Below are 57,671 nucleotides of genomic sequence, written 5' to 3' on the forward strand. Positions count from 1 at the left end.
CAATTCCCTGATGAAGAAATTTATATTCCCGTAGAAAAGGGCTATAAAATCAATATTGGGGGACTCATTAACCGAAACAATATGAATCATTGGGTCATCACTGAAAAAAACATTGATGCCAATTTCATATTCGAGCAATTAGAAAAATTGTCATTTCAAATACAAAAACAAACGGTGATTATTCTTGACAATGCAAGCATTCACAAGGCTAAAATCATAAAACAGCAATTAAATTTCTGGGAGAAAAGAGGATTATATCTATTTTTCCTTCCTCCATATTCACCACACTTAAACATTGCTGAAACACTGTGGCGTAAAATTAAAAAAGAACAAATTGACCCAATAGATTACCTCAATCAAGAAACTCTTTCCTATGCGGTCAATCGTTGCTTAGCTCAATTAGGAAAATCTTGGAAAATTAATTTCACCGAATTTAACATAAACTTATTTATATCGGGTACTTATAATTGTATAAGTTCAACTTATTTGAATAAAAAATAATACTTTGGTTAGTGTATAAATTTTATGCAATTCAAGCTTGTTCACTAGTTTTTTATTGAAATTATAAAATTCTATAAGTCCAATCAAACGGACGTTTATTTAGACTTTTCTGAGTTTGCTAAAACTCCAATGAATATTAGCTAAGTTAATTCCATTTTATGGAAAATACTTGTATAGTATTCAAAGTATAAATTTACTTAGTTGCAAATGAATAACTATGTACAAATATATCGACTTCAACTATTTTGTAAACAATTTACACCTTTTCCGACTTATTCGTTTGCCAGTGCTTTTACTAAACTTGCCAAAGCTCTTTTTGATACTGCGTAACTCGGCACGTTGATACTTCCGCTGAAACACTTCTCAGTCTCCTACCACTCTTTAATAATGCTATTTTGTTAGACGTTTTTAAATATCTATTATAAGCACATCCCTCATTTTGTATATTTTTTCAAGACTATATTTTATCATTTAAGGACAAATGATTGAATATGTAGAATATTGATACAATATTGATAAAAAATTAGACTATATCAATATTAATTTTGTTTAACAAATTATTGTAATTATTCAATAAAAAAGCCAACTCTACTGGTAATAGAGTCGGCTTTGGATGATTTTCAAACTCGCTAAAATTCAAAAACAGCCCAAACTATGAAAAAAAACTTTATTTTTAGCTATCCGAGAGCTAAAACTTTTTATTCGGTCATCATAATACTGCTTTCATTTGCTCAGTCATTTGCCCAAAGTATCAGTGGAAGCGTCAGAACAACCAATGGGGAAAAACTATCGGGAGTAAGCATTGCCATCAAAGGCACAACCAAAGGAACAACCACCGATAAAGACGGAAAATTTGTGATTGAGGCACGTAAAAATCAAGCTCTTATTTTCACTTTTGTAGGCTATGAACTACAGGAAGTAGCTATTGGTGACAAAAAGCAATTAGACATCACCTTAAAAGAAGCAACTGAAAGCCTTGAAGAAGTAGTGGTAACGGCAGAAAACCGTTCGGTTTCGGCACAGCGAGTACCAATTACAATGGATTTGGTTTCGGGGAAAACAATACAAAAACAGGGCATTACAGATTTGGTTCAATTGCAAGCGATTGCCCCGAGTTTGAATATTGTTACGAATACCATTTTCAATCAAATAAATGTTCGGGGTGTGGGTAGTAATCAAGGTGCAGCCGAACTCTCAGACCAAGCCGTTACGGTTGGAATCGACGGCGAATACATCAATAGACCCGTAGCCCTAAACGCTGCTTTGTTTGACCTTGACCGTGTTGAGGTTTTGAAAGGACCACAAGGTACACTCTATGGACGGAATGCTACCGCTGGAGCGGTAAATATCATTGCGAAAAAGCCTACACAAACACGTGAAGCTGATTTAGGACTGAGCTATGGAAACTATAATTCCTTGAAATTGAACGGAATGGTAAATTTACCATTAGGAAAAATAGCTGCTGTACGTGCTGCTGGTATTTTAAATAAGCACGATGGCTACCGTGACGGAGGTACAGTAGGAAGAATTGATAATGGAAATATGTGGGCCGCTCGATTGGGCTTTAACATAAATCCAACCAAGGCTTTATCAATGTATGCAGCAGGCGAAATTAGTAAAATAGACCAACAAGCCCCTTCTCAGTACGGTGTGCCAATGGGAAATCTTACCGAATTAAAAGATAAAGAGCCGATTTCTTGGACAACCCCTTTACCAAACGATTACCCAGTTGCTACGGCTGGATTCATGAAAATAGACCAATCGGCTATCAGAGGAAAAATTGCTTATGATTTTGGGAAAGCAACTTTGACCTACTCGGCTGGTTATCGCAAAGTCGATATGACTGGCTACCAGCCACTTAATGGGTATCTGCCAGAAACTAATAGTTTTCATAATGATATTAAATCATCTACCCAAAGCCACGAACTTAGATTAAATGGAGAAACAGCTAAATTAAGTTGGCAGGTAGGTGGTTTCTACGGAGATGAAGACCAAAATACGGCTCGTGGGTTATTATTGGTGTCGGCTGCTGGGGCTTTTAATGGACAAGTTCCTTTTCTTAACTTCTTCATCAGAGATGTAAATTCAAGAACTTCGGCTATTTTTGGACAAGCTACTTACAATATCAATGAGAAATTAGGTTTGACCCTTGGTATTAGAAATACATCCGATAAAAAAGTTTTAGGAGGTGGCAACTTAGCTTCTGCACCGTTTGGTCCGCCATCAATCATCAGATTCTTCTATCCAAACGTACCTACTTCTGCTACTCAAGCTGGAATGAAGCCATTTGAGGGAATTCCAACCGAAGGAAGTTGGAATAGAACAACTTGGTTGGCTGGGTTAGAATATAAGATAGATGCCAACAAAATGTTGTTTGCAAAAGTAAGCACGGGTTATAAAGCAGGTGGATTTGACAACTTAGGTCAATATAATCCTGAGAGCCTTGTCGCCTATGAAATAGGTACTAAAAATAAGTTTGCTAATAACAAATTACGTTTGAATGCCTCAGCATTTCACTATGATTACACAGACCAACAAGTTACCATTTTTATCTCAACTGATATCGGTGGTGCTATCCAAAATGCAGGCGTTAGTACAGTCGATGGCTTAGAAATTGATGGGGAATATGTGGCAACTAAAGCAGATAGATTCAGGTTTTCAATTAACTTTTTGGATGCAACTTATAAAGACCTAAAAACTATTGCGAATAGAGTTGGGGCTACAGTAATCGAAAGAAATTTAGCAGGTAATGTTGCACCTATGGCTCCTAAATGGACACTCACGGCAGGCTATAACCACGATTTCAAAATAGGGAAAGGCATTTTGAACGCAGGTATTCAAACTTTGTTTAAGTCGGATTATTATGCCACAGCTTTCAACTATGCTATGGACAAACAAGGAGCTTATACGAAAACAGATATTAATTTAACTTATACGACCAAAGGAGGCAAATTTGATATAGGCATATTTGCCCAAAACCTTGAAGATAACCGTATTATTACTTTTTCAGGTTTTAATGGTGGTACTATCAATACTTATAACTGGATATTTGGCTCGCCAAGATTGATTGGAGCTCAGTTGAATCTCCATTTATAAACTGCATTGGAGGAGAGAACGCCTCTCCTCCAATGTTTACTAAGCTTTAATTTAACTTACCATTATGCCAAACTCGCAAACCCGCATCGCTGGAGTTCCGCAAGGAATTATTATTACGCTCATTAGTATTTTGCCTATGATGGCAGTTATCACACTAATGCCCGTAGTGCCTACATTAAGGAATAATTTTAAAGATATTCCACACATAGAAATCCTTGCCCCTTTTGTGATTTCGGCACCAGGGCTATGTGTTGCACTCTTTGCACCTTATGCGGGCTATTTAGCGGATAAATTGGGCCGACGCAAACTTTTACTCATTTTTTCGTTTTTGTACGGCATCGGAGGGGTAATTCCTTTTTTTGTAGAAAGCTTTACACTCCTAATTATTGGACGTTTGATTTTGGGTATTGGAGAAGCGTTTATTCTGACGGTATCTAATATTTTATTAGGTGATTATTTTGAAGAAAGTAAAAGAAATACGTGGCTTATGATACAAAGTATTATTGGCCCTGCTTTTGGATTTTTTGTTATTACAGGTAGTGGTTATTTGGCAACAATCGGCTGGCAATATCCTTTCTTACTGTATGCCATTACTTTATTGATTCCGATAGGCTCATTCTTTTTCATTTTTGAGCCTACACAAAAAGCAGCTTCAAGTGTTAATCAATCACACAAAGCTCCCGAAACACTATCAAGGTCTTTGATTATTAAGGTGTTTGTTACCACGTTCATTGCCTCTGTTTTGTACTATGTTTACACTTTGCATTTTTCGTTGGCATTGGATAAAATAGGCCTGAGCGACCCTCAAGAAGTAGGAAAAATCACGGCTATTGCCAGTTTGATGCTTCCTTTAGGGGCTGTTCTTTTCAAAATATTTGGGAAGAAAAATAGCAAAGTACAATTTGGAATAATGTTTACACTGATTGGACTTGGTTTGATAGGCGTTGGTGTATTTAAAACGCTTCCTTTAATTATGGCGAGTGCCGTTGTGCAACAAATTGGCTGTGGGATGTCTATTCCTGTACTTATTGCTTTTGGATTAAGAGCTATTCCTGCTCAATTCAGAGGACGTGGCATGGGTATTTGGGGAAGTGGTTTCTTTTTGGGTTTATCGTTGTCGCCGTTTATAGTGGGCATGGTAAGTAATCTTTCAGGCGGAATCTTAAATGCGTTTTTAATCTTTGGTATCGTTTGTCTTGTCATGGTTGTTGTCAACTTTATGATGAAAGAAGTATAATGAGGCTATATCAATTCTATAAAAAATAGTTTAAATGACAAATCAAATTAAACGTGCTGTAAGTCTTTACAGCTATCAAGAAGAGTTTTTTCTAAGAAAAATGAGTCTTGAAGATTGCATCGCTGCGGCTGCGGCTACAGGTGCAACAGGTATCGAAATGGTAGGTGAACAGAGTGTACAGGGTTGTCCGAAAATTCCATCAGAAGCATTTATTGACCAATGGTTTGGTTGGATGGATAAGTACAAAGTTACGCCTGTTGCCCACGATATGTTTTTAGATTATAACAAGAAAAAAGGTCATTACTGGTCAGACGAAGAAGCGGTTGAGTCTTTCAAAAAAGACATACTTTTTGCCAAAGCTTTGGGGTTCAAAATCATTCGTGTGATTGTGAATACTACGCCACAAATCATTGAAAAAGTATTGCCTTTTGCCGAAGAACACGATATTATTTTGGGTATTGAAGTTCACGCACCCTGGAATATCAATAGTGCGTGGATGGAACGTCATTGGGAAGTAATGGAAAGAACGGGTACAAAACATTTTGGATTTATTCCAGATATGGGCGGTTTTACTCGGCGTTTGCCTCGTGTGCAAATTGAGCGAATGATTCGCAACGGTGCTGACCCAGAAATTGCAAAATACGTTTGCGAGCAACACGAAAAAGGTATAATGGCTGAATACACGATTTATGAAGTTTCAAAAATGAGCAACAAACGTATAGATATGGCCGTAGCGGAAATGTCGAGACATAATACATTCGTCAATCCGTTGAGTTTAGTGCCACACATCGACAGAATCGTACACATTCATGGCAAATGTTTAGAAATGTTGGAAGATTGCACCGAATATAGTATTCCATACAATGAAGTGGTACCAGTACTACAAAAACATGGCTACAATGGCTACATCGCTACCGAATACGAAGGTAATCGCCATATACAAGATATTTATGAAGTAGATAGTGTGGAGCAAGTTCGCCGTCATCAGGTGATGCTTAGTAGAATGATAAATGATTAATTATAAATGATGAATTGATGGAAAACATTCATCATTCATCATTCAACATTCATAATTTAAAGAGATGTACGAAAAATATATGATTGTGCCTGAACGGGTTAAGAAGACCGAAAAAGGCTTTGAAATAGGAGCAAGATTACCTTATTACAGAGGTGTTTCGCTTTCGATGGTAGAAGAAATTGAAGTTTCTTTGGATGGTGAAACTTTACCACAAAGCGATGTCTCCATCACGGTTCACGGCAATACCTATAACCTTGAGCAACGAGAGAACGAATTGGACGACCGTTGGGAAATGGGCGAAGTAGCCACACTCTCTATTGATAATGCAGGCGATTTGCCAGCAGGAGAACATTCCATAGGACTAAAAATCAACCTTCGCATTGGCTATATGCCTTTTCCGAGTATCAGAGTAGCCGAGAAAAAAGTGAATTTTTGATTTGAAAATTTGATGATTTGAAAATTTGAATTTCTCCACTTCACCTTCTCAAATCCTCTATACACAAAGAAAATGAAAATAGGAATAAGCCTCGATATGGTGAATGTTCATCACCAAGAGCCTAATCGTAACAGATATGAGAGCAAGTATTATTGGGACGAACTTTACCCAATGATTGTAGCGGCAGGTTTTACAGCCGTAGAGATTCCCTTCGACCCATTTTGGATATTTAGGGGAGGTTCGGGTGTGCCTTTTACCAAGTATTGTGTAGAAGTAAAATTTGAAAAGGTAGCCAAGTTTGTGACTCATTTGCAAACGCAAGGCATCGAAAAAGTGGCTGGGATTCATTTTAACCCAAGCATTTTTATGCGAAATGAAAATCTTGACTTTTATTTTGGTGCATCGGGTTACTTCGGAGGTGAGGCTATTCGTTATGCGGCAGAGTTAGGTTGCGACTATATCAATGTTACGCCAACGCCTCCATTCGGTTTGATAGCCCATTATCATGGTAAGAACCCAGATTGGGAAAGTGTATTTGTCAATCGTACCATTCAGTTAATCAATGGATTTGCTAAAGTGGCTCAAGAATGTGGCATCAAACTTTCGCTTAGAAATGAGTATTGGAGTATGTTTCGCAACCATGACTTTCAGGCTATTTTAGCACAGTTGGATGATTCCATTTTGCTGCATGTAGATGCCGCCAACCTCAGCATTGCAAATCAAGAACCTTCAGAAGTTTTGAAAAATTTAGGAGCTAAAGTTGGTAGTGTGTTTCTGACCGACACGGCATTTGTGGATGATAACGAGACATGGAAAACACCTTTACCCGAATATCCACAGCATAAAGCGACACAGGTTTTTAAAGATGTAGGTTGGGGAAATGTCAATTTGAAGGAGTTTTACCAAACGCTTCAAAATATCAACTACGATGGCTGGACGATTGTAAGCAACCGTCAAACCCGTGAACCCATGCGAGCTTTGCTAAGAAGCAGAAAAACGATTTCGGATTTGGCGGGGGTCGCCTTCGACATTGGGGATTTTGGAATCAAAAAATAATTGAAAAAATCGTGAATATGGACTTACAAAATCAACAAATAGATAGCGGTTTCAAACAAATCCGAAATCCGAAATCAGCAATCCCAAATATCAAATATTCTCACATGAATCACTGGAAGAATATTCCATATAGGCAAATTGATAACTTCCGTGAATTTTACTATGAAGACAAAACCAACTCGGCTTATTACACCGATTGGGATAGAATCTTGCGTTATCAAAAAGCCTTGGGATTCACTGGCATCGAGTTAGCTCCATGGGATTTTCCTGAAATGTTACCGCTTTTTGGTTCACCAAAAGCCTTTAAAGAATTTGCTGCCGAACGGGGGATAGAAGTAAGTGGCATGTTTCATTTGATAGACAAACCATACGACCGAACGCATCACAAACAAACTTTTGAAGAAAGCAAACAAGCCATAGATTTACTGGTAGCATTTGGCGGAACGCAATTAAATTCAGCTCCGATTAACAACTATTATGGATTAGGGCCTTTAAGCCGTGAGCAAGTCAAAGCCTCTGCCGAAATCATTACCGAAGTAGGCAAATATGCTACCGACAAAGGTGTTCAAATTGGCATTCACAACGAATTTTTCTTGGCAATCAATAAAGAAAACCATCGTGAATACCTCGAACTCACCGACCCACGCTATGTACATTACTGCCTCGACACGGCACAGGTGGCTTTGATAGGTGAAGATATTTTAGAATTTTATGAAACGTACCACGACCGTATTTGTACTTTTCATTTGAAAGATACGGCAACGCCTCGTTTACCCGACGAAATTAGATATAGTCGAGATATTGAAATTGTGGACGATGGTACACGCTGGTTTTGGGAGCCAGGCGAAGGCGTACTTGATTTCAAAGGTTTGTATCATTTACTCAAAAAATACCAGTTCAAGGGTTGGATTACTATCGAAACAGACGGTACGCCCGATTTGCTCGCCTCAATGGCACTATCAAGATATTATATTGATAGTCAGTTGAATACAATTTATTCATAAGTAAAAAATGCTAACTACGAGTGATAATGAAATGGAGAGCAAAAGAATGCTCATCATTCATCACTCCTAACTCATCACTGAAAAATGGGTCCTTTAGATAAATATATTTTAAAAGAAGATGCTTTGGAAGCTACAGAAAAAGGCTTTCAGCTAAAGTTTCAATCACATTGGTATCGAGCGTTACCGCTTTCATGTATGGATTTTAGCCTCAAGCTGAATGGCAAAGAAATCGAAAAAAGCCAATTGAGCATCAAGGCAAATGGCAATGAATATAGCTATGACCAGCTTCCTGAATTAGACAAAGAATGGTTGTATATTCTGGATAGAGGAGCGATAGAAGTAAACCTCCCTTTAGAAAAAGGCAATACCTATGATGTAGAATTTAAGTACGACTTACACATTCCTTACATACTGGTAGGGCCACAAGCTACGCCTTTATTGGCGAGTAGTTTGGTAAAGAAGAATTTGGTATGTCAATAATTTATTCCAAAACCAAAAATCCAAAATGAAATTAGCTACTTCCCTTTTTTCCTACGCTTATGAATGGAATTCAGGACAATATACTTTAGAAGATGTCATCGCCGAAACTCGAAAAAGAGATTTGGGTACTGGCTTAGAAATAATTGGTTTTCAGAGCCTTAGAGGCTTCCCTTACGTTTCAAACGAAACCGTCAAAGAGGTAAAGCACCTACTTGATAAGTACGAATTTGACCCCGTAGCATTGGATGCTAACATAGATGTGGGAGTAAAAAGACACGCCATGATGAGTATTGATGAAACAGTAGAATACATCAAACCTCAGATTTTGGCAGCCCAAACGTTAGGTTTTCCCATTTTACGGTGTCAAACTACCGCCCCTGCCGAAGTCTATCAAAAGCTTATACCTTTTGCCGAAAAAGCCAATGTAATCATGGGCATAGAGCTGCATACGCCTTACAGCGTTGACCATCCTTCGGTGATTAAAATGGTTGAAATGTTTGATAAAGCTCAAACCCATGTTTTAGGTTTTGTTCCAGACATGGGTACTTGTATGCGTGCGATTCCAGATGCCTTGCTTACAAGTTTCAAATCGGTAGGTGTAACGGACGAGATGATTGCCATTACCAAAGAGATTTGGCATAGAGATATTCCAACCCCGGCCAAGTTTGGCGAGTTGGCTAAAACATTAGTTCCGATGGGAGCTACACCGCCACAAATCGGGCGTTTGAACATGGCATTTAGTATGAATGGCCGTCAGCCTGTCGAAAATTGGCAAGAAATCATGCCTTATGTCGTGCATGTGCATGGTAAATTCTATGGTTTCGACGAAAACGGCGATGAGCCTTCGATTGATTACCCTAAAATTTTTGAGGTATTTCAAAAAGGAGGCTACCAAGGCTACATTTCTTCAGAATACGAAGGTTCGGCATTTACAGACGAATTCGACGCTTTCGACCAAGTAGAAAAACAGCATAAATTGTGGAAGAAGATATTACAAACATTATAGTTATGGCAAATCAATTTAAGCTAAAATACGCCCCCCATATTGGTTCGTTTACGCATTCGGCAGGAAAAGACCCAATCGATCAAATCAATTACATGGCTGATTTGGGCTTTAAAGCCCTCGAAGATAGCGGCTTTGTGTCGCCGTTGGTGCAGTTTAATTCTACTCGCATGGGGATTGGTATGTGCAGTCAAACACCTGAAATGCTCACTAAAATTGGCGAAACTTTAGCCAAAAGAGGCATGGAAATGGGTACGTTTGTACTGACACCCACCAAATGGCCACCCATCGAATTGGTCACTTCGGGCAAACCTGAATATTTAGAGGAATTTCTTACTAAATGTAAAAGCGGTGTAGAAGTTGCCAAACGCCTCAATGCCAAATTTGTAACCATTACGCTCGATTGCTTCGACCGCTCTTTGCCTATCGAAATGCAAACGGCTCATGCCATTGATGCCCTCAGAAAAGCAAGTGATATTTTTGAACCTATCGGCGTAACAATGGCGATAGAAACCCTTGCCGACCACCACGAGCTTTTCCTCAGAACCTCGGCACAGGCGTATATGTTGTGCAAAGCCGTGAACAGAGATGCCTGTAAAATTTTGTTTGATATGTATCATTTGCAAAAAAATGAAGGAAGGCTTATTTATCATATCGACATGGTTTGGGACGAAATCGGTTATTTCCAAATTGGCGACGAACCCGGTAGATGCGAGCCGGGTACGGGTGAAATCAATTACAAAAATATCTTCAAACACATTTACCAAAAGTCGAAAGCCAGTCAAAAAGATTTCATTTTGGGAATGGAACATTTTAATGCTATTGATGGCATTGAAGGTGAAAAAGCCCTATTAGAAGCTTACAAACAAGCAGATAATTTTTAGACCGATGACTACTTTCAAACTCAAATATGCCCCTCATTTTGGCTCTTTCGCTTCGGCAGGAAGCGAGCTTATCGACCAAATAAAATACTCGGCAGACTTAGGCTTTACCGCTTTTGAAGACAACGCTTTTTCGGGCGTACCCATGCCCAATTTGATGGGCATAGGTATGCTCGGACAAACACCTGAGTACTTAGATAAAATTGGCAAAACGCTTTCTGACTTAAACATGGAAATGGGGACGTTTGTGATGGGTCCTGTCAATTGGCCACCCAACGCAGCGTTTACATCGGGAAAAGAAGAGTTTAGAAATATCTTTTTAGACAAATGCCGTCAAGCGGTAGAAGTAGGCAAACGCCTCAACGGCAAATATGTCACCGTTGTACCAGATGCCGCAGACCCGACATTACCTTATGAAATCCAAACGGCAAATGTGGTAAATGCTCTTCGTAGAGCAGCCGATATTTTCGAGCCTCATGGCATGATAATGGTTTTAGAACCACTCAGCTTTCCGCCACAAGTTTACCTCAAAACTTCGGCACAATGCTATTTATTGGCAAAAGCCGTGAATAGCCCAGCCTGTAAAATTCTATTTGATTTGTTCCATTTACAACAAAACGAAGGAAACCTTAAACGCAATATTGATTTGGTTTGGGACGAAATAGGCTATTTTCAGATTGGTGATGTACCCCAACGTTTTGAACCGGGGACAGGCGAAATCAATCATCTTGATGTATTCAAACACATTTATCAAAAGGCTAAAGCTACAGATAAAAACTTCATTTTTGGCATGGAACATTACAATTATGTGGCAGGAGTTGAAGGCGAAAAACTTTTATTAGAGGCATATCAAAATATTGACAATTCTTTGTAAATCAAATGATTACTATGAAAAGTGTTTTAATTTTAATCTGTGCGGTCTGTAATTGTTTTATAGTGATTGCACAAGAAAAATATAGCCTTGTCAAAACGAACTATGGTTTGGTAGAAGGATATATTTCGTCAAGTAATGTCCATACTTTCAAAGGTATTCCTTACGCAGCTCCCCCGATTGGCGAAAACCGTTGGAAAGCTCCGATGCGTTTAGCATCGTGGAAAGGAAAAAAGATTTGCCGTGCGTATGGTCCAAACGCTATGCAAGATAAACCTGCCCCTTTCAGAGGTTATACCGTAGAATTTCTACCACCCGTTGAACCCATTAGCGAAGATTGTCTTTACTTAAATGTTTGGACTAATTCAACCAGCAAAACAGCCAAGAAAGGTGTTTTGGTTTGGATTCATGGAGGTGCTTTTATGGGAGGTGGCAGTGCAGTACCGATTCAAGATGGTGAAGCCCTCGCTCAAAAGGGAATCGTTTTAGTAAGCATCAACTACCGTGTAAATGCCTTTGGATTTTTGGCTCACTCAGAACTTTCAGCCGAATCACCCACAAAAACCTCTGGAAATTATGGGCTTTTAGACCAAATTGCCGCCTTGCGTTGGGTGAAAGAAAATATTCAAAACTTTGGTGGCGACCCTAATAATATTACCATCGCTGGGCAGTCGGCTGGGTCTATGAGTGTCAATTGTTTGGTAAGCTCGCCATTGGCAAAAGGGCTTTTTCAAAAAGCTATTGCCGAAAGTGGTGCTTGCTTTACCAGTGGCAATCCGCTCGTAAAAACACCCAGTATGCAACAAGAAGAACAAGAAGGAGCTAATTTTTTGAAAAAATGTGGTGTTTCATCTATCAAAGAATTGAGAGCTTTACCTTCAGAGGTGATAGTACAAAATGTCAAACGTTTTTTTGCTCCTGTGATTGACCGCTATGTGTTGCCAGAGCCTATTCCTGCCATTGTAACCAAGAAAAAAGACAATCCAATCGTCTTGCTCACAGGTTGGAATGAGGATGAAGGTGGTAAAAAAGTACAACCATCGACCTTGAAAGAATATGAAGAATCAGTTGAAAAACAATTCAAAGAAAACAGCAGTAAAGTATTGGCGGCTTACGCACCAGCCAACGAACAAGACATAGCCGTGAAGAAGGCAAAATTAGAAAGTGATGTAATTTTTGGCTTACAGAACTTTACATGGGCTAATCTCCATTCACAAAATGGTCGTAAAGTGTATGTTTATCGTTTTGCTCAAGACATAAAACCTAAAGGCGATGCACTTTACGGGGCTTTCCACACAGCAGAAGTACCTTTTGCATTCGATAATTTGAAGTTTTTTAATCGAGATTGGGAACAACAAGACCACCAATTGGCAAAGTCGATGTCGTCGTATTGGGTTAATTTCGTAAAAAATGGCAATCCGAATGGAGTATCTTTACCCGAATGGCAACCTTACGAAAGCCAAAAGAAAATGATAATGATGTTTAATGAAAAACCTTCAGCTGTTACCCTACCAAATGCCAGTGCGTTGGATGTGCTTTATTCAATATTGAAGTATTAAAAATTTAATTTACTTATGAAAACCGACATTCTAATAATAGGTTCTGGCCCAGTTGGTGCTACTTATGCACGCATGATTGCAGAACAAAGACCTAACGCCAACATTCTAATGGTTGAAGTTGGGCCGAAAGTTTCTGACACTATCGGGCAACACGTCAAAAATATTACTGACCCTCAACAAATGGAGACGGCTCAAATCCTTTCGCAAGGGCCTAAAAAAACACCTTATCCGATGATTTCAGTAGCTGAACGAGCATTGGCCGTTCAACGTGGTGAATTAACGGCTGATATTTTGGCTCGTGCAGGAACGCATTTGGTGCTAGACCAACCCGAAGAAATCAAGACAAACGAAATGCCTTCTCTTTCTATGTCAACCAATATTGGTGGGATGGGTATTCATTGGACTTGTGCTTGTCCAAGACCGGGCAAAGGCGAACAAATTCCTTTTATTCCAGCAAACGAAATGGATGAAGCACTCACGGAAGCAGAAAAAATTTTGCACGTAACCCAAGAGGCTTTTCCGATTTCGGAAGAAGGAGAAACCATTTTGCATATTCTCAACCAGACTTTGGGAGATAAACATTCGCCCAAACGTCAGGCTCAACCCATGCCACTGGCTTGCAAAGTAGATAGCGAATATAACCGTTATTGGACAGCCTCAGACTTGATTTTAGGTAATACCCTCAATCACCCTAATTTTGAACTTCGTTCTGAAACGATTTGTAGAAAACTGAACTACCAAAATGGTAAGATTACAAGTGCCGAAATAGAACATTTACCTACACAACAAAAAGAACTTATAGAAGCCGATATTGTCATTGTGGCAGCCGATGCCCTGCGCACGCCACAATTGTTGTGGGCTTCGGGTATCAGACCGCAAGCATTGGGACATTACCTCAACGAGCATCCATTTGTATTTACGTTTGTTGAATTAGACAAAGATTTGGTACAAAATCATTCTCCCAATCCAACATCGAAAACCCATAGTCGAAAATCACCTGACCCAACAGTAGGCGTATTTTGGACACCTTTTGATGCACCCAACCATCCTTTCCACGGTCAAATTATGCACATGGATTTATCTCCGATGAAAACTACCGTCACCGATGAATCTAAACATATTGTAGGATTAGGCTGGGGTCCTTTGAAAGAAGCCAATTTTGAAGATTGTATCGTCTTTTCTGAAACGGAGAAAGATTACTTTGGAATGCCCAAAATGAATTTCAAATTTCAATACACTGAAAAAGATTTAGAAGCCATTGAAGCAGCTAAAGCATTTCAGCAAAAAGTAGTACATTCGTTTGGAAAAGAAATCAAAGACGGCGGACAAACCTTGATGCCTCCAGGTACTTCTTTACATTACGAAGGCTCTACCAGAATGGGCGTTGCCAACGATGGAAGCTCCGTTTGTGATACTTATTCTCAAGTATGGGGATTTGATAATTTGTTTATCGGAGGTAATGGCGTAATTCCAGTGGCAACAGCTTCTAATCCAACACTCACCAGTGTTGCTTTGGCTGTTAGGTCTTCTAAACAAGTAGTTAAACAAATAAAAGCATAAATTCATGAAAGAAAGCAGTACTGTTCCAATAATTGATGCAAACCAACTGATTTCCAATTTGCACAAGGAGTTGAAAACTTATGTTGCTTTCACAACCAAAGTCCACTCCAATTTTCATATTAATCGTATTGAAGAGTATATGAAAATCGTGAACTTTCCTACGCAATCAGACGTAGTACCCAGACGCATATCTGTTTTTAGCTTTTTCTTCTTAACCAAAGGACGAAGTATCAGAAGTAAAGGCTTAGATAGCTATGATTTTGGAGAAAATACCTTCTTTTTTCTCCCCGCTTATCAGATTACAACGCATCAAGAAATATGCTTTGGTAGCGAAGGATATTATTGTCATTTTGATATGGAATTATTGAATGTTGACTATAAAACCAAAGATTTAATCAATGATTTTACCTTTTTAGAGTTTAATGCCAATCCTATTGTTATGATTAACGATGAGGCAAAAGAACGGATTATTCCTTTACTCGAAAGACTTATTACAGAATATAAAGCTGGTGATGATTGTAGGTTTGATATTCTTAGAATATACTTGATAGCAGTATTTACAGAATTAAAAGCATTTATAAATTATTCAAAACCCAACCTTTCTAATTCAGCTTATTTGATTACAGAGCAGTATAAAAAGTATTTGGCTCAGTACATTTATGAAAAGCAAAAAACTACCGACTACGCTGAAATGATGGCAATCTCACCCAATCATTTAAATAAATGTGTAAAGAGTACTTTAGGTAAATCGGCTCACGACTTACTGAAAGAAATGCTTTTACTTGAGGCAAAGTTTTTATTAAAACAATCAGATTTGAACATTTCTGAAATTGCCTACAAAATCGGAAGAAATGAAATTAGTGATTTTGGTCGTTTTTTTAAAGCCCAAACAGGTATGACGCCCAGCGAGTATAGACTTACTAAATTGATGTAATTAGTCAATAATGAATGGTTATAAACTTTTAATAACCATTCATTATTGATTAGCATCGGTTGAGATAGTTAGCGTTGATAAGATTCGATATGGCTATTTTGATGGGGTGTAGCAGGTTTTGTAAACTCTTGGATAACCTTTTTGTTGACGAAGTATTTTTGGAGCAATTCGGCAATAAAGCGGTTCGCCGCCCGCTGCTACCATTATCACACCTAACATAAAACTTTTCAGGAATAGTTAAGTGTTGAAAAATACCTTCAAAAAGGTTGATAACATCTTGATATTTAATAGAATATTCGACTAAATGACTGATATTCCAACGAGTAAAAACATCAATAACAGTTATTATAAGTACATTTTTATTTTTTCCAGCCACCCACAAGAATTTTATATCAAATTCTAAATAGGTAAAAGGGACTTCGACATTTGGGAGCAACTCTTTGACCCAGTTCCGTCTGTTTTTCTTTGAACTTTGTATGGATTGCGTAGTAAGCTATGACTTTTTTTGCTTGGGAAAACCTTGCTCAATGAATTGTTGGGCAATCATTAGTCGCTCTTGTTGGGATATACCGTTTTTTTTAAAAGGGCATCCTTGACTCGAAGTTCAAGAACTTTCTCTGCAACCAATTCTTTCAAAGATTTATTTTCCAGACGATTATATTCAGCTAAGCAAACAACTGTTGAATTAGATGAATTAGTTGTTTGTTTCGTGATAATGTTGAACCACTCTTGATTTCTCTGTCTGGTTCCAACTTTTGCGATGTTTGCTCATATGTACACAAGTTAGGAATTTCCCTTACAATTGTGTCCAGGTTTTTAGCGGGCTGAAAGGAAACATATTATTGTTGATACGCTTGGATTAGTATGGGCGTTATTGTCCATGCTACTGATATTGACGATGGAACAAAAACTCATTTGCTGGCAGCCGCCGCTGCGGGAGAACACTGTTTAGTGTTACTTGTATAGAATGCAAAAATACTCGTAGATGATGCTTATAAAAAAGTATTTTACGATTGGATTTATGATAATATATTGGGATTAGAAATTGAATTTGCATCAAGACCACCATCGGACAAAGGTTTCATTCCAGTCAAATGTAGATGAGGAAATGCCGCAATGGAATTAAAAGGACTTTTGCATAGTTTGTCTTCTTCCGAAGACACGCAAAGACTATGCTGGGGTCGCACTCGACAAAAACAACAAATTTTGCTGAAGCATAGATATTACTAACCAATTGTCAAATAATACTGAACAAAAATTAAAATTGACCAAATATAATTTCTACACATCTTCTTAAAATCAGATAACTTAGAAAAAGGGATAGTTAATCTTTTAATGATTTCCATTCAGTTTACTTAATCTCTCATAAAGAATAGTTATTTCTTTATTAAATCGATTCATAATACTCTGATAATCAGGAAACATTTCTAAAAGTATTGCTGTTCGTAGTCCTTTGATGCTATCTCGTTCTAAATTACTTTCTAAAGTTTGTTTATAATCGTAAAAACTATTTGCCTGGATTTTATTAATTATCTCTTGATAAAGTTCAGGATTTTCTAATAAATACCGCTTGTCAAGCTCAGAAAGAGCTTTTTCATATTCTTGTTGAAGAATACTTATTTTTTCTTTCAAAAACGATATTTCGCTTTTTTGGTCAGTAGCTTTTTTAGTGACTTTTTTAACTTTCTCTTTTTTTGCTTCATATTTATCAAAAAGATTGGGCGTATAAACCATTGTATTGAGAAAGCCCCCAATATTATCTATTTTTTTGCCTGATTCTAAAGCGTGAATAGTATAGGTAATTGCCTTTTCAATTTGTTCGGTTGGCACCTCTCCTACCCATTTCTTCACTTGTTGTTTCGTAACATATTTTTCTACTTTCTGAAATAATTTCTCAACTTCATCATTGTCAGAAGTTGATTCACTACTTTTTTCTGTCACTTTTGAAGAAGCAACTGATTCTACTTTTAAACGTTGATTTTTGGTATTCTCAAAAATATAAAAAGTAACAGCTACTACTTTTCTCTTTTGAATCTCTTCTTCAAACTGAAAGTATATATCGGTATATTTGGCTAAGTCTTTTTCAGCTCGCTTAATTAGTCCTTTAAAATGCCCATATAGCTGATATTCATGTGATTCTATTGACAATAATTCTTTGAGTTCATCAAGCATGAACTTTCGCTTCCCAATTTTTTGATATTGCTTTAAAAGTTCAAATAGCCTGACAGAGTAAATACTCGTAAGACTTAAAATATTTCTAATATCATAGACTAAGTATCTGGCTTTTAATTCTAATAAAAATTGTTTGAGTGCTGGATGAAAACTGAGCTTAATATAATTCTCCTTCGCTCCTTCTTCAGGATTAGCTGTTGATGCCACCAAGTGTGTCTTGAAATATTCTCGTTTACCTTCAGCAGTCGTACGAAGTATTTCTACCTTTTTATCAAGTAATTTATCAGCAGCTTTTTTGATACTATCATATACCAGACCAGAATCATGTAAGTTAAATTCCCTAACAATATCACCAGTATTAATGGTATATTCATTAAAGTCTGTATCATTGTGTTTGATAAGTGTAAGCATGTAAGCAAAAACTCTTGTTTCCCAAATATCAAACTTGTATCTAGCTTCCACTAATTCATTAGCTTTTCGGATTAACTTAATATCCGAATCAGTGGTTAATGGAGTTTTTTGCTTTTTAGTTGCCATTTATTAAAAAGGTATATACTCGTAAAAATATGTGAATAATCTATAAAAACCAATAAATGTATCACATTAAAAAATAGATGTGATATATTATTCCGTAAACAATTTCCATTGTTCCGAATTATTTGTGATAGTTGTATACAAATAGTCATGTACTTCTCTAACCTTCACATTTTAATCAAAACATATTTTTTCTTATTTTCCATAATCATTTAAATCATTCTCTTGAAGAGTCTATGAATACTTAATAGACAAGTGTATTTAACTTAAAATACCATTAAACCTCCGAATTATTTGTGATAGTTGTATACAAAAAGTAAGCAAATGAGACTCCCTCTCCAAGCGTAAAAGGAATAAAAAGGAGTTCTGTAAAATAAGTAGGCTTTACACCTTTAAAATATCTATTGAATATGATTTATTAAGGAAAATATTAAAGAAAACCATCAATACTGGCTTTAATATTCCTCCGAATTTTATGTGATACTTCTCCGAATTATTTGTGATAGATAAAAATCATTGTCATTTACACACTATCGTTACCTTGAGTCTAATTCATCCGAATTATTTGTGATAGTTCTCCGAATTTTATGCGATACTTCTCCGAATTATTTGTGATAGACAAAGCCATTTTTCCGAATTATTTGTGATAGTTCCCGAATTATTTGCGATAGATAGCCTTACAAAAAACTGTAAATCAACAACTTACAAAGCCTGAAAGTATTTAAAATAAAATATTAAAAATAAAACAACATTGTTATTGTTTTCCATTTTTTATTTTTAATAAATTCTAACATACATTTTAGCTCATCTTTGTAATGACTAATAACTGAACATGATTCAAAAATTATTGAAAATAGCTATTTTATAGTACATTGTTTTTAAATATAAAATTTGTAATTTATTATTTTATATAAATACAATTATTATATTTGTGGTACTTATCTTAGAAAAATGCTGACAACCGAATTACTTATAAGATTCTTGAACAGGAATCCAGCCCTCACAATAACGGGTATTGAGAAAGAAGCGAGTATGCCAACAAGGTCTCTCACTCAAATTATAAATCTCAAAAGAGAATTATCTGACAAGCAACGATTAAAATTATTACCAATACTGATGAAGTATGGTTATAGTGAAACGTTCAATTTAAAAGCTACAACGATAGCAATTGCTAATAATAAAGGAGGTGTTGGTAAAACAACAACAACAGCCTATTTAGGAGAAGCATTATCGAACAGAGGGTTGAAAGTCCTCTTAGTTGATTTAGATTCTCAGGGTAATCTGAGCCAGATCTTTAATGTGAACACGGCAGATGGACAAGTGTTTAACTCGTTGATTAATTTTAACGAAACGCTGCACATTAAACATATTACAGAAAACTTACACATTGCTCCTTCTGATTTAGAATTGCAAAAGGCTGAATTATCCTTACTTTCGGCACCTGCTAATCAACAACGTTTGCAACGAGCTTTAGTCCCATTCTTAGACGAGTATGATTTTATTTTAATTGACTGCCCTCCCTCCTTGTCTGTGTTAACATTAAATGCCCTTAATGCTTCCAATTCTTGTATTGTGGCTATGCAGCCAGAGATGAATGCTGTAAATGGCTTAAATTCTTTATTTGGAGTGATTTTAGAGACACAAATTTTGTCTAATCCAGGATTAAGAATTGAAGGAATATTATTTACAATTGTTGAAAAAAATACGGTTCATGCAGGTTTAAAAGAAGCTGTTCGTGAGACTTACAGTAGTGTAAATATTTTTGAAACAGAAATCAAAAAAGGGATAGAAATCAAAAAAGCACAAGCAATCAAATCGCTTATATTTGATTTTGATAAGAATTCGGCAGCAGCTAAGTCTTATGATCAATTAGCTGTTGAGCTTCTTAACAATTTGAACAATAAAAAGTAATCAGAGGATGGCAAAAAAGATAGATTTTAAAACACAGATGAAATCCAACGTGACGCAAACTGTAACGTCAGGATTAATTTCTAATGAAACAATAAAGCAAAAAATTGTCATCTTAGATGAGCTAAAAAACCTTATTGAGCCATTACAAGATGAAGAATTACAAGGCTTAGAAAAAAATATTATTGAGAATGGGTGTAAGGATTCTTTGATTATTTGGCAAACTACTGAAAAAGTAATAAATCCTGAATCTATTACTGACACTGAACAATTTATCTTGGTGGACGGACATAATCGCTATAAGATTTGTACGAAGCACAACATTCCTTTCAATGTTATGTTGATGTTCTTTACAAGCTTGCAAGATGCCAAAAACTATATGTTAGACCTTCAGATGGGTAGAAGGAATTTGAGTCAAATCCAAATGGCATATTATCGAGGTTTAAGATATAATAATGAAAAAATCACAAGCAAAGCTGAAAATTTTAACAAAGATGTCGTTGAAGTAAAAACATCCGAAAAAATTGCCAAACAGTTTAATGTTGATGAAAAAACCATTCGTAGAGATGGTGAGTTCGCAATTGGATTAGAAAAACTTAGCCCATCTTTTAAAAAAGAAATTCTTGCTGGGAAACAAAAAGTTTCTAAAAAATCTGTTCAACAATTAACGAAAGTTTTGGTTACTAATTCGATTGATTCTATTGAGGATTTAGATAAAATATTATCTAAGAATGATAAACAAGAAACGAATGTGTCAGTCGAAAAAAAGATTAATAGAGAAACAATTCTAACGATTCAAAATATGTTAGAAAAACTGTATGAAACAAATAGTTTAGATGATTATCAATCTCTAAAAGCGAAAGTAGAAGAATTAGGGAAGGTACTTTCAGAAGTTTAATTGAAATATTTTTCCAAGTGGACATAATGTCCACTTGGAAAAAAGTCCAAGGAATACATTAGTTATTTAATCACAATCCCTTTCTCTACTTTCCTATAATCCTCTTTTCGAATAAAATAATTACCTGACCGTTCATCAAATTTAATGACTTTAGCAATATGCTTGTAATGTGCATATTGTTTTTCATTAGATTTCAGCATTACCAAACCCATCCAAAATACGGATAAAAAAATAGAAATAGCCAAGGCTATACTACCATATCTACCGATTCCAAGGATTAAAGCAGTTTTAGGATGATCACAATAAATAGCGGGGGCTTGTTGCTTCATCAAAGATTCTATCTGTTTTGATTGATGTTGAAAACCATTAACAGACTTTTCAAGACGATTTGCCATATTATCAATTGCCATCAAAATAGGAATGATAGAAGGGTCTAAATCCTCAGCAGCAATGTCGTATTTATGGGCAAGTTGATGCCTAGTTTCTTTTAGATTCACCATGATGTTCAATAATAATTAGTTTTACCTGTTCCAATACCTTTCTAAAAGTTATTTTACCCATTAGATTGAGAGAGTCCTCTCCTTTTCCTTCGGTTAAAATTTTAATCACATCCCTGCCAGATTCAGCATTACCCAGATTACCAAAACCACTGAAAATAGCATTAGTATCTATAAAATTTTGCTTGACTAAAACTATTGTTTCAGCATCTCCAAAAGTCCCTTCGTTAATAAGTACAATCATTGGAAAGTGAGGTTCAACAAGTGATTTTAACTTTTCATAATATGAATAACAAGCGACAAAAGCATCTCTACCAGCCAAAACGATATAAAATCTAAGGTCTATTCCCATTTGTGAGAGTTCCTCTTTGAGAATATAAGCAGGAATATCAAACTCCAATAATTTTTTAAATTCTTCAGATTCAGCCGCTCCAAAATCAATAAAAATAGTAGGGGATTGTACTTTAGACAAAGACTCAAAAAGTGTAATAATTTTCTCTCGTTCTAACCTTTTGGAATCGTTCAAAATATCGACATGGCGAATTCTATTCTTTCCAACAACCGACTCAAGCCGATTAGCAGTTGTTTTGGTCGATTCATCTAAATCAATAAATGAAGTTTTTTTATCTTTTTCAGCCTGGGCTACAAACCAAGTAAAAAGTGATTTGCCAACGCCTCCTTTAGCTTGTAGTATTAGATTAATTTGTTTCATGATAAAGATGTAATAAAGTTTTTTGTTTTATTAAAAATCGTTTCCAAAGTTAAATTCATTTGTTTTTTGGTTGACTTGCTTCATTTGAGAAAATATCTTTTCAGCGGTCTCAGATTCTTGATTTTGTTCAATATTGGAATGAATACTCTTGCTGTTGTTTTTGATAACCAATTTTGGATTTATCATTTTCTTAGCATTCTTTTCAGCATTGTAATACCTGAATTTAATTTGGTAAAGTCCATCTTCAGAGATTACGAAATTATATGTTTCCAAGAGGAATTTTACGATAGTATCCATAGCTATATTTTCATCAAATAAAGGCTTGATAAATAGGAGTAACGATTTCCCCCATTTTCGTTTTCCTGCTGCTTTTCGCTGTTTAATTTCTTCGATTGTGAGCATAAAAATTAGGTTCAGTTTAATAATTTCTCTAATAAATTTGAAGGGAAAAGGGATAAGAGGCTTAAAAAAGTACTTTTGTCAAATTAGTATAAGATTAATATCAGATTAGTATAAGATTAGTGTAAGAATGCTTGATATGATAATATTTATATAAAATTAGTATAAAAATAATATAAAATTTAGGAAATGAGATAAAAATGTTAGTTTAGTGTATATTAAAATATTTTTCGCTACATTTGTAGTGAAGCAAGATGGAGATTATGTATACATAAACTGGCGTGCAAGCACTTTTTGAGGAAGGAATAATTTTACAGGAAATACACATCAACCTAAAAAATCAAAAACCTATGGAATCAAAGAAACCTAAACAATCAGGACGACCTAGATTAGAAGCTGCCTTGCAATGTGTTATTCCAGCGAGGTTCACACAGACAGAATTTGAAGAGATAAAACAAAAATCAAAAGGCTTAAAAATATCAAGGTCGGCTTATATTCGTTCCATGACGCTTAAAGGGAAAGTTCTAAATTTGTTTACGGAAGAAGAACAAAAAGCCAAAAAACAATTGATAGGTATTGCCAATAATCTGAATCAACTCTTGAAGCTTAGTCATATTCATGGCATAGAGAAAATGATAAAGCAAGTAAATCTACAGCTAGGAAATATTGATAAAATCTTAGATAAGTACAATCATGGTGGGAGTAGTGAGTGAAAAGGGAAAATCATTTGAAGGCTTAATAAATTACTTGTTTGAAGGAAGATTAAAAGATAGAGGAAGTGCTAATAAACGTCCTGAAATCGTGAGTCATTCTGAAAATGTGAGAGTTCCTTTTGGAGTAGAAGATAAAGTTGGGCGAAATAGGCTCATCTCAGATTTAATCAGCCAAGCAAAACTACATCGCAACTATGGTGACCATAGCACGAAATATATAGGAGAACATATTTTATCTTTTACGGAAGAAGATATTAAAAAATTAGGGAAAGACCAGATAAAAAAACTTTGCGAACAATATGTCAAAGATGCTGATATAGATAGAACTCAATATGTCGCCGTTTCTCATGCTGATACAAATAATTATCATATTCATATCGTCTTTAATAGATGCCAGAATGATAATACACTATATCCAGATTGGAAAGAAAAAACAAAGACAGCTGAGAGAGCTATCGCCCTTGCTATAAAATATGATTTAGGTTTAACCGACAGGCAAGAGCAAATGGCAGATAGTAAGGGCGTTTTAGAGATAAGAAGTAAACATCAAGATATTATAGATTTAGCCAAAGAACCTATTCTCAAAAAAATCAGAAATATAAAGCACTTTGAAAAGATTTGTGAAGCTCAAAATATTCCATTTTCATTGAAGAGAGACAAATTGAATGTTGGAAATAAGACCTTTAAGAAGCGAGATTTAGAGGCTGTCTTCTTCAAGAACCGTCAAATGAGCAAAGAAGCAAGAGATAATAAAAAAGCTAATGAGTATTCTTCTCAAAAAAGAAAAATCAAACAAAAACCAGCCTACACCTTCAAAAAAGAAAAGATTGAACAGAAATCAGAAGGGCTTCAAAAGCAAGATAATAGTATTATTGACCTAAATCTTAATAATGAATTACTACAGAATATCCCCCAACATGTAGAAGAAAATCAAGAGTTTAATAATAGAAAAGCCTACGGTAAAAGTGATAAAGAAGAAAAAATGTACTACAAGAGGAGAAAAAAACGTTAGAGTTTTGAAAGTAAGGTATTTAGCTCTATAAAGCTTTAATAATATTTTGATAACTTCCCTATGAATGAACAAACCAAAAATGCAGAGTTTATCAAAGTGATTAGTATTACACTTATTCCTGTACACCTCTTTTTCTTTTACTATCCTCTGATGCGTAAAAGCTTAGATATTTCATGGTTAGATCATGTTTATTTATCATTACATGAACGGCTTTTGATGGTAAATTCTTCAGTATTAATGAACACCTTAGCCGTTTTTATGCTGTTAGTATATGCCATTACTACACCAATAGGAAAAGATAAAGAACTTGATAAATCTAAAGTAGTCAGGAATACTAGCTTTGGTTGTTTACTTATTCTAATGAGTGCTTTCTTGTTTTATATATTACCGTATAACCAGTGGGGATTTTACGTATACATAATAGGGTTGGGGCTTGGATATTATTGCTATATGAGTAATATAGCCTTGCTATTACAACTGGTTCAGCTCAATAAATCAGAGGAATTCAATGTTGAAAAGGAGACATTTCCTCAGATGGTAGAAAAAGTAGAGACAGAACATAGTATTAATATTCCATATCATTTTTACTACAAACAGAGATGGCATAAAGGGTGGTTAAATTTTGTTAATCCCTTTCGAGCAATCTTAGTAGCAGGTTCTCCTGGTTCAGGAAAATCTTTCGGTACAATCAATTTAGCCATCCATCAATTGATTCATAAAGGCTATTGTTTGTATGTCTATGATTTTAAAATACCTACCCTAGCACTAGAAGTTTTCAATGGACTCTGGCATTATAAAGAGCTACTCAAACAAGAATATGGAAGTATAGCACATTGGGAGAAAAAGACAGGAAAGCTTTTTCCAAAGTATTATCAAATAGACCTTAAAAATCCACTTAAATCCAATAGAATCAATCCCATCGGATCCAATTTAATTTTAGAGGTGGTTGATGCCTCAGAAAGTGCCAAGTTTATCATGCAAGGCTTAAAAGGTACTGAAGGTGGGGGAGATGGAGGTAGTAAATTCTTTGACCAATCAGCAGAAAACTTATTGACGGCTTGTATATACTTTTTAAAAAGAAAGTCTAATCAATATGGAAAGGAATTTTGTAGCCTTCCCCATGTGGTAGAATTATTACAAAAACCCTATGAAATACTCTTTCCACTTTTAATGTCCGACCCTTATGTCAGAAACCTTGCATCCACTTTTAATAACGCTTTTGAAAAAGGCGTTTTTGAGCAATTACAAGGGCAAGTAGATTCATTAGTGATACCGATGGGACAATTAAGTGATCCAGGGATCTACTGGGCCTTTACAGGAGCAGATTTTGATATTAATATTTCTAATCCTAAAAATCCCTCTATTTTAGTAATTGGGAACGACCCAGATAGAGAAGATACCTATGGGATATTACTTTCTTTACTCAATGGAAAGCTCACCAAAACCATCAACAAAAAGAACCAATTACCATTAGCAGTTATTTTAGACGAATTACCCACTTTACCTTTTAATTCGGTTAGTAATCTAATAGCCACGGCACGTTCCAATAAAGTAGCCTGTATTTTAGGGATTCAAGACACGTCACAATTTGTATTGAGATATGGACAAGAAAAGGCAAATATGATTATTAATATGGTTGGTTCTATTTTGACAGGACAAATTCGAGGAGAATTAGCTAAGACGATTTCAGAATGTATTGGGAAAATTAATCAAGAACAGGTTTCAGAAAGTATTTCAGCACAAGGAATTTCATATAGTGTATCAACCCAGCTTAACGAGGCTGTAACCATTTCTACGATTGCCAATTTATCGCAAGGAGAGATGGTTGGAACCATCTCAGATGATTTTGTTGCACCGCTCAAATACAAACGCTTTCATGGGAAAATAGATGCTTTAGCACATGAAGCATCACCCACTACAAAAATGCCCATCAAAGAAATTCCTGACTTGAATCCTGCTTTTCGTTTAATGAAAGGCGAAACGGAATCAGACAGAGAAATGCGAGTAAAAATTCTGGTGAGAGAAAACTATGAAGCAATCAAAAAGGATTTAGTCCTCTTGCAATATTTAGAGCTGATACGCTTTCAATTTCAAAAGGAAGAAAGTCAAGATATTAATTTAGAAGTACTAGCCGAAGGAATGTTGAATTATATCATGAAAGTGAACAAATACCTTACCAAAGAAGGATTAAGTCCACAGGGGGAAGTATTTATGGACAAATTAGAAATCATGAATACCATCTTTCAGAACAATATTGCCAATAAAATTGCCTTGTCAGAAACTGAAAGTCAGGACAGTTTAGTGGATGGAAAGATTGTGGCAGCTCCTAAGAAATTGTATGATGATTATTATGCAGAAGAAGCCCAAAACTTACAAACGCATTACAGAGAGTTTTTCCAAGTGTATAGCAGTGCTTCTGTTCAAAGACCGATGGATGATTATGAAAGTTATGATGGCGATGATTTTTAAGATTGACTCCACTTCCTCCAAAGCATTTCAAGGATACCAATTTTATCAACTACAAAGAATTTGCTAATGAATAACAACACTAATTGAATAGCACAGTAGGAGAGGAAGAACTCATTAAAATGGTTTTGTAAATTGCTATCATCCCATAGCCAAATGGTCGTAATGATGATATTTTGAAGTAAATAAATAGTAAGGCTTCTTCTACCAAAAGGGATAAAGAAAATAGACAAATAATTGTACTTTTTAATGAGTAGAAAAAAGCCAATGACAAAGCTAATGGACAATGAAAGGATATAAATAAAGAAGCATATTTTAAGCAGTGGATTCCCATTTTCAAGTATCAAAAAGAGAGTGGTTAACACTACAAACATCATTGATAAAGAAATCCACAAGAGTGTAAACCTTTTTATAACGATGAATTCTTCTAAATGAAAGAAGGAGATAAAAAAGCCAATTAAAGCCATTAAAAGCATTTCTAAGTGATAACAAATAGTGAAATATAAAGAATGAAGGTTTAGACTAATACAGTATTTGAGATTAGCGAGAAAGATATTTAAACCATGGAAATATTCTTTTGGATTTCCTGCTTCTTTCATATCAAACGGGATATAATAAAGTGCCAAACATGTCAGTGAACAAACAAATAGGAGGGAAGTAACTGGTTTTTTTGCTAAAATAGGACGGGTATAAAATAGTATTAAACCAATAATGGCATACTCTTTTAATATATCTCCATAGAAGAAAAGATTATTAACAATTCCCATTAAAAAAAGCAATAGCATTCTTTTTGGAAAAGCAGAAGGTTTGTCTTGGGCATGCTTAATCAATTGACCAAATCCATAGCCAAAGATGGCACTTAAACAGAACCAACCTTTATCGTTAATAAACAAAAGAATAGAAGAAAGAATAAGATTAGGCTGTATTGCATTAAAAACGGCAAAAGTATTATACAAGCCAATCCACAAAATAAAATAGCCACGAAGCGCATCAATGACACTACTGCGATTATTTCTTGTATCCATGTAAATATAGGGTTATAGAATACATCCGATACTCCGATAAAGAGTATCGGGTGCAACTTATTTCTTCAAGGTTTTTGGAATACTGATGTCATTTTTAGGTGCTTCAAGCACGTCTTTCACCATCTCATTTTTATCAAGGGCTAAAGAAGGTGTTTTTTTTAAGAGACCTGTATAGGCAGTATCCTCCAAGATTGGAATTTTTAAGGCTTTTTCATTAGTTTTTGTCTCAGTAGTTGGTACAATAGCTTGAGCTTCTCCTTTCTTAAAATTGAAAACAATTCCTTTGTCAGCATCTAAAGTAATGTTAGTATCAAACAACTTACCTGTCTTATTGCTGGTAAGTCCTGTGAGGGAAACGGACTCCCCTACACGTAATTGATTTCTTTGCTCCTCAGAGAGTTCTAAACCTAATAACTTTTTAGGAACATCTTGAATAGGTTTTAATTCCAAATGTCCTTCTTTTAAAGAAACAGCAGCACTAAAGAGATTTCCTGTTTTAGCCGAGCGTAAATCGTAGAGCAAAACAGTTTCTCCATTTTTAATTTGCTGTTGTTGTTCCTTGTCTAGTTTTACGCCCAATATTTCTTTAGGAATGGATAAATCAACTTTTTTAAAGCTCAAACCTCTGTTAAGTGCATCTACACTGACAACGGCATCCCAATTTTCTCCACCATCTTTGGCGGCAAGTCCTTTTAAAAGTATAGGATTTCCTTGTTTGAGATTTTCCTTTTGTTGTTCAGTTAAGGTTACACCCAGAATAGTATCCGCAACAGATAGTTTCGAAGCACTCATGGTTGCTAAGGTATTTGTCTCTTTATCTAAGGAAACATATTTAGGCGTTGCAACGCCTTTTTCATCTACATAAATTACTCTATTGGCATTACCGAATTTTTGTAATTTATCCATATCATCCTGGCTTAAAAATTGCTTTAAGGCGGAAGGAATTTGTAACGTTTGTTGTTTCTCGATAAAATGTAAGGTCGGTTTTTGCTCAGGATAGGTTAATACATATTTTCCTTGGCGACTTTCACCTTCAGGATTCATTTCAAGCAAAGGAGTCCTTTTTCCATCAATGAGGTTTTTCGCCATTTTACTTAAATCACCAATTTCCTTATAATCATTTTGAACGACGATGACTGCATTCTTCAAGATTTTCGCTAACTCTTCCGAAAGGGCTGCAATGTTTTGCAGATGTTCTTTTTCATTAAATTGTGCCATGTGATGAATGTTTAAAAGGTTAATTTATACCTGATTGGCAGGCTTAGAGGAATTACTTTGTGTATTGGCTCCCGATTGAGGAAGTCCATAAATTTTACTAGTATTACTATTCCCCCCGCTATTCCCGCCACCATCGCCACTAGCCCTAGCCATTTGAGGAGCCGCTGCCTTAATGGTCTGAGCAGCTTCAGCGATAGGTTTGCTAATGGTCTGTGCAGTTTTAAGGGCAAGAAAACTTGTGGCTGCCACAAACGTTGAGCCTGAGATGGGAGAGTTGGTCATTCCACCTGAGGCACCACTTACAATAAGGGTTACTAGGGAAGGTGTTTTGAGTACAGCAAAACAGCCAATGATGGTAACACCGATGGACAGGAATACAGGTGTCCAATCAATGTATTGAATGGTATTGTAAGCCTCCAGCGTACTATTTGCTGTCGCTAAAGACCCACCAATGATGGTTCCTCCAAGGATATGGGTGTTTTCTGCAAACTTAAGGAGTACCTCATAAGCATTTTGATCCGAAATGTTTTTGAGCCTGTAGGCGATGGCTAAACACATATTTGCCACAGGAAACCAAAGTAATTTACCGACATAGTTGGCATAAAAATTCTTCCAATTATCAGAAAAAGCATGAAAAATAGACAGGCCAATGGCGATAGGCCCAAAAGCCATTAAAATAGCAAGATTGATGTTCTGCATGGTTAGCACGGCTAGATAACTAATTTGCAAAGCCACATTAATTAAGGCATTGATAATGCCTACAATCATTCCTATCCACCATGAAACAGATGTAAATAGTTTGACATTGTAATAAATATTGGAAACCGTTTGCTTGACAGTCCCCAAACCATCACTAACGGCATTCTTAATGTCATCCAAAAAGCCCTCATCCTGTTCCACAGGACTGTTTGTACCATTGCTGGATGTATTATTTATATTATCTGCTTCTACTGTTTGATTGTCTTTGATGGTCTTTTCTAAATCAATTTTATACTGCTCCTCTAATACTTGATTTTGCTCCATGTAGGAAATTGCCCAGCCTTGTGTCGATGCACCGACGGGAGAAAGTAGAAAATCACAAAGGCTGAGGGTCGTATTATAGAAAATCAATAGCATGGCCAGCATAAAAGGACGAACTAAAGCTTCTAAGTGCGTTGCTAATCCATCCACTTCTCCACTAGCCATAATTCTCCACATTTTAATAAAAACCCAAAAGAGGGAACCGATTCCAGCGATGCTTCTGCCCACTGTAATAAAGGGAGAAAACGCCGATTTTATATCGGAAGTAATTACATTAATTTCTGAGATAAGGGCTGAAATATCCATAGGTTTATTGGCTAAGTAGGAAGCTACAGGTTAAAAATTCAGCCCCTAAATCAGACTTTTTGTTGTCATAATATACATTCAATGTGTCTCCATGAAAACTGATAGTATGTTTATGTGGGAAGAGTAAGGGAAAGAAATAAACAGTGGAATTTTGATGGTCTATTTGCTGAATCTTTCTATTCAAATAAAGTGCTTTTAAGATTGATATAGCCGTATCTTTTTGATTTACACCGTTTGTACCTCTTATTTTAAGGATTTCAAAAGCACTATTATCATCTTTGATTTTTATTTCATCAGTCCATTGGATTTCAGATACTTTAGTTCCATGGTCAATGATTTGAAAAGTAGCCGTTGAATCAAAAATGTTCTTTAAGTCCAAAGTAATATATTTTTCATATCGATTGCCCTGCCAATTGGCTGTTTCCCCTTTGTACCAGCGATAAACCTTATTTCCATAACGGAAATTGGCTTCAATAGCAATGAGCCGGAAATTCTTAGCCGAATAGGCTTTAATGGCATCTGAGGCAGTTTCTATCTTCGTATCATTTACTTCAGATGTTGAAGAACAAGCAGCAATAAAGATTGATATGAGTAAGAGCGAGATTCGCTTTAAGTTAACGGTTTTCATAAGCATGAGATTTAAGAGAAATAGATTTTAAAAGTTTATTTATCAAAATTCATCATTTTGCCAGCATCCATCGCACCAGACTTTTTGTAGAAATCTGAAACATTAAACTTGCGATCTTTACTCAATTGAGCAATTTCATGTTGCTGTTTAATCATAATGAGTTCAGCATGGAGCTTACTAATTTCTGAATCCATTTTTGTGTATAAATCAACCTGTTTATTGATTAATTGGATTCTATCACTATCAGATAATCGTCCTAGTTTAGCGTTAATTTCAATGGCTTTACCTTTCCCTTTTTCGTTGGCAGAGCCACCAAATATTCCTCCTATGTTTACGCCCAAAGCATCGGATAGCGTAGAAACCATTTGATCCTGAAAATTAGAGGCTAGTTCATCAATGGTATTGGAAAGACTTGATTCGAGGTTATTAAAGACATTACCAAGATTGCCACCAGATTGAAGGGTTTGGTAGAAATTATTCAACGCTTGAGTATTGCCAAACTGAATAAGGTGCTGTTCTAAAACGGCTAATTTAATTTCCTCTGAGCCATCAGAGTTTTCAAATTCACTCTTTAAAGTACTAAGTGTTGTTAGTTGATTGGTGACTGACTGGGTAGCGGCATTAAAACTATTTTCTATGTTCTTGGTATTGACCTGCGTGCCAAGTCCCGTGTCTGTTTCTCCTTGATTAGTGTAGGATGCAGGATTTGTATCAAAAGAGATTGGTGCAGTATTGCCTTGTGTATTGGTAAAAGGCTGATAACGAGTATCTATGCTGATAATTCCTTGATAGAGTCCATTAAATCTTGTGATGTATAATTGCTTTTGAAGCGGATTAATAAAGGGTACGACTATCTGCTGAAAATAACTTTTTACTTGTTGTAAATGCGTTAACACAGCTTGATTTCTACCCCTGATATTCATGTCTTTTTCATAATAGTTTTTAATTAAGTCAGAAGGATTGTTGTTGTAGTTAAACTCCGCAATCTCAAGGTTTAGCCTCGTTTTCTCAGTTGAATTCATGCCAATGACATCCGCCGTTGTTTGGTTTTCAGTTTTTAATTGAGAATTCGCAATTTCTTTATGGTCTCCCTCAATTTTACTCATCAGTTTTGATTGAATGACTTGAGCAATGTTTTGTGCAAGATTCGATGGGTCGATTACAGCGGCATGGCTGGAAAAGCTAGGTAAAATAGCCAAAAGGAGGTAGCGTAATTTTTTCATCTTTTTAATATTTATGATTTAGAAAATAGGAAAACAGTTTTGCCAAAAAATAGGCATTGCTAATGATAAAAAGTACAGGTAAAGCACATGAATTCAACAGGAAACGGATTTCCTGAAACGTAAAATGCGTGGATGCTTTCTCTTGTAAAAGCTTTTCTTTTTGCTCATCAGTGGCATTCTTTGTGGGAATGTTGAAATATTTAAGATGAAGCTTTCGCAAGATAAATTTTAGTTCCTTGTAAAAAGTAGTAACGGTTCCTTTTTGCATTCTTAGCCATAACATTCCCTGAAGAATAAAAGCGATTGTAAAGTAAAGGATTTGACCGAAATGTGGCTTCATCACGTAAACAGTTTCAAGGTCATTCAAAAGCGTAATGGCATAGAAATATGGGAGTACATATAGTCTATTATTCCTGTAAATCAATAAATTAAACTTCAGCACAAGTTGCGATGAGTACTTCATTTCATTTGTTACAATTCCCCTTCTCTCCAAAAAAGTAATAAATGCTAAAAAGCATAAGGTGGTGATAAGGTCTATATAAAATTCTAGCATAGTTGAATTCCCCCTTATTAATATAACAAGTTTACCTAATGGACTAAATTACAATCAGATTTATTTGGACTACAGGGCATCAAATAGTTTAAATTTTAGACCCACTTGTGCATTTGCTTTGATTTGCCGAGCAATCGCAGCAGTTGTTCCATCAGCATAAACACTAGCAAAAACAGCTATTTTGGGAGAGAAAAATTTCTCAATATTAAAGCCAATCGTCAAGAATGGATAAGCCTTACTTTGACTATTTCCATTATCTACTCTATTACTAAGTAATTGAAATCCAGCACCTATTCCATATAAAAAGCCGAGATATGAAAGGTGGTATTTTCCTTTCAGTAAAGTTGCTTCATAGCTGTATTTTAGTTGATAGTTTTTAAGAAAAACGGTAGCGTTATCTTGTCTATAAGCAAAAGCAACTCGATGATAATTTGCTTTTGAAGTACCAAAACACAAAGACAGTGCATACAATCTATCACCTTGTTGCCAGTTTTTTGGGAAATTGTTATCCTCGAAAAGTAGTGGTATTCCGCTTGAAACTTCGAGGTATTTTGTGCTTTTATTCCTGATTTGTGCCTGAGTGTCAGCTAAATATACTGTTATTAAAATGGCTATCAAAAAGTAGGTTTTCATAATTTATTCATCTGATAATAAAAGGTTTCATAATCAACTTTGAGGTTCATATTTCGGCTACCGTCTCTCTCTACGATGTCAATTTCAAAGTGTTTGTCTTTACCAATTGAAAACTTAGGCATCATAAAAACAAAATTGAAAGAAGCATCAGCATCGCCTAGTTTACGGCCGTCTGGAATACCCTCTTGCTCGACATAAACAAAATTGGGTTTAAGCTCAATTTCTTGTGAAACTTCCTTTTTACGCTTTGTTTTATCACGTACATAGAATTTCATATACTCCAAACCATAATCTAAGGGCGAGCTATTTTTCATGCTAATACATAAAATAATCTTCCCTTCCTTAGTGGCTAATTGTATGAGTTTGAACTGTACTTTTCCGATTTTATCAGCGATGTGCTGAATTTTATGCTTGCTTGTATTTGATAGCTCAATCATCTTTTTAGAGAAATGAATCATCTCCGTTTCTGTATAATAAGTATCACTGAAAACAATTTTCTCTGGTCTATCGCTAACTTGCTGTTCAAAATCATCATTTAAGCCAGCGGCCATCGTAATATTGAGTTTGTTAGGAGATTCGTTATAAGAAACCAAAAAACTATAGTACTTTCCATCATGGGTAATGACGGTAACATTGGTTTCAAAAATGCCTATTTGAGCCGCTTTAAGCTTTAATACATTATCGACACCTTCCACTCTATCACAAATAATTCGGTTAGAACCTGCATCAAAATACTTGATAGGGCTTTCAAACACAATATGAGTAGTCTTGTAAAAAGCGATACTCACAGGATAACTTCCTCTGATGTGATGCTCTTTGAAGGCCAAGACTTTCTTCTGATTGGTTGAAGAAATGAGAGCGTCAGCATCATTTTTAATCAAGTTCAATGTCTGTGCATTCGTTGAGAACGAAAACAGCATCAAACAATAGGAGAGTAGGTATTTTAGATTTTTCATAGATTAGTTTTTGATTAAGAGGAAGAGTTGTTGTCCTGTTTTAATGCTTACTTTTATATCTCTAATTTTGGCATTGACATATTGATTAGCACCATTTAGTGATTGGTTGACCAAAGAGCCAACCACCTGATTGCCCACGGTTTGCGCAAGACTTCCTTGGGGATTATAAACCAATAGCGGATTCATCGCTCCTAGCGTACTCCCTACATTTTGTCCCCAAGCATTCTTTTTCATTTCGTTTTCAGCATCGATGCTTACTTTCAAACCCATCAGTCCATCCAGATCCATCACCTGAGCATTGAGGGCTTGATAAACATCATTCTTGATATAACCTTCTACAGAAAGTAATAGTCTATCTCCCTGAATATGGCTTTTAGCCCCAATAATATCACCCGCTTCATAATGAAGATTACCTAAGGATTTACTTTCAGTCAGCATAATTTTGACAGTTGTATTATTGCGCACTGTTTTAGATTCTAATAATTTCCCTTTGATTAAAATACTTTGTTTACTCTTTTCTAAACTTCCTAATCTGTTACTGGGCTCAAGACCAATGGTAGGCATATCTTCTTTCATTTGATGATTGGAGTAAAAACGATTATTGATAGGTGACAAAAAAGGATTTTCCCATTCAGCGGATTGACCGTTTTGAGGTTTTAAATCAACATCGCTAAAGATAAATCTATCTGTTTTAGGCTTTTCTGAGTCTTTATTAGCGCTAAGAGGAATAGTTACATTGTTTTTATCTTCTGTAGGTTTCTTGACCGTTTCTAGTACTTTGATTCTATCCTCCAAACGTTGAATGGCTTGAAGGTTTTTCTCCTGATTAAAAGATTTGTTGATACTTGTATAAACCTGCTGCTTTTTCACTGGTACTTTAGAAGAGTCACCTTTTGTCTTTCCAAAATGCTCAGGATGATTCTCCAATGAATTGGGCGAATTTTGTACGGGTTCAGTAGCAAAAAAACGCTCATTATCCATTTCCTTTTTTTGATTAAAAGGGGTCTTTTCTTCAATCTTTTTATCGGCCGCTGGGATGTCAAAATTGATGGCTGAAAATTCATTTTCTTGCGTATTGGTAGTTCCATCTTTTGGTGGAAAAATGTATAAGTAAAATCCTACGAGAATCATATTGATTATCAGTGAAATAGGATATTTAAGAAAACTTAAGTTAAAATACTTTTCCATGTTGTTTAGAGGTAAAGCGTCAACTGTAACAAAATTAGAGATGGCAAAAACCTTAAAAATCTATGGATTGCTTGGATTGATGACCACCTCTTTTGTCCCTCGGCTATTAATTTCCTTATTGTCGATGACTTTCATTTTATTAAGAAAGAAGCCATAGAGATTATTATCGGTTCTATCTCTTTCTTCCATCAAAAATTCAGTAATTAAAAAGCTTTCTTTCGTAACGCCACCTTGTCCTCTGAGTAAAACCCTCCCATAAAACCGCCCCATAGAGCCACTAAAGACAACACTATCCACTTTGATGTACTGTATAGCATTTCTTTGAACGATGTTATTATAATAGTTTTGACTGTTATAAAACTCATACAATGGAATAAAATCCGCATAGTAAAAGCTCTTTTGAATGTTACTTTTGATTTGCTGTTCATCAGGTTCTAAGCGAAAGAAAAGCTCATGGGCTTTCGTCACCATTGCTTTTTTGGCTACTAATTCAAAGCCATCATTATAAACATCATATATTTTACGAATCTCACCATTTTTATCCATGATGTAGGGTTTTGGCTTTTGAGCAATAACGGCATCTTTGTATAAAACCATTGAAGTAACAATTAGAACAAGGGCAAAACTCAGTACGCCAAAAACAAAGTATTTACCTGTATGGTTAATGCTGTCAATATCTCTGAGATATTTGATTTCAAAGCTTTTTTCTTTACTCATATTCATAAGAAATCATGCGAGGGTTATGACTTATTTTTGAGTTATAATTGAATTTTTCATCACAAAATTTGATAACTGCCTGGGCTGAGCCATTGAGATTCATCATCAATTCAGCGAGGTAATTAATCGTCAATTCAAAATTTCGATTGAACTCTCTCAGATACAGAAATTTGACTAAATTTTTCTCAGGGGCTTCGGTAGTATATGACCAGTACTCTTTATGAGACAATAAAATACCATAGACGCCATATACTTCATTTGTCCAAAGAATCAATAATTCTCTGAACCTGTCATCTGCTTTTAAATCACGATTAAGACTTAACAACATAGAAACATGCTTATCCTCCAAAGAAAGCACTTGAGCGATTTTATCAATCTTTTTCATGTACTTAGCCATAGAGAGAATAAACTTAATATCAGACTGCGTAACGACAGTTTCTTTGATGATAGGAGAGGAGATGATGTCATCTAATTCCTGTGTTACCAAACCAATTGTACCTTTAAACTTTCTGGCAGTTTTATAAACCTCTTTGATGTACTCTGCAAACATATCTGACATGATAGCCTTCCAAGCTTCTTCGATAATCAGATATTTTCTTTGGTTGAGTTTTTCTTTGAGAATCTCTTCATAAGTACCCATTATGTAAATAACGATAAGCGGAAAAAGTACTTTATTCCCTTTGATATTATCTAGTTCAAAGACGATAAAACGCTCATTTTTGAGGTCAATTTGATAAGAAGCATTTAATACTTCTTCATAAATACCACCCACATGGAAAATTTTTAATACATCTAAAAAATGGTTGATGTCAAAAAGCTTAGAAGTATTTAAGTGTGGTAAATCCTTATTTCTAAAAATACTTGCCATGTACTCATAATAGCTATTAAAGCAGAGTGGGATGGTTTCATTTTCCTCTTTTTTCTTCGTAGCCACATAATTGTAATAGTAGCTTATAGATTGTAAGACAATGTTTTCATCTAGTTTGCTAGGAGTGTCTTCTCCTTTCCAAGCTTTGAGCAGCATTTTAAGAATCATATCCAAACGTCTTTCAGAAGGTATTTCAGTATCAATGACAAAAGGGTTTATTTGAATCGGTACTTCATCACCAAAAGAAAAGTATGAACCTTTGAGGTAGTTTTTACAAAGATTTTCATAGCTATGTCCTACGTCAACAAGCATGACGAATGCTCCACTTTCTACAGCCCAGCGGACTAAATAATTCATGCTCACAGATTTTCCTGAACCCGTTGGTCCCAAGCAGAAGAAATTGTATCCAGTAATGGCTTTTCGTTGTCTTGAATTCCCACTTTCAGCAAATACATCAACGATTACTCTTGAACCATTGCGATTGACAAGCGGTAAACCTAATGCTGATTTACCATCAAAGGCAAAAGTTTCTTCAAAGTTTAAAAAGGACGAACCCACCTCATTATACGTTAATATCATTTGGTCGCCCCCTATGTTGCCAGCATTGCCTGGCATGGTGTTCATGAAGACAATAGGTAATTCCTCGTTGCATTCAAAAGGAATTAAATCCACTTTTTTAAAGCCATCATTAATTTGAGATTTTAGTACTTTAAATTCATCATAATGATCTTTTTTCCAAAAAACTAGATTAGCATAAAATCGAATCGGAGACAATCGTCCAGAGCCATCAATCAAGTTTTGAAGAAAGAGCTTGGTGTCCTCCAAAGAGTGTACATTCTCTTCAGAAAAAGAAAGAATTCCACTTTTTTGCTTGATAAGACTTTGTAGTGAAGATTTTACATTTTCAAGACTTTCTTTATATATCACTACATTGTAAATACATTCTCCGTCTATCTTATGAGTAAACGATTTACACAAGGCAGCAGGGAAAAAGCTAATTTCCGTGGAAAGATTTTTATCAGCGGTAAAACTTGAAATGGTATCGTTGATGGAAAGAATGGAATCGATTTGATAGATTCCACAGTATTTATCACCCACTTTCAAGCAGTTTTTATCAGGAAGATAAATAATATCCTTCATCGCATCTTGGGCATCCTGTGTGAGCATCATGTATTTTTCGCAAAGATTAAGATGGCTTTTAGTGCCTAACAAATCTCTTTCATTGACCAATTGAAAAGAAAAGTCTAAGTCTTGTCCTAGCGTTCTCAGGAATATCTCAATACTACTGATTAATTTTTCTATCGTCTCTTTTTGGACGTTTTTCTTCTCTATTTTAATAAGCGAACTAAAAATCCCATTGGTAGAAAGTGTTTTTTTGGTTGGAGGAGTATTAACCAATGTAAAGAATAAATAGCTTTTGGTTTGTTTAAATCTTTTTTCAAAAAGTAAACGTTCGTTTGCTCCCCCAAGATAGGTTTCGGAGGAAGCTTGTAAGTTAATATCACCCTCAGTGTAATCGTTAAAACAAAAAAAGGTCTGAGCATGCAAAAGTGTATGAGCAGGAAGGCTCGAAAAGGCATTTTTAAAATTGAGATTAACCTGTTGATAACTATCAGCAGATAAGGTATTTAAATTTGCAAATACACCTTCATAGCACAAAGTAATATCTCCATTTCGGCTGAGTAAAGCCCCAAAATTAGTCGCACCAATGATGGGAAAGCTATCTTTGTTATTAATAATCATAGGATTGATAAAATTAGGTTTAGCGGTAAAACAAGCTTAGAAAACAATGTATTTTTACGTCAATACTAGGGTATATCCTAGCACAGAATTTCTCAAAATAATTTTATCCTAATAATAGCAGGCCTTCCTCCTGTTATTTTATGAACCCGAAAAAAATGCTTTAACAACATCTTTTCATAACCGAAAGGTCCGATTCTTCTTAGAAAGATGAAAGTGAAAAAGCCTACACAAGCAACCGTGATGATTGAAAATATTGAACCAATCAATAAATGCCCAATCTTGATAGCAATGATTAAACATACTAACATCGTTACGAGTAAAGTAACAGCCCATACGATGATGAGAGACATGGGAAAACCCTTAAAATAAGGTGGTTGATTCACCCCTTTGTGCGTATAATATTGGGTAATCATTGGCTAGAAAAATAGAATTTTCGATAGCCCAACACCAATGAGTAATACTAACGAACCCATCATAACGCCCTGAAGGTTTTTAAAGGCTTGCTGATCGCCTTGTTTATACTTAAAACCAGCTGAAGTAATACCTATGAGGAAAACTACGCCTGAAATAGCCATGAGTAGTGTAGTTACACCATCAATGATATTACTAATTTCAGTTGCGCCAGATTCAGAGGCAGAAGCGACTTTTGTTCCCCAGTTTGATTGTGCTTGGATGTAGTGTCCATACAGAGAGAAAAGGGTCGTCAGTAATAAATACTTGACTTTTTGCTTGAGTGTTTGCATGATAGTATAGATTTAGGTTTGAGTAAAATGTTCATCAATACGGATTTAAAAAATAATTACTGATTAATCATTGCATCGAATGTTACTTCCTTGGCTTGGATTTGAGTACGAGTATCGACCGTTTTTCCTAAAGAAGCAGGATTATCAAACATAGATTCTTTGCTATGCTGACCACTGATAAAGTAGTCATAGAAGAAGAAAACAGCCCAAGTACAGAGGGTTAGCGTTCCTACTCCGATTCCATATATGTTCCAGTTAAATATTAAAATTGAAGAATGATTCATAATTGTATAATTTTGGATTGACTATTTATATATCAAATATAATAAAAAAATAGATAAGTATATACTAAACTAATAAAAATGAAAGAAAATATTTTACATTATTGTATTATCTTTTGCACTAAGTATAAAAAAACACTTTTGACTGAAGAACTCCATGCAGATTTTTTGAATCTTACATATCGTTATTGTTATGAAAACTCCATTGCATTATTATCATTAGACATTAGAAATAAACATACAGTAATCCTTGAAATAAGTACAGAGATAGCGATGGAGTCTCCTCACGTAATCATTACCAATTTAAAGGCATACTTGGCTGGAGAATTAAAAAAGAACTATCCGCAGCTTAAATCAAAAACCCCAAGCCTTTGGACGAGACAACATTTTATTCAAACGATCGGCGTAAGGAATGATGAATTAATGGAAGCTTTCGTATTCAATCAAAAAGGATTAAAAGATTAAAGCAGATTTCTATTTTTGAAATAATATGCAAAGGGTTAAATAAATGGTTGTAGTTGAGACACCTTTATATTTTGCTTGGCTTTGAAGTGCCAGATTTTCGTTTTATTGTAAAATTAAATCCTTCATTTTGTACACTTTCTTAAGGACTATGGAAAATTTAACCATTCATACAGATGTTTGCTAAATAGAACATCTGTGTGAATGGGTTTCTAAAGAGTAATTAGTCCTTTACTTGGGTAAAAAGATTAATTGTCGGAAAATAATGGAATCACCTTTGCATTCCCCTGTAAAACTATAAGAACTTGCAATTTTTGGATTATATACTTTAGGACTGATATAATAAGCATTACAATTATTATCTTGAAACATTTTATGTTCATACTCTCTTGAAAATAAAAAATCACCATTCGCATCAGTTTTAAAACTCAAAGAATCCAATATTTCAATTCCTGTAATTGTTTTACTCCTAATTTTTTCAAAAAACAATGGGACATTTGCTATTGAATTTCCTAGGGAATCAACTGTTTTTCCTTTAATAAAAAACTTTCGTGTTCTGGGATAATAACCATTAGTACTACACGAAGCACCATAAATCATCAACAATATGATGAGTATAATTGATAGCTTTTTCATTTGTTTAAGATTATTTTTTTGCTGATTGTCTTACCATCAATAGTTAATACACCCAAATATACGCCATTGCTATGAGAAGAAAGCTCAATTGGAAATTGATGTTTTCCAATGGTCATTTGCTGAAAGTTAATTACATTCTGAATAGTGTTACCAAGTATGTCGGTTATATGAAATGACACCATTTGCGCTTCCTTTTCCAAATTAATCTGTACCTGAGAATTTCTAAGAACTGGATTCGGGAATATCAATAATTTATCGTTACTCTCTGAATAAAAATCAGCATCTATATTTAAAGTATCCTGTACACCTATTCTATAGCCATAACCATTAATACAACTTCCTGCTGGTGCAATAGGAATCATCATAGTCTTACTAGCTGTTGGATAAGGATAATCTAATATATTTTTTACTTCCAAAGTAAGATTATAAGTACCCGATTGCGAAAAATACCAATTAAGATAAGTATAGTTTATACCACAACCTGTATTAATAATATTCCCATTTAAAGATAATGTCCAGCAATATTGATAACGTCCAATATTACTTGTTGGTATGTTTTGAGCTGTAAAAGTATAGCTACGGTCTGCACAACCAGGAAATTGGAAAGGAGACATATTGATATTGGGTGTAGCTATACTAGGGACAGGATCTGTAGGGCAACTAAAGTATTGTGCATAATCATTTGGTAAGTAGTCTATCAAAGAACTTAGTCCAACAGCAAATTTATATATATGTTCTTCATTATTACTTCCTGCAAAAATCATATCAAAGGGTGTACCATTGCCTTTAGATATAGTATTGAGGTTTAAGTTTAAACTACTCTGTGATGCTAAACTTCCTGTATAATCAATAGAAGAAAATGTAGGAACAAAGCCAATCTTTGTATTAGCACTAAAGTTTAGATACGACACTGGAAATATGCGGAATATGTCTGAAATAGTTCTTGTAATTGTATTGACATCTATACTAGTCTTAGTACTCACATCATAATTACCTCCAGAAAGCCAATCATAATTAATGCCATCATTAGTGAAATCTGTAGTTTTAAGCGTAGTTGGTATTGCTCCTGAGAGGATAGTAGTAGATGCAATAGTGTTAGTACCGCTGCCAATATTATTACTTCTGGCTCTTAAAAAGCCACTTACTAATGCCACTGATGCATCAGCGTGTACATACTCAATATCATCATAAATACCCGTTTGACTTAAACCTGTATTGCTGCCACATGAGACAGCCCAATTTTTACACTGGCTAGGGTACCCTAATGATGCTAGTTGATTATAAAAAGATGTGTAATCTGTGGATTTTCCTGTAGGGGCATTCGTTCCATTTGATTGATTAGTAGATCTTAATAACATTTGTTTCGCTGCTGGGCAGTCAAGCCAGTTTAAAGCTGGCTGGCGGGCAGAACTTGAAATATTAAAAAGATTAATGATACCTACGTCATCGACCTGTCTTACCAAGGCTTGTACGCCTGGAGGAACATTTGCTCCTTTGTGAGGAGAATCAAATGAGATATAATGACTTACAGTATGCTGAAATCCTTGATTTTCTAGTTTTTTTAATGCCATTCTAGCACAAACACCCCCCATGCTTTCGCCAATTACAATAGTAGGAGCATTACCAATTCTTTCAGCTTTTACCTGCTTAATAACCTCTGCTACTACATCGGCGTTATTCTCAATATAATCTCCACCATCATTAAAATTAACATAAACTCTATCAAAGCCCTGAACCCAAAGTTTGTTGAAATAAAATGAACCAGAACCATATCTACCTTCTAATTCGCCAAAGGATATAGAGTTTGATGGGTCAAAGCCCTCAACTATAATCACAGGCTTATCAAATTTAGGAGTACAACCATTACCAATATAAACAGCAACGGTTGCACCCATTGGCTGCCCGATTTGTCTACCACTTTTATGAGTTAGGTTCACTGTAAATGTTTTGTATGGTTTCTCTATTTTGTCAGTCATTATATGAATTGGGGTGTATAGGAAGACTTCTTTTTTACCCAAAAGTAGTCTCATCGTAATTACTCTTGTGCCTACCCCTTGATATTCAATAGGAATGTTTTCTCCTAATTTTACTTTCCTTAGACCCTTATTATCCCCAAAGTCAACTTCAATTAAAGATGGCTTTTCTTTGTTAGTAATGAAATAAGCTGGGTCAAAATTAAACACAACATTTTTACTATATAAAGCTTCTGTCATTAGAGCTATAGCACAAATATTTAGGGTGTTATAGCTATTTGTAACTGGAATGCCTTTGGCTTTAGAAGAAGCGTTACTTTCTAATTCTGTTTTAGATAAATATTCGCCTTGAATATCAATAATACCTACAGTGACGTTTTCATAAGTCCTTTCAATGATTTTGGATTTCTGACTATTAATTTCAGTTTCTACTTCATCAAAATCCCTTTATGTTTTACTACTTTTTAAATCAGCTTTCCTTAGACCAATATATAGTTTCGTCCACTCTAATTTATCCAATAAGACATAAGATTGTTCATTAGTAGATAATTTTTTAAAAGGTTCTAATTGACTATCGAATGGAAACCCTTTATTTAGAAAGAAATTTGTTTTCATCGATGATACATCAATTTTACCAATTTGCGAGTCAAAATCTTTAAAAGTATTAGAGCCTTGCTGAGCGAACAGAGTAGAGATGTACAAGTATGAAAATGTAATTAATGTAAAGACATTTAGGATTAGTTTTTTGAATTTTGTAGTCATGTTTTATAAAGAGTTTAAGTGAGATTGTTTTTAATAAGTTTATCAAAGATATATTATAAAATTTATTGGTTTTAGCGTATTTATACGCTATTTTAGATAGAAATAGCTTTTTTATTTAGCGTTGAAGGATGTCGTGTAATTAATAAATGGTACTTTAATTGTAAGGGTTGGTTAATTGATTTTAACCTAGTTATATCAATACAATATTATCTTTTTGTTAGTTTGGTATTGGTGTATTGAATGAATCAAATAAATTGTGTAATTTTACCAATATAACCACAAGTCAATATATATCACTTTTATGCAGATGGATTTATTAGCAGGTCTCAAAGAGCGCTTTTTTGTGAATGCTGAACAAATTGAAGAGATAAAGTTAAAGGCTACTCATGATAGTAGCGCTAGTAAAGCTCCCTCAGAGAAGCCAAGTTTGATTATTGTAGGTGTGTCATCAGGGAGTAAGAAAGAAGAGTTAAATTTTATGGCTACAGAAGAGCTTGCTGGGAATACTATTTTATTGTCAGCAGATATTTTGAGGAACTATCATCCTAATGTTGCTGAGATTAAGCAGGAATATCCAGATATGTTATTGCCACTAACCACAGGTTTTACCAAAGAGCTTTTGCTACACATTGAAGACTATGCGATTCAAAATCATTACAATGTTGTATTAGAAGCAAGTTTAGGCAATGCAGAAAAAGCCGTTCAACGATTAAGTAAATACAAAGAGCAAGCTTATGAGATAGCTTTGAAAGTGTTATCTGTCAATAAACTGTTTAGTTATTTGAATGCAGAAGAAGCGTATGAACATCGATTACTAACCGAAAAAAGTGGAAGACTTGTCTCTAAACAGTATCATGATCAGCTTTGTATTAAGATTCCACAGACACTTCAAAAGTTATACGAACAACAACTACTGGATAAAATCAACATTTATCGACTTCATACTTTTGAAGAAAATGGGGCATTGAAATCCAAGCAAATCATCTTGGAAGAAAAGAAGGAAAAGGCTTTAGAAGCTTATTTGAATGAACAAAACAGAGATTTTACTTCGACAGAATTAACTTATTTAAAAGAGAAAGCTCAAAAGGTAAAAGCCATGAAAGCAAGTAGAGATGCTAACTTTTTAGAGAAAGTACGTTTCGATTTCAACTTCAAGTTTATTTTAGAAGGTAAGGAAGGAAAAACTAAAAGTAAGAAGATGACGGCAGTGTGATTTTAAGCCTATCAATAGATCGAATCTCTTTTATGTATTGATAGGTAAGGGGTTGTTCACTAAACTGTCATAAAAGCTCTGCTAATCATTTCCTGTTCGTTTCTACTTATTTTATATTTTGTAGCTATTGTTTTCCATTCTGCTACGGCTTGCTTAATCTCTTCAATAATTTGCTTGGCACGTTCTTGTTTTAGCCTAAAAAATATAGCGACATCCAATGCAAGATTAGTATCCAAAGCGTTATCATTTTCTGAAATGTTTAATTTTAATCCAGTACCAGTTTCAATGGGATTTATATCAAAGGCAGGGGAGAGTACCCAACCTTTGTTTGTCAATAAAAATCCATGATTTCTAAGATGGTCATCTGTATTAGAGACACAAATATTAAAGACAATTCTTCTCCAAAGCTGTTCTAAATCACCCTCTACATTTGAACCATTTCGCATGATAAATTCAGCTAATTGTAAGTAACTTACCCCATCTTGAAAATCTGTTCCATCGGTATATCCTAATAGTGTCATGGCAGATGCAAAATGAATCCTTTTATTATTGACTCTATCAAAACGTTTTGTCAAAAAAGTATGATGCTGACCACTAAACTTTTGAATCATTGCTTCTGACATTTGAATCCCCGATTTTTGGGCTAATTCATAAATGACCATTTCCCATGCAGCAGTATCTCGATTATCAAAGTTACTTGGGAATTTTGCAATCCATAAATGGTTATTGGTATCTACAATACTTGCTTTGGGTCTTGCACCTCCTAAAGATGAACCAGGAGCAATGAGCATATTTAACCACTTTAAATAATCAGGATTATCTACACTGTCATCTTTTTCAAGTTGAAGACTAGCTTGCTCTAATTCTCTTAGTGAGGTAAAAGGTGGAGCAGCCATTGCCTTATTATCATTTAAAAATGAACCCTCAATAGATTCCTTAAAACGTATTGCTCCCATTCTATGTTGGTCATAGACACCTAAAAGGTAATCTGTTTCAAAAAGTAATTGTTCTTTACGCCCCTCTAATCTTGCCATAGCAGCTTCACGCCTACGCATGAGTAAACGTCCCCATCTGTCGGGTGAAGAATCCATAAAAATTCCAAAATTACCTTTAGTATCATTTAAGTATTGCTTTCCACTATATAATGCTAAATCAGGGTCAAGTGAAAAGAGATATTCATTGACTGTCAACCACTGTTTATCATATTCAAAAGTAAAGATTTCTTTTCCTCTGATTTGTGTGGCTGATAACTCTCCCATTAATTGAGGTTCAGTTGAGGTTTCCCAATCTGTAAATACAGCAATATGTCGTTTTTTCTCTGCCATTATTTTATGCCTATTTAGTTTTTCTGCTTGCCCGTCTTTTGACTAATAAATCGGCATCTTGTAGTTTCCTACCTAAAATATCATCATTGGCTAGGTTTAGAAAGTTTTTTTCTAAACCCAAAACGAACAGTACTTGCAAGTAAGTCCCCATCGCAACACTTGGCGTACCTTTTTCAATTAACCATAATGTGGTACGACTAATGTCCGCACGTTCAGCAACTTGTTCGGCACTTAGTTTTCTTCTTAGACGAGCAAGTCTAATATCTTCTCCTAATTGAGCTAATATTTTAGCAGCAGTCGGTAATAATATAGTTGCTTTAGAGTTCATAATGTTTGATATTACGAACAAATATATATATAATGTTTATAATATCAAACATTATAGGGCAGAGCTATTGTTTTAGATTTTTAACCGCCATCCCTTTCTTATCCATCTCAACAACCCGCTCTTCAGCATTGCTGGACGGAATAACATTGCTTGACTTTTCCTTTTTTTCAATGGTTTTATCAATCTTTTCTTTTAGGGAATCAAGTTCTTTTTTGACTTTAATAAGTTCATTTTCTCCTTTAAAGTCTTCTTGGATAAACTTTCTTAAATCATTGATATTTTTATTGATATTCTCAATGTTCTGTTGTACACTTTCGATTAAAGCGGGGATTTTGACGAGTGTTCTCTGTGGATATTGTACGGCTATATCGGGGGTATTCGCAAGATTTCCTCCATTGAAAACATACTTTTCATTACTTTTTCCTTGTATGATTAAGATGTTTTCTAAACTTACTCTATTATCAAAGTCTCTTATCTTAGTCGTTTCGAAATACATTTTAAAGCCTGCATAAGTGCCTACTTCGGTAATTCCTTCTTGAGAGATACTATCTTTTAATTTAACAAGATATGCACCTAATCCCTTTTCAGTTTTTATGTCAAACTCCTTTTTATCAAAAAGTGAATCTGAATGACGAGTAATAAATTTTTCTAAGGTCTGTGAATTAACCAAGTATTTATCAAGATTAACCTTTTCTGCATTAAACGCTAACTGTTGTTCTAAAAGAAACTTTTGATCTTTCAGAAATGCTTCTTTTTTTATTTCATTTAATCGTAAGGAAGTTTCCAACCCTTCAATCTTTTCTTCCGCCAGTCGCTGGTCTTTTAGAAACATAAACTTTTCAGATTCAACTTTCCCAAGTTCCCGTTCTAATTTTGCTTTATCAAGGAGCATAGTATTTCCAGAAAGAATGGCACAGTACTCGGCATAATTCATGCCATTGGCTTCGTCCATTCCGCCTTCGTCAATTTTCCGTACTCCCAGCTGATTCGATTTAATCTGGTTAATAAAAATACTTTTGTTAAGCAGAAGATTGAATTTATAAGAATCTAGCGTCTGTTCAACGGCATAGACAAAATTATGTACTTCATTATTATTAAACTTCATGGCATATTCATTGCCTTGTCTGGCACCTCTACCAATTCGCTGTTCAAATTCAGAAGGTTTCCATGGAATATCTAAATGGTGCATGGCAATCATTCGACGCTGTGCATTTACGCCAGTACCTAAAGTACTTGTCGAGCCAATCAAAACTCGTACTTCACCACTATTCATTTTTTCAAATAGCTTTTCTCGCTGTTTATCCGTTTTGAAAGATTGAATAAAAGCAATTTCATCGGGTATTAAGCCTTTTTCAATCAACTTATCCTTGATGGCAAAATATACATTGAACCCCGTACTTTTTGAGGAAGGTGTACTCAAATCACAGAAAATCATTTGAGTCGCTTTGAAGTGATTACCTTCCTGATAGTAATCTAATACTTTATGACAGCATTGATTGATTTTATTATTGACATCATCGTTAAAGTTGGGATGAATCAATCGCATATCTAATGCCATTTTTTTGCTCTCATTGGTGGCAATTAGCATTTTTGCTTTTTCCTCACTTTCACTTAGTGGATTACGATAGATTAAAGTACCGTCACCAGAATTGGCAAAATCTTGTAAACGCAATGAAAAATCCTGTTGCTCTTTGGTTTGTGGTAAAACCACTAATTCAGTTTTGGCTTTGGCCGGGAAGATGCCAACCATATCACTTGTTTTGTAATCTGTAATTTGACTATAAAAAATAGCTAATTCTGGTACTTTGATGTATTCTCGAAATCGTTCTTTTTGAATGATATTATTGGTAATGGAGATTTCGTACTCTGTTGATTTAACACCATAAGTAGCAATCCAAGAATCGAAATTAAAAATCTGTTGTTTCTTTAATTCTTTGGGTCGAAGGTATTTGAAAAGTAAGTAAAGTTCATTCAAAGAATTAGAAATAGGTGTACCAGACAGAAAAGTAACCCCTAAATCTTTCCCTTTTTTCTCCTGTAAAGTTCGTAGTGCAACCAACATATTTAAAGCCCTGTCACTTCCTTCCATACCTCCTAGACCTGCTACATTATTATGTCGAGTACTGTAAGTAAGGTTTTTGTAAATATGCGATTCATCAACAAAAATATGGTCAATCCCCATAGAATCGAAATTGAGTACATCATCACGATGTTCCTTAATCGCTTCCATTTTGGTTTTAAGCTTACTTTCTAAATTAGCCTGTCGTTTCAATAAGCCTTTGTATTGTTGTTTAGTCTCATAGGTTTGTGACATCGCATTCATCACCTTCAAATCCTTGTTCAGATTATTCAATTCATCTCCAAGAACAGCCGAAAAGGCTTCATGAGAATGAGGTATTTTGCTAAACTGTTCATGGGTAAGAATTACACAATCCCAATTATTGTTCTTGATTTGATTAAAGATGTTTTCCCGATTCTTTTTACTAAAATCTACATCACCGCTGTAAAGTAAGCTGGCATCTGGATAAGCCCTTTTGTAGGTTTCAGCAATTTGAGCAATGTTCGCTTTCAAACAAAGAATCAAAGGTTTATTGGCTACGCCCAAGCGTTTCATTTCATGGCTTGTTACAATCATTGTCAATGATTTACCCAAACCAACTTGATGGTCAACAATTCCACCATCTTGCTGAATCAACGTCCAAGCCGCATCTTTCTGGGATTTATATAAATCAGGAATGCCTAAATTCTGTAAGTTTAATTGTGGGAAAGTTAAATGTTCACCATCATACTGAGGTTTTACATAGCAGTTAAATTTCTGATTATAAGTTTTGGCTAAATCATTCTTAAATTCAATGTCTTGTTCATTCAAAAAGTTGACGAATTTGTTTCTAATATCCTCAATCTTGTTATTGACCAAAATGGTTTTATCCTTATCTGTCACATAGATATTTTTACCTTTGTCAGCATCGTAACCTATTAGCTTTTCCATTTTTGGCGTAGTATTGTACAAAGCATGTTCCAGCAAATCAATTCCATTTACTTTATTATTATCGGCAGCAACGGCATACAAAGTATTGATATTTTCATTGCGTTCATACTTTTGGTATGAAATCATGTAGTTGTCGGTATTTTCTAAATAATCTACCGAAATACTTGAACTGTTGAAGAGCTGACGAGCAAAATGTTCATAGATTTTAGGAGAAATCCATCTTTCTCCCAGATTAAAATCTAAATCATTAAAACTAATAGGAGTAGGGAGAACCTCCTTTAAACAATCTAAAGTATGCTGTAATCTTTCCTTTTTTTGTTGGTCTTCAATGTGCGGTAAATTGTTTTCTAACCAATTGATTTTCTCGACCACATTCCCAGAAATAACAGAAGCAAAACCTTCAAATCTAGCAGTTTTAGGATTATAAGCTATAAGTTTATCCGCTAATAATTGCTGTTCAATGGCAGTCTCATTATTTTGACTAAGTTTAGCTATGTAAGGCACATCAGCAAAACCATATTGATTCAATGAAACATAAAAAGCATCCTTGACAGAATAATCATGTACTTGATTAAAACCAACGGGTTTATGGAAAATATCAGCTTTTATAAATTCATTATTTTCAACTCGCTCTAGCCCGAAAAGTGGCTTATTCTTAGGGTCTTCGTCTAAATAAATTCTATTGCTATTCAAAGAACCATAAACACTCTTAAAGTTATCGTATAGTTCATTGAGTGATTTTCTTAAGACTGGATGCTCAATTTTTTCGGCTAATTCGTAGCGATACAAATCATCGTAAGTTTTACGGATTTGCATCACCGCCAAATACATATTTTGTAGTTCCTTAGTATAATCAGTAGGAACTAAATAATTAGTACCAACATCAATTTTAAGCTTGTATAATTTATCATTTTCAATGACAAACTGACCATCAATATCGCTTTCGGTCAGAGGTGTTTTATAAGGAATGTTCTTGGGCAATGTTGCTGTAATGTGCGAACTAGCTTCAACTGGATTAATAGGAACAGCAGGTGCAAAGAGGTCTAATTGAAAAAGATTAACTTTCTTACTAACGGAAGTCGTGTTAAATAGCGAAGGTTCAGTAACCTTCGCAGCAAGATTATTGGTAAAGTTTTTCTTGAAATCAGCAGCCAGTATTTCATCCACAGCTTTACAAATTTCAGGTAGCCCTCCCGCTTTTAAATACGCTAAATTCGGTCTGCCATATTGGTCTTTCCCGAAGGTTAACTCGTCAGAAATGATAGTATGGCGATTCAGATGAAAGAATTCATTGAGGTGAAATTTGTGAGAGGATTTTTCATTCGTAATCAAAGCAGTTCGTACTAAAGATTGTTCCATTGGATTAAGTGTGGTTTTAGGTCCAGTCTTTTGTAAAATCAATAAATCTGCTCCTGCCTGAGTACCAGCGTCCAAAAATGTATTTTGAGGTAATCGAATGGCTGAAATGAGATTAGCATTAGCCATTACAAATTGTCTGATAGGCAAATGAGCGGGACTATCCAACACACCATAAGGCATAATATGTGCCAAAACTCCGCCTTCCTTCAACAAATCAAGGGATTTAATAAGGAAGAAATTATGAATATGGTTACTTGCCTGTCGTTTTACTTTATTCTTGTTGAGATTATAAATGGGGTCAAAAACCTTAAAATCGCCAAAAGGAATATTGGAAGAAATTAAATCATAAGTCCCCATTTTATGCTTATCAACAGTTTCAAAAGGAGCATTTATACTGTTAGTATAAAGTGCCTTTAGGATTTTAGCCGTTAAATCGTCTTTCTCTATAAGTAAGCTATCTTTCATGGCAATTCCCAATTGTTGGAACTCACTAAAGAATAAGCCAGTACCAGCACTTGGATCAAGATAATTATTAGCTTTTACACCATTTTTTAGAAGGGCATTTCCAATGGAACGAATGAGTTCAGGAGAAGTGTAAAAACTGGTGAGGATACTGTTTTTGATACTCTCGATATTTTGCTGATAGTTTGGCTTTGAGGATAAGAAAGTATGTAATTCTTCAATCTGAGGTTTGATTTTTAGTGACTCTAAACTCCAAGAAGAGATATTATCCAAAGGCAAGAGTAGTTCTTTTAAACCTCCCCAACCTTTAAATTTTGAGAGCATCTCTTTCTCATCAGGCGTAGCAACTCTTTTTTCTTCGAGGATTTGGTACGCAGTTTTGAGTCCCTCCAAATTATCTTTGAGGACTTGCTTTTTTTGATAGGACATTTCGGCAGAAGGTTTAGAATAATACAGAGCTATGTGTTTAATGAAGCTGATTTAATCCAAAAAAAAGGATTCAATCAGTGTTGAGATAGATTTCTCTTCATCAATCAACGAGCGATATTCTTTAGAGAAATAAAGGATTTTCGCCCTGGTCTCATCATCAAAAACATCAATACTAAAGGCGTATTGCTCCACCAATATATCATACAGTCTCGTGTAGCTCGTCTGAAAATCAAAGAGCTGTTTATTTGCTATTTCCTCGGCTTCAGCAGACTGAAAACCTAGGAGTATAAGCCTTTCCAATTCGCTATAATAGTGTTGAATTCTTTGATTGATAAGAGATTCCAAATCAGCTTTTGGATAGTAGTCCAAGATGTCAGGATTATTTGCTTCTAAAAAAGCAACGACTGTTTTTTGTTTTTCAGAAATGACAGAGTCTTTGAAGGATAATTGCGCTTGCATATAAAAGATAGTTTAGTATGTATATAACTAATTTTAACATAAAATTAATAACTTTAAACATTATTCAAAATTTAAAAAGTATAATTTGGAAGAATACATTAAAAAAATAGAGATGAACTAAAGAAGAATCTGAGAAAATCGGCATGACTGTTGTCCAAAGACAGCCTTCTCGGGGCAGTTGGACAAGGCTTACTAAGACAGTCTTTGGAAGTAATTGCAAGAGTTCCCATCATGAAATATAGGCTTTAGCTACACACGATTTCATGATGGGAACACTTGCTTGGGTTATAATAGTAGAAATAACACCTACATTTTGTTGCCTATTTGTAGAAGAATGAGCCCATAGAGGTCGTTTTAAATTGTTTTAAAATTTACCTAACGGATTTATTCAAGAAGAATAGTGAAGTCAATATTGAGGGGAGGCATATCAAGTTGTATTGATAAAAAAGCAGCTTCAACATTAAGGTTGAAGCTGCAAAGGAAGTGCTATTTGTTAAAGTTTAAGCTCAACTAGGTATTTATAACAGTCTCTCTTTAAATTATTGAAGATTTACAATTGAAGCCTTAAATTTTACACCTTTAAATCTTAGTGTATCAGGAGAATCTGCAAACCACTTCTTGCCATCATCTCCCAATTTTAATATAAAAGTAGCATCAAATTCTGCCTCAATATAGTTGTTTGTTAAATCTAATTTAGTAATCGTTAACCTGTTTTTTTCCTTTGGGTTACTCAACACTATATAGGTATCTTTTAAAATATGTCCATCATCTTGTTTTGTAAAATATGAAGCGCTGACAGTATTCGTGTTAATCGTGGAATCATTCAAACAATTACTTTGAACGGATTCTCCCGTAAATTCATGTTTTATGATGTCAAAACTTCCTTCTCGCAATGGAATTTTACCAATTCCAAAAGCCTCTCTAAGAAATCTATCTTCATTATAAACTACAATTTCAAAGCTAATACTTTGGGTGCATTTCTTTGAATAACCAATTCTCAAATTAGTGTTTTGCCAAGGCTTTCCATTAATAGCTCCCGCTATTACTTCTCCGCTAACATGTGGGTCTATTTCTTCATTTTTACAACTTTGAAACCATAGTAAAGTTGTAAGTATCAATATCATTATTGTGTATTTCATCGGATATGATTTTTATCTCCAACCACGTCTTTTATATTATGATTGAAGTACGATTCACTTAGAGATTACTAATTTTGTTGTGGCAGATGCAATATCAGATGATAACTTAACCATATATGTTCCTGATAACATATTACTGACGTCAAGGGTTTTGGAATATTTTCCTTCCTTGTAGCGTTCATTAGTAAATAGGTTTACGGTTTGTCCAGTTATATCTATCAAATCAAGTGAAATATTTTGTTCAATTGGATTATCGAAATTTAGAGAGAATGTTGTTTGATTTGGATATCTGAAAAAAGCAGAATGGAATAATAAAATGATTAGAAAGAGAAATTGTTTTTCTATAAAGAGAATAGGTTTTTTGTTCCCCTTTATAAAGGTAGAATTTAGGCTTTTCATAATAAAAAAGTTAATAGTTAGAGCTTACTTTGTTAAGGGCTTTTCAGCTGTTGCCCCTATCATATTCTATTGTAGATTGATAGCTGTTAAAAATTAATAATGTATAATTTTAATGCTTAATGGAGTAAATTGATGATGTGATAAATTATAGTGTAAATATTTGTTTTTTTTTGAAGTATTCCAAATTATTTTATGCTTATTTTAATTATATTTTATATGTAATTTGTTCAAAAAACAACAAACTTAGTTTTATGTAATTATCTATTATACGAATAGTTGTGTCTTCTGATTACACTTTTAACCACACCAATGATTTTAAGCATTTCTTTTATAACAAAAGAGTAAAGTTTCCGGTATGTGGCATCATATAAGATTATTCTAGACTAGGGGAGTAAATGCGAACTATTAAGGCTAAACGTAATGATTCAAATAGTAAGTTTCTTGATTATTCTAGAAGTAAGATAAGAATAATGTATTTTGTCGCAAGAAGTCATTCTAATGGAAGTTTCTCTCTGAGAAGAATAAGCTCTTTGTTTTCTTTTCTATGACCAGATTTTCAACCCTTATTCTACTGAGAGTTATTCTGGAAGCCTTATTTTTGATTTCTGCGTCTGTATAGATGGTCGTAAATAATTGTTGGACAGGTAGTTAAGTGTGGTTTTCTATTGGTAGCAAAGTCAGTAGCATCAAACTTTGAGTTTACCTCAAATACTACTTGTGAGTGATACCTATATCCAGAATTTATCATTTTAATACTAATACACTAATTCATAATTAGTACTTCTACCTCCAGCATTTTCTTTCTTTAAAACTCCTTTTGACATTAAACCTTGAATGTCTCTCAGGGCTGTATCTGCCGAACATTTGGCTATTTTTGCCCATTTAGAAGAAGTAAGTTTCCCTTCAAAATTATCCATGAGTTTGTTCAATAAAAGTTGTTGTCTTTCATTAAAGGACGTATTTCTGTGCTTTTCCCAGAATCTTGCTTTTTTCAGTACTTTTTCAAGAATTATATCCGTGTTTAGTAAAGCTTCTGTTAAACATGTTAAAAACCAATCAAGCCAAATAGTTATATCCGACGTGCCTTTTTGTACTTTTTCTAAGGTTTCATAATAAAGATTTCGCTGTTTTTGAATCTGTGCCGACATACTAAAAAATCGTTGGCTACTGCCATCTGCTTTTGATAATTGCATATCTGTGATGGCTCTTGCAATTCTACCATTACCATCATCAAAAGGGTGAATAGTGATAAACCAAAGGTGGGCAATTCCTGCTTTTAAAACAGGGTCAATCACTTGGTTTTCATTAAACCATGTAATAAATTTTTGCATTTCTTGATTTACTTTTGAGGCTTCTGGTGCTTGAAAATGGATTCTTTCTCTACCCATTGCACCCGACACAACTTGCATAACGCCAGTTCGCCATGTAGCTACCGTTATCGGGTACATTCCACTTCTTCCAGTTGGGAAAAGTGCAGCGTGCCAATTAAATAAACGTTCATCGCTCAGTGGCGTTTGGTTATTCTGGGTGGCGTCTAACACTACTTCAACGATGCCATCAACATTTCTATCAGAAGGTACTAAGCCAACAATATCTATTCCTAAACGCCTTGCTAAAGAGGAACGAACTTGCTCTGGATTAAGAAATTCTCCTTCAATTTCAGTTGATTTTAGTACATCTAAAGTAAGTGTAGCCAGAAAAGCCTCTTGTTGAAGCACAAAGCCTAACTGTTCCATTTTACCCATAAGTCTGCCTTGTAAATTTCTAACCCTGCCAAGTGGTGCAGAAAGCAAAGCATCGTCCCAAGTAAAATTTGTCCAGTCAGCCTGTTGATGTATGTAGTTACCCATGTTAAAATAGATTATGCGGTGAATATAGCGATTATTCTCCGCATAATATGCGGAGAATAGCTTTGTTTTTCTTCGCAAGGCTAACTTGTTGTTTAATTAAAAAATATTTCTGTTTCGTAGAGGCTGTAGACAGAGTAAGTATTTTCTTCATTAAGTATTATACCTATTTATGGGGATTGATTGTGTCTTTTTTGCCAACTAAATTTGTTTTATATTTTTTAGATGTCTCTTGTAAATAACCCTTTCTAATGTGCTGTGAATATATGTTGGTATCAGTGACACAAATTTGAATGATTATCCAAATTTTTATATTCCCGTTAAACTAAAACAATTTAAACTTCACAATTATGAGGATTCAATTAAAGCGAATTGGGTTAAGTATGGCACTTTTAGGCTCTTTGCTGTGCTTAACATCTATGGATGCTACAAATAAGGATGATGAGGGTGTCATTGTTATTGGAGTAGCATATACAAAGAAAAAATGTACAAGTGGAAGTGTTTCAAGTACATTTTCGGAGGTAGCAGGCTATTCATACTATACATCTGAAGGAAATGATTACAATTCTTTATCAACAAGAATACAATCTGAATTGGCAGAACATTATGGGATTAGTCGAACAGATGTTTCTATTAAATCGTCAAGAAGTCCTTTCGCCGTTATTATCCAATACGATAAAGAAATAGCTGGCTGGAAGTGTTCAGTAGTAAAATATGCAGTTGGTTTTGGAGATGATGAAGACCAAGCTGAGGCTAATGCTGTTAAAATGAAAAATTATGATTCATCAAGGTCTGTCTATTCAAAAATTAAAACGATCCATAAAAAATAAGCCTCATTTTTCCGCCAAAACATAATTAAATGGGAAGAATAAGATATTGTTCTTCCTGATACTTTCAATCCCTAAATGATTGCTTTAAGTGTAATTTCGACTTCTTAACTTCAAATATCAATATCACTAATTTTTACAGGGATGATTTTTTATCGGCAAACTCATCAATGATAGTGAAGCTTTCAATTTGCAGCACTTATTTCTCACACATTGGATAAATTGAATGTACTTGGTCAATTTTTCTTCCAATAGCCCATGAGTAATCAATTCAATAATCAATGCCTTTTTTATCAATTATCGAGGTATTAAGTGCTTCAAAAAACGATTGGTATTTTTCAGGAACTTTTGATACCTCATGATATATAATGGCACAACTTCAAAGCGTCTTTGATTCTAAGAGACAATTCATTCTTGGCAATAATCTCTTTATAGGTTTAGACTTCTCGTTGAAGATTTAGAGACTCTTTGTCATTATCAGAACCATTAGCAACGGATAAATTTGAAATTCCACCTTTTTTAAGGATTGATACCCTGTTATAGATATTTGCACTGGAGACATTAAATTCTGTGGAAGCTTCAACTGCTAAATATTCTTTGTAATACTTTGCGAAAGTTAGCTTTTCTTCCTGACTCTATGATTTTTGATGTTTGCCTATGACAACACAAATTAAAATATAACTTAATATGTGTCCAAGTTTTTAGTGGGCTGGATTCCAAGTAGCTGTGTTAGCTATCTTAGTGGCAGGTTATTTTCATGGAAACTTTGTTTAGGAAGGTTTGTATATACGAGTCCATCATTTTAACTGATACAGTTTGGTGAACAGACTCTACGATACCCCTGTTTTACTATGATTTTTACGCCATATTGAATTGATTGTTTCTCAAGTAAAACCAAACCTGCATTGGTACAAAGTTTTTCAAGTGCTGGTTCAAGTAAAGTAATTTCATTCGGTACAATAATATCTTTTTTAGGACGAGTAGGAGTATTGGGATTGATTTCCTTTAAAATG

Annotated in this window: 52 protein-coding genes (1 of these 52 only partly in view); 23 read left to right on the plus strand and 29 right to left on the minus strand. The window is 34.9% G+C overall.

Going from position 1 to position 57,671, the window contains the following annotated elements; translation table 11 throughout:
- The first annotated feature begins 24 nt into the window (after positions 1 to 24).
- From VB776_RS08430 to VB776_RS08500, 14 genes are all read left to right on the plus strand, one after another.
- Entirely contained in the window at positions 25 to 501 is a 477-nt protein-coding gene (locus VB776_RS08430) for a transposase (protein ID WP_323328129.1), read from the plus strand.
- 654 nt (positions 502 to 1,155) lie between these two features.
- On the plus strand, positions 1,156 to 3,597 hold the full coding sequence (locus tag VB776_RS08440; RefSeq protein WP_323327980.1) for a TonB-dependent receptor: 2,442 nt from the start codon (positions 1,156 to 1,158) through the stop codon (positions 3,595 to 3,597).
- Positions 3,598 to 3,661: 64 nt separating this feature from the next.
- Positions 3,662 to 4,834 carry an MFS transporter gene (locus VB776_RS08445; RefSeq protein WP_323327982.1) on the plus strand — a complete coding sequence of 391 codons (1,173 nt, stop codon included), beginning with the start codon at positions 3,662 to 3,664 and terminating at the stop codon, positions 4,832 to 4,834.
- Between the two features lie 34 nt (positions 4,835 to 4,868).
- Entirely contained in the window at positions 4,869 to 5,852 is a 984-nt protein-coding gene (locus VB776_RS08450; protein ID WP_323327984.1) for a sugar phosphate isomerase/epimerase family protein, read from the plus strand.
- Positions 5,853 to 5,916: 64 nt separating this feature from the next.
- The gene (locus tag VB776_RS08455) at positions 5,917 to 6,288 is read left to right on the plus strand and encodes a C-glycoside deglycosidase beta subunit domain-containing protein (protein ID WP_323327986.1); all 372 of its coding nucleotides are present in this window, start codon (positions 5,917 to 5,919) and stop codon (positions 6,286 to 6,288) included.
- A gap of 72 nt (positions 6,289 to 6,360) precedes the next feature.
- Entirely contained in the window at positions 6,361 to 7,344 is a 984-nt protein-coding gene (locus VB776_RS08460) for a sugar phosphate isomerase/epimerase family protein (RefSeq protein WP_323327988.1), read from the plus strand.
- Between the two features lie 17 nt (positions 7,345 to 7,361).
- Positions 7,362 to 8,348 carry a sugar phosphate isomerase/epimerase family protein gene (locus VB776_RS08465; RefSeq protein ID WP_323327990.1) on the plus strand — a complete coding sequence of 329 codons (987 nt, stop codon included), beginning with the start codon at positions 7,362 to 7,364 and terminating at the stop codon, positions 8,346 to 8,348.
- A gap of 84 nt (positions 8,349 to 8,432) precedes the next feature.
- Positions 8,433 to 8,828 carry a C-glycoside deglycosidase beta subunit domain-containing protein gene (locus VB776_RS08470; RefSeq protein WP_323327992.1) on the plus strand — a complete coding sequence of 132 codons (396 nt, stop codon included), beginning with the start codon at positions 8,433 to 8,435 and terminating at the stop codon, positions 8,826 to 8,828.
- 25 nt (positions 8,829 to 8,853) lie between these two features.
- Complete coding sequence (locus tag VB776_RS08475) at positions 8,854 to 9,834, plus strand: sugar phosphate isomerase/epimerase family protein (protein WP_323327994.1); 981 nt, start codon at positions 8,854 to 8,856, stop codon at positions 9,832 to 9,834.
- A gap of 2 nt (positions 9,835 to 9,836) precedes the next feature.
- Positions 9,837 to 10,715 (plus strand): hydroxypyruvate isomerase family protein, encoded by an 879-nt coding sequence (locus VB776_RS08480; RefSeq protein WP_323327996.1) that lies wholly within the window; start codon positions 9,837 to 9,839, stop codon positions 10,713 to 10,715.
- 4 nt (positions 10,716 to 10,719) lie between these two features.
- Positions 10,720 to 11,586: a TIM barrel protein gene (locus tag VB776_RS08485; protein WP_323327998.1), complete on the plus strand. Its 867-nt coding sequence runs from the start codon at positions 10,720 to 10,722 to the stop codon at positions 11,584 to 11,586.
- A 14-nt stretch (positions 11,587 to 11,600) separates the two neighbouring features.
- Entirely contained in the window at positions 11,601 to 13,142 is a 1,542-nt protein-coding gene (locus VB776_RS08490; RefSeq protein ID WP_323328000.1) for a carboxylesterase/lipase family protein, read from the plus strand.
- 15 nt (positions 13,143 to 13,157) lie between these two features.
- Positions 13,158 to 14,702, plus strand: coding sequence for a GMC oxidoreductase (locus VB776_RS08495; protein ID WP_323328002.1), 1,545 nt, complete (start codon positions 13,158 to 13,160; stop codon positions 14,700 to 14,702).
- 4 nt (positions 14,703 to 14,706) lie between these two features.
- Positions 14,707 to 15,636: a helix-turn-helix domain-containing protein gene (locus tag VB776_RS08500; protein WP_323328004.1), complete on the plus strand. Its 930-nt coding sequence runs from the start codon at positions 14,707 to 14,709 to the stop codon at positions 15,634 to 15,636.
- Between the two features lie 93 nt (positions 15,637 to 15,729).
- On the opposite strand, the gene VB776_RS08505 is transcribed toward VB776_RS08500, so the two are convergent.
- Together VB776_RS08505 and VB776_RS08510 are read right to left on the minus strand one after the other, a co-directional pair.
- Positions 15,730 to 15,855, minus strand: a complete 126-nt coding sequence (locus VB776_RS08505; protein ID WP_323328006.1) for a hypothetical protein — start codon at positions 15,853 to 15,855, stop codon at positions 15,730 to 15,732.
- 1,113 nt (positions 15,856 to 16,968) lie between these two features.
- Positions 16,969 to 18,345, minus strand: a complete 1,377-nt coding sequence (locus VB776_RS08510; protein WP_323328008.1) for a replication initiation protein — start codon at positions 18,343 to 18,345, stop codon at positions 16,969 to 16,971.
- 948 nt (positions 18,346 to 19,293) lie between these two features.
- Here VB776_RS08510 and VB776_RS08515 point away from each other — a divergent pair.
- Together VB776_RS08515 and VB776_RS08520 are read left to right on the plus strand one after the other, a co-directional pair.
- Positions 19,294 to 20,253, plus strand: a complete 960-nt coding sequence (locus VB776_RS08515; RefSeq protein WP_323328010.1) for a ParA family protein — start codon at positions 19,294 to 19,296, stop codon at positions 20,251 to 20,253.
- Positions 20,254 to 20,260: 7 nt separating this feature from the next.
- Positions 20,261 to 21,148, plus strand: coding sequence for a hypothetical protein (locus tag VB776_RS08520; RefSeq protein ID WP_323328012.1), 888 nt, complete (start codon positions 20,261 to 20,263; stop codon positions 21,146 to 21,148).
- A 62-nt stretch (positions 21,149 to 21,210) separates the two neighbouring features.
- Here VB776_RS08520 and VB776_RS08525 read toward each other — a convergent pair whose 3' ends face one another.
- Genes VB776_RS08525 through VB776_RS08535 form a run of 3 tightly spaced genes read right to left on the minus strand, consistent with a single transcriptional unit; the run spans position 21,211 to position 22,759 of the window.
- Positions 21,211 to 21,648: a hypothetical protein gene (locus VB776_RS08525; protein WP_323328015.1), complete on the minus strand. Its 438-nt coding sequence runs from the start codon at positions 21,646 to 21,648 to the stop codon at positions 21,211 to 21,213.
- Complete coding sequence (locus tag VB776_RS08530; RefSeq protein ID WP_323328017.1) at positions 21,626 to 22,357, minus strand: P-loop NTPase family protein; 732 nt, start codon at positions 22,355 to 22,357, stop codon at positions 21,626 to 21,628. Before VB776_RS08530 ends, VB776_RS08525 begins: the two co-directional genes overlap by 23 nt.
- Before the next feature lie 30 nt (positions 22,358 to 22,387).
- On the minus strand, positions 22,388 to 22,759 hold the full coding sequence (locus VB776_RS08535; protein WP_323328019.1) for a hypothetical protein: 372 nt from the start codon (positions 22,757 to 22,759) through the stop codon (positions 22,388 to 22,390).
- 347 nt (positions 22,760 to 23,106) lie between these two features.
- Here VB776_RS08535 and VB776_RS08540 point away from each other — a divergent pair, with 347 nt between their 5' ends.
- From VB776_RS08540 to VB776_RS08550, 3 genes are read left to right on the plus strand one after another with little or no spacing between them, the layout of a single operon-like run.
- On the plus strand, positions 23,107 to 23,469 hold the full coding sequence (locus VB776_RS08540) for a plasmid mobilization protein (protein WP_323328021.1): 363 nt from the start codon (positions 23,107 to 23,109) through the stop codon (positions 23,467 to 23,469).
- Positions 23,450 to 24,481 (plus strand): relaxase/mobilization nuclease domain-containing protein, encoded by a 1,032-nt coding sequence (locus VB776_RS08545; RefSeq protein ID WP_323328023.1) that lies wholly within the window; start codon positions 23,450 to 23,452, stop codon positions 24,479 to 24,481. The genes VB776_RS08540 and VB776_RS08545 overlap by 20 nt, the downstream gene beginning before the upstream one ends.
- Before the next feature lie 60 nt (positions 24,482 to 24,541).
- The gene (locus VB776_RS08550; RefSeq protein ID WP_323328025.1) at positions 24,542 to 26,950 is read left to right on the plus strand and encodes a type IV secretory system conjugative DNA transfer family protein; all 2,409 of its coding nucleotides are present in this window, start codon (positions 24,542 to 24,544) and stop codon (positions 26,948 to 26,950) included.
- Here the strand turns inward: VB776_RS08550 and VB776_RS08555 are convergent.
- From VB776_RS08555 to VB776_RS08605, 11 genes are all read right to left on the minus strand, one after another.
- Entirely contained in the window at positions 26,947 to 27,972 is a 1,026-nt protein-coding gene (locus VB776_RS08555; protein WP_323328026.1) for a DUF418 domain-containing protein, read from the minus strand. The genes VB776_RS08550 and VB776_RS08555 overlap by 4 nt on opposite strands.
- A gap of 57 nt (positions 27,973 to 28,029) precedes the next feature.
- The gene (locus tag VB776_RS08560; RefSeq protein ID WP_323328028.1) at positions 28,030 to 29,190 is read right to left on the minus strand and encodes a DUF3945 domain-containing protein; all 1,161 of its coding nucleotides are present in this window, start codon (positions 29,188 to 29,190) and stop codon (positions 28,030 to 28,032) included.
- A 24-nt stretch (positions 29,191 to 29,214) separates the two neighbouring features.
- Positions 29,215 to 30,516 (minus strand): hypothetical protein, encoded by a 1,302-nt coding sequence (locus tag VB776_RS08565; RefSeq protein WP_323328030.1) that lies wholly within the window; start codon positions 30,514 to 30,516, stop codon positions 29,215 to 29,217.
- Between the two features lie 4 nt (positions 30,517 to 30,520).
- A complete protein-coding gene (locus tag VB776_RS08570) occupies positions 30,521 to 31,144 on the minus strand; it encodes a hypothetical protein (protein ID WP_323328032.1) in 624 nt (207 codons plus the stop codon).
- 35 nt (positions 31,145 to 31,179) lie between these two features.
- Positions 31,180 to 32,367 (minus strand): hypothetical protein, encoded by a 1,188-nt coding sequence (locus tag VB776_RS08575; RefSeq protein ID WP_323328034.1) that lies wholly within the window; start codon positions 32,365 to 32,367, stop codon positions 31,180 to 31,182.
- Positions 32,368 to 32,371: 4 nt separating this feature from the next.
- Positions 32,372 to 32,920 carry a hypothetical protein gene (locus VB776_RS08580; protein WP_323328036.1) on the minus strand — a complete coding sequence of 183 codons (549 nt, stop codon included), beginning with the start codon at positions 32,918 to 32,920 and terminating at the stop codon, positions 32,372 to 32,374.
- Positions 32,921 to 32,989: 69 nt separating this feature from the next.
- Positions 32,990 to 33,553, minus strand: a complete 564-nt coding sequence (locus VB776_RS08585; protein WP_323328038.1) for a hypothetical protein — start codon at positions 33,551 to 33,553, stop codon at positions 32,990 to 32,992.
- A complete protein-coding gene (gene traN, locus VB776_RS08590; protein ID WP_323328040.1) occupies positions 33,550 to 34,509 on the minus strand; it encodes a conjugative transposon protein TraN in 960 nt (319 codons plus the stop codon). Before traN ends, VB776_RS08585 begins: the two co-directional genes overlap by 4 nt.
- A gap of 3 nt (positions 34,510 to 34,512) precedes the next feature.
- Positions 34,513 to 35,640 carry a conjugative transposon protein TraM gene (gene traM, locus VB776_RS08595; protein WP_323328042.1) on the minus strand — a complete coding sequence of 376 codons (1,128 nt, stop codon included), beginning with the start codon at positions 35,638 to 35,640 and terminating at the stop codon, positions 34,513 to 34,515.
- 117 nt (positions 35,641 to 35,757) lie between these two features.
- A complete protein-coding gene (locus VB776_RS08600; RefSeq protein ID WP_323328044.1) occupies positions 35,758 to 36,414 on the minus strand; it encodes a hypothetical protein in 657 nt (218 codons plus the stop codon).
- Entirely contained in the window at positions 36,407 to 39,025 is a 2,619-nt protein-coding gene (locus tag VB776_RS08605) for a TraG family conjugative transposon ATPase (protein WP_323328046.1), read from the minus strand. The genes VB776_RS08600 and VB776_RS08605 overlap by 8 nt, the downstream gene beginning before the upstream one ends.
- A 207-nt stretch (positions 39,026 to 39,232) precedes the next feature.
- Here VB776_RS08605 and VB776_RS08610 point away from each other — a divergent pair, with 207 nt between their 5' ends.
- Complete coding sequence (locus VB776_RS08610) at positions 39,233 to 39,394, plus strand: hypothetical protein (RefSeq protein WP_323328048.1); 162 nt, start codon at positions 39,233 to 39,235, stop codon at positions 39,392 to 39,394.
- A 47-nt stretch (positions 39,395 to 39,441) separates the two neighbouring features.
- Here VB776_RS08610 and VB776_RS08615 read toward each other — a convergent pair whose 3' ends face one another.
- Together VB776_RS08615 and VB776_RS08620 are read right to left on the minus strand one after the other, a co-directional pair.
- On the minus strand, positions 39,442 to 39,768 hold the full coding sequence (locus VB776_RS08615; RefSeq protein ID WP_323328050.1) for a DUF4134 family protein: 327 nt from the start codon (positions 39,766 to 39,768) through the stop codon (positions 39,442 to 39,444).
- A 56-nt stretch (positions 39,769 to 39,824) separates the two neighbouring features.
- Positions 39,825 to 40,052, minus strand: a complete 228-nt coding sequence (locus VB776_RS08620; RefSeq protein ID WP_323328052.1) for a hypothetical protein — start codon at positions 40,050 to 40,052, stop codon at positions 39,825 to 39,827.
- A 78-nt stretch (positions 40,053 to 40,130) separates the two neighbouring features.
- Here VB776_RS08620 and tnpA point away from each other — a divergent pair, with 78 nt between their 5' ends.
- Entirely contained in the window at positions 40,131 to 40,514 is a 384-nt protein-coding gene (tnpA, locus tag VB776_RS08625; protein WP_323328054.1) for an IS200/IS605 family transposase, read from the plus strand.
- 228 nt (positions 40,515 to 40,742) lie between these two features.
- On the opposite strand, the gene VB776_RS08630 is transcribed toward tnpA, so the two are convergent.
- The 3 genes from VB776_RS08630 to VB776_RS08640 form a co-directional block, all read right to left on the minus strand.
- Positions 40,743 to 41,147 (minus strand): hypothetical protein, encoded by a 405-nt coding sequence (locus VB776_RS08630; protein ID WP_323328055.1) that lies wholly within the window; start codon positions 41,145 to 41,147, stop codon positions 40,743 to 40,745.
- Complete coding sequence (locus VB776_RS08635; RefSeq protein ID WP_323328057.1) at positions 41,144 to 43,360, minus strand: T9SS type A sorting domain-containing protein; 2,217 nt, start codon at positions 43,358 to 43,360, stop codon at positions 41,144 to 41,146. The genes VB776_RS08630 and VB776_RS08635 overlap by 4 nt, the downstream gene beginning before the upstream one ends.
- A gap of 207 nt (positions 43,361 to 43,567) precedes the next feature.
- The gene (locus VB776_RS08640) at positions 43,568 to 43,882 is read right to left on the minus strand and encodes a hypothetical protein (protein WP_323328059.1); all 315 of its coding nucleotides are present in this window, start codon (positions 43,880 to 43,882) and stop codon (positions 43,568 to 43,570) included.
- A gap of 307 nt (positions 43,883 to 44,189) precedes the next feature.
- Here VB776_RS08640 and VB776_RS08645 point away from each other — a divergent pair, with 307 nt between their 5' ends.
- Positions 44,190 to 45,095, plus strand: coding sequence for a zeta toxin family protein (locus VB776_RS08645; protein ID WP_323328061.1), 906 nt, complete (start codon positions 44,190 to 44,192; stop codon positions 45,093 to 45,095).
- Between the two features lie 59 nt (positions 45,096 to 45,154).
- Here the strand turns inward: VB776_RS08645 and VB776_RS08650 are convergent, their stop codons facing one another.
- The 7 genes from VB776_RS08650 to VB776_RS08680 all read right to left on the minus strand — a co-directional run bounded on the left by VB776_RS08650 (position 45,155) and on the right by VB776_RS08680 (position 55,834).
- Complete coding sequence (locus tag VB776_RS08650) at positions 45,155 to 46,420, minus strand: type II toxin-antitoxin system HipA family toxin (RefSeq protein ID WP_323328063.1); 1,266 nt, start codon at positions 46,418 to 46,420, stop codon at positions 45,155 to 45,157.
- A gap of 10 nt (positions 46,421 to 46,430) precedes the next feature.
- Positions 46,431 to 46,748 carry a helix-turn-helix domain-containing protein gene (locus VB776_RS08655; RefSeq protein WP_323328065.1) on the minus strand — a complete coding sequence of 106 codons (318 nt, stop codon included), beginning with the start codon at positions 46,746 to 46,748 and terminating at the stop codon, positions 46,431 to 46,433.
- Positions 46,749 to 46,812: 64 nt separating this feature from the next.
- Positions 46,813 to 51,987 (minus strand): helicase-related protein, encoded by a 5,175-nt coding sequence (locus tag VB776_RS08660; protein ID WP_323328067.1) that lies wholly within the window; start codon positions 51,985 to 51,987, stop codon positions 46,813 to 46,815.
- Between the two features lie 51 nt (positions 51,988 to 52,038).
- Positions 52,039 to 52,446, minus strand: a complete 408-nt coding sequence (locus VB776_RS08665; RefSeq protein ID WP_323328069.1) for a hypothetical protein — start codon at positions 52,444 to 52,446, stop codon at positions 52,039 to 52,041.
- 539 nt (positions 52,447 to 52,985) lie between these two features.
- The gene (locus VB776_RS24625) at positions 52,986 to 53,585 is read right to left on the minus strand and encodes a hypothetical protein (protein WP_323328071.1); all 600 of its coding nucleotides are present in this window, start codon (positions 53,583 to 53,585) and stop codon (positions 52,986 to 52,988) included.
- Positions 53,586 to 53,639: 54 nt separating this feature from the next.
- A complete protein-coding gene (locus VB776_RS08675; RefSeq protein ID WP_323328073.1) occupies positions 53,640 to 53,984 on the minus strand; it encodes a T9SS type A sorting domain-containing protein in 345 nt (114 codons plus the stop codon).
- Between the two features lie 755 nt (positions 53,985 to 54,739).
- Positions 54,740 to 55,834: a Fic family protein gene (locus VB776_RS08680; RefSeq protein ID WP_323328075.1), complete on the minus strand. Its 1,095-nt coding sequence runs from the start codon at positions 55,832 to 55,834 to the stop codon at positions 54,740 to 54,742.
- Positions 55,835 to 56,250: 416 nt separating this feature from the next.
- Between VB776_RS08680 and VB776_RS08685 the strand changes: the two genes are divergently transcribed.
- Complete coding sequence (locus VB776_RS08685) at positions 56,251 to 56,661, plus strand: hypothetical protein (protein ID WP_323328077.1); 411 nt, start codon at positions 56,251 to 56,253, stop codon at positions 56,659 to 56,661.
- A 799-nt stretch (positions 56,662 to 57,460) separates the two neighbouring features.
- On the opposite strand, the gene VB776_RS08690 is transcribed toward VB776_RS08685, so the two are convergent.
- Positions 57,461 to 57,671, minus strand: partial view of a hypothetical protein gene (locus VB776_RS08690; protein WP_323328079.1) — the 3' portion only. Its footprint extends 35 nt past the window's final position; the window shows 211 of its 246 coding nt (coding positions 36–246); its start codon lies beyond the right edge, outside the window — the gene reads right to left on this strand; the stop codon is at positions 57,461 to 57,463.

The sequence above is a fragment of the Arcicella gelida genome (genome assembly GCF_034931025.1).
Classification (GTDB): Bacteria; Bacteroidota; Bacteroidia; order Cytophagales; family Spirosomataceae; genus Arcicella; species Arcicella gelida.

Coding starts and splice junctions, on each gene's coding strand:
- VB776_RS08440 (WP_323327980.1), top strand. CDS start 1,156: ATGAAAAAAAACTTTATTTTTAGCTATCCGAGAGCTAAAACTTTTTAT.
- VB776_RS08445 (WP_323327982.1), top strand. CDS start 3,662: ATGCCAAACTCGCAAACCCGCATCGCTGGAGTTCCGCAAGGAATTATT.
- VB776_RS08450 (WP_323327984.1), top strand. CDS start 4,869: ATGACAAATCAAATTAAACGTGCTGTAAGTCTTTACAGCTATCAAGAA.
- VB776_RS08455 (WP_323327986.1), top strand. CDS start 5,917: ATGTACGAAAAATATATGATTGTGCCTGAACGGGTTAAGAAGACCGAA.
- VB776_RS08460 (WP_323327988.1), top strand. CDS start 6,361: ATGAAAATAGGAATAAGCCTCGATATGGTGAATGTTCATCACCAAGAG.
- VB776_RS08465 (WP_323327990.1), top strand. CDS start 7,362: ATGGACTTACAAAATCAACAAATAGATAGCGGTTTCAAACAAATCCGA.
- VB776_RS08470 (WP_323327992.1), top strand. CDS start 8,433: ATGGGTCCTTTAGATAAATATATTTTAAAAGAAGATGCTTTGGAAGCT.
- VB776_RS08475 (WP_323327994.1), top strand. CDS start 8,854: ATGAAATTAGCTACTTCCCTTTTTTCCTACGCTTATGAATGGAATTCA.
- VB776_RS08480 (WP_323327996.1), top strand. CDS start 9,837: ATGGCAAATCAATTTAAGCTAAAATACGCCCCCCATATTGGTTCGTTT.
- VB776_RS08485 (WP_323327998.1), top strand. CDS start 10,720: ATGACTACTTTCAAACTCAAATATGCCCCTCATTTTGGCTCTTTCGCT.
- VB776_RS08490 (WP_323328000.1), top strand. CDS start 11,601: ATGAAAAGTGTTTTAATTTTAATCTGTGCGGTCTGTAATTGTTTTATA.
- VB776_RS08495 (WP_323328002.1), top strand. CDS start 13,158: ATGAAAACCGACATTCTAATAATAGGTTCTGGCCCAGTTGGTGCTACT.
- VB776_RS08500 (WP_323328004.1), top strand. CDS start 14,707: ATGAAAGAAAGCAGTACTGTTCCAATAATTGATGCAAACCAACTGATT.
- VB776_RS08505 (WP_323328006.1), bottom strand. CDS start 15,855: ATGTTAGGTGTGATAATGGTAGCAGCGGGCGGCGAACCGCTTTATTGC.
- VB776_RS08510 (WP_323328008.1), bottom strand. CDS start 18,345: ATGGCAACTAAAAAGCAAAAAACTCCATTAACCACTGATTCGGATATT.
- VB776_RS08515 (WP_323328010.1), top strand. CDS start 19,294: ATGCTGACAACCGAATTACTTATAAGATTCTTGAACAGGAATCCAGCC.
- VB776_RS08520 (WP_323328012.1), top strand. CDS start 20,261: ATGGCAAAAAAGATAGATTTTAAAACACAGATGAAATCCAACGTGACG.
- VB776_RS08525 (WP_323328015.1), bottom strand. CDS start 21,648: ATGGTGAATCTAAAAGAAACTAGGCATCAACTTGCCCATAAATACGAC.
- VB776_RS08530 (WP_323328017.1), bottom strand. CDS start 22,357: ATGAAACAAATTAATCTAATACTACAAGCTAAAGGAGGCGTTGGCAAA.
- VB776_RS08535 (WP_323328019.1), bottom strand. CDS start 22,759: ATGCTCACAATCGAAGAAATTAAACAGCGAAAAGCAGCAGGAAAACGA.
- VB776_RS08540 (WP_323328021.1), top strand. CDS start 23,107: ATGGAATCAAAGAAACCTAAACAATCAGGACGACCTAGATTAGAAGCT.
- VB776_RS08545 (WP_323328023.1), top strand. CDS start 23,450: ATGGTGGGAGTAGTGAGTGAAAAGGGAAAATCATTTGAAGGCTTAATA.
- VB776_RS08550 (WP_323328025.1), top strand. CDS start 24,542: ATGAATGAACAAACCAAAAATGCAGAGTTTATCAAAGTGATTAGTATT.
- VB776_RS08555 (WP_323328026.1), bottom strand. CDS start 27,972: ATGGATACAAGAAATAATCGCAGTAGTGTCATTGATGCGCTTCGTGGC.
- VB776_RS08560 (WP_323328028.1), bottom strand. CDS start 29,190: ATGGCACAATTTAATGAAAAAGAACATCTGCAAAACATTGCAGCCCTT.
- VB776_RS08565 (WP_323328030.1), bottom strand. CDS start 30,516: ATGGATATTTCAGCCCTTATCTCAGAAATTAATGTAATTACTTCCGAT.
- VB776_RS08570 (WP_323328032.1), bottom strand. CDS start 31,144: ATGAAAACCGTTAACTTAAAGCGAATCTCGCTCTTACTCATATCAATC.
- VB776_RS08575 (WP_323328034.1), bottom strand. CDS start 32,367: ATGAAAAAATTACGCTACCTCCTTTTGGCTATTTTACCTAGCTTTTCC.
- VB776_RS08580 (WP_323328036.1), bottom strand. CDS start 32,920: ATGCTAGAATTTTATATAGACCTTATCACCACCTTATGCTTTTTAGCA.
- VB776_RS08585 (WP_323328038.1), bottom strand. CDS start 33,553: ATGAAAACCTACTTTTTGATAGCCATTTTAATAACAGTATATTTAGCT.
- traN (WP_323328040.1), bottom strand. CDS start 34,509: ATGAAAAATCTAAAATACCTACTCTCCTATTGTTTGATGCTGTTTTCG.
- traM (WP_323328042.1), bottom strand. CDS start 35,640: ATGATTCTCGTAGGATTTTACTTATACATTTTTCCACCAAAAGATGGA.
- VB776_RS08600 (WP_323328044.1), bottom strand. CDS start 36,414: ATGAGTAAAGAAAAAAGCTTTGAAATCAAATATCTCAGAGATATTGAC.
- VB776_RS08605 (WP_323328046.1), bottom strand. CDS start 39,025: ATGATTATTAATAACAAAGATAGCTTTCCCATCATTGGTGCGACTAAT.
- VB776_RS08610 (WP_323328048.1), top strand. CDS start 39,233: ATGAAAGTGAAAAAGCCTACACAAGCAACCGTGATGATTGAAAATATT.
- VB776_RS08615 (WP_323328050.1), bottom strand. CDS start 39,768: ATGCAAACACTCAAGCAAAAAGTCAAGTATTTATTACTGACGACCCTT.
- VB776_RS08620 (WP_323328052.1), bottom strand. CDS start 40,052: ATGAATCATTCTTCAATTTTAATATTTAACTGGAACATATATGGAATC.
- tnpA (WP_323328054.1), top strand. CDS start 40,131: ATGAAAGAAAATATTTTACATTATTGTATTATCTTTTGCACTAAGTAT.
- VB776_RS08630 (WP_323328055.1), bottom strand. CDS start 41,147: ATGAAAAAGCTATCAATTATACTCATCATATTGTTGATGATTTATGGT.
- VB776_RS08635 (WP_323328057.1), bottom strand. CDS start 43,360: ATGACAGAAGCTTTATATAGTAAAAATGTTGTGTTTAATTTTGACCCA.
- VB776_RS08640 (WP_323328059.1), bottom strand. CDS start 43,882: ATGACTACAAAATTCAAAAAACTAATCCTAAATGTCTTTACATTAATT.
- VB776_RS08645 (WP_323328061.1), top strand. CDS start 44,190: ATGGATTTATTAGCAGGTCTCAAAGAGCGCTTTTTTGTGAATGCTGAA.
- VB776_RS08650 (WP_323328063.1), bottom strand. CDS start 46,420: ATGGCAGAGAAAAAACGACATATTGCTGTATTTACAGATTGGGAAACC.
- VB776_RS08655 (WP_323328065.1), bottom strand. CDS start 46,748: ATGAACTCTAAAGCAACTATATTATTACCGACTGCTGCTAAAATATTA.
- VB776_RS08660 (WP_323328067.1), bottom strand. CDS start 51,987: ATGTCCTATCAAAAAAAGCAAGTCCTCAAAGATAATTTGGAGGGACTC.
- VB776_RS08665 (WP_323328069.1), bottom strand. CDS start 52,446: ATGCAAGCGCAATTATCCTTCAAAGACTCTGTCATTTCTGAAAAACAA.
- VB776_RS24625 (WP_323328071.1), bottom strand. CDS start 53,585: ATGAAATACACAATAATGATATTGATACTTACAACTTTACTATGGTTT.
- VB776_RS08675 (WP_323328073.1), bottom strand. CDS start 53,984: ATGAAAAGCCTAAATTCTACCTTTATAAAGGGGAACAAAAAACCTATT.
- VB776_RS08680 (WP_323328075.1), bottom strand. CDS start 55,834: ATGGGTAACTACATACATCAACAGGCTGACTGGACAAATTTTACTTGG.
- VB776_RS08685 (WP_323328077.1), top strand. CDS start 56,251: ATGGATGCTACAAATAAGGATGATGAGGGTGTCATTGTTATTGGAGTA.